This window comes from Allobosea sp. Root381 (genome assembly GCF_001429395.1).
Classification (GTDB): Bacteria; Pseudomonadota; Alphaproteobacteria; order Rhizobiales; family Beijerinckiaceae; genus Allobosea.
In genome coordinates, this window is record NZ_LMJT01000019.1 from 1 (window position 1) to 57,671 (window position 57,671).

Annotated in this window: 48 protein-coding genes and 2 pseudogenes (1 of these 50 running past the window's edge); 43 read left to right on the top strand and 7 right to left on the bottom strand. The window is 66.0% G+C overall.

Annotated elements, in window-relative coordinates:
- Positions 1 to 103 precede the first annotated feature (103 nt).
- Together ASE63_RS15950 and ASE63_RS15955 are read right to left on the bottom strand one after the other, a co-directional pair.
- Positions 104 to 1,312, bottom strand: coding sequence for an ABC transporter transmembrane domain-containing protein (locus ASE63_RS15950; RefSeq protein ID WP_056803102.1), 1,209 nt, complete (start codon positions 1,310 to 1,312; stop codon positions 104 to 106).
- Between the two features lie 58 nt (positions 1,313 to 1,370).
- Positions 1,371 to 1,730: a hypothetical protein gene (locus ASE63_RS15955; RefSeq protein WP_056803105.1), complete on the bottom strand. Its 360-nt coding sequence runs from the start codon at positions 1,728 to 1,730 to the stop codon at positions 1,371 to 1,373.
- A 1,157-nt stretch (positions 1,731 to 2,887) separates the two neighbouring features.
- Between ASE63_RS15955 and kdpA the strand changes: the two genes are divergently transcribed.
- From kdpA to ASE63_RS16065, 23 genes and pseudogenes are all read left to right on the top strand, one after another.
- Positions 2,888 to 4,591 carry a potassium-transporting ATPase subunit KdpA gene (gene kdpA / locus ASE63_RS15960; RefSeq protein ID WP_056803108.1) on the top strand — a complete coding sequence of 568 codons (1,704 nt, stop codon included), beginning with the start codon at positions 2,888 to 2,890 and terminating at the stop codon, positions 4,589 to 4,591.
- A complete protein-coding gene (locus ASE63_RS15965) occupies positions 4,591 to 4,797 on the top strand; it encodes a hypothetical protein (protein ID WP_056803111.1) in 207 nt (68 codons plus the stop codon). Before kdpA ends, ASE63_RS15965 begins: the two co-directional genes overlap by 1 nt.
- Before the next feature lie 43 nt (positions 4,798 to 4,840).
- Positions 4,841 to 6,913, top strand: coding sequence for a potassium-transporting ATPase subunit KdpB (gene kdpB / locus ASE63_RS15970; RefSeq protein ID WP_056803114.1), 2,073 nt, complete (start codon positions 4,841 to 4,843; stop codon positions 6,911 to 6,913).
- A gap of 11 nt (positions 6,914 to 6,924) precedes the next feature.
- Positions 6,925 to 7,488 carry a potassium-transporting ATPase subunit KdpC gene (gene kdpC / locus ASE63_RS15975; protein ID WP_056803118.1) on the top strand — a complete coding sequence of 188 codons (564 nt, stop codon included), beginning with the start codon at positions 6,925 to 6,927 and terminating at the stop codon, positions 7,486 to 7,488.
- Between the two features lie 76 nt (positions 7,489 to 7,564).
- Entirely contained in the window at positions 7,565 to 10,255 is a 2,691-nt protein-coding gene (locus ASE63_RS15980; protein WP_056803121.1) for a sensor histidine kinase KdpD, read from the top strand.
- A 1-nt stretch (position 10,256) separates the two neighbouring features.
- A complete protein-coding gene (locus ASE63_RS15985; protein WP_056803125.1) occupies positions 10,257 to 10,973 on the top strand; it encodes a response regulator transcription factor in 717 nt (238 codons plus the stop codon).
- A 31-nt stretch (positions 10,974 to 11,004) separates the two neighbouring features.
- Positions 11,005 to 11,457, top strand: a complete 453-nt coding sequence (locus tag ASE63_RS15990) for a PTS sugar transporter subunit IIA (RefSeq protein WP_056803128.1) — start codon at positions 11,005 to 11,007, stop codon at positions 11,455 to 11,457.
- Between the two features lie 35 nt (positions 11,458 to 11,492).
- Entirely contained in the window at positions 11,493 to 12,284 is a 792-nt protein-coding gene (locus ASE63_RS15995; protein ID WP_082610003.1) for a DUF4118 domain-containing protein, read from the top strand.
- A gap of 202 nt (positions 12,285 to 12,486) precedes the next feature.
- On the top strand, positions 12,487 to 13,464 hold the full coding sequence (locus ASE63_RS16000) for a MoxR family ATPase (protein ID WP_056803242.1): 978 nt from the start codon (positions 12,487 to 12,489) through the stop codon (positions 13,462 to 13,464).
- 24 nt (positions 13,465 to 13,488) lie between these two features.
- Complete coding sequence (locus tag ASE63_RS16005) at positions 13,489 to 14,511, top strand: DUF58 domain-containing protein (RefSeq protein ID WP_244491422.1); 1,023 nt, start codon at positions 13,489 to 13,491, stop codon at positions 14,509 to 14,511.
- Positions 14,508 to 14,960: a DUF4381 domain-containing protein gene (locus tag ASE63_RS16010; RefSeq protein ID WP_082610004.1), complete on the top strand. Its 453-nt coding sequence runs from the start codon at positions 14,508 to 14,510 to the stop codon at positions 14,958 to 14,960. Before ASE63_RS16005 ends, ASE63_RS16010 begins: the two co-directional genes overlap by 4 nt.
- A gap of 3 nt (positions 14,961 to 14,963) precedes the next feature.
- Positions 14,964 to 15,983, top strand: coding sequence for a VWA domain-containing protein (locus ASE63_RS16015; RefSeq protein WP_056803137.1), 1,020 nt, complete (start codon positions 14,964 to 14,966; stop codon positions 15,981 to 15,983).
- Positions 15,980 to 16,882, top strand: a complete 903-nt coding sequence (locus ASE63_RS16020) for a VWA domain-containing protein (protein WP_244491423.1) — start codon at positions 15,980 to 15,982, stop codon at positions 16,880 to 16,882. Before ASE63_RS16015 ends, ASE63_RS16020 begins: the two co-directional genes overlap by 4 nt.
- Positions 16,879 to 17,505 carry a hypothetical protein gene (locus tag ASE63_RS16025; RefSeq protein WP_056803252.1) on the top strand — a complete coding sequence of 209 codons (627 nt, stop codon included), beginning with the start codon at positions 16,879 to 16,881 and terminating at the stop codon, positions 17,503 to 17,505. Before ASE63_RS16020 ends, ASE63_RS16025 begins: the two co-directional genes overlap by 4 nt.
- On the top strand, positions 17,502 to 18,758 hold the full coding sequence (locus tag ASE63_RS16030; protein WP_056803140.1) for a BatD family protein: 1,257 nt from the start codon (positions 17,502 to 17,504) through the stop codon (positions 18,756 to 18,758). The genes ASE63_RS16025 and ASE63_RS16030 overlap by 4 nt, the downstream gene beginning before the upstream one ends.
- Before the next feature lie 16 nt (positions 18,759 to 18,774).
- Positions 18,775 to 18,953, top strand: a pseudogene (locus tag ASE63_RS26665) (transposase); the annotation flags it as partial.
- A 270-nt stretch (positions 18,954 to 19,223) separates the two neighbouring features.
- Entirely contained in the window at positions 19,224 to 20,819 is a 1,596-nt protein-coding gene (locus ASE63_RS16035; RefSeq protein ID WP_056803142.1) for an SUMF1/EgtB/PvdO family nonheme iron enzyme, read from the top strand.
- Positions 20,820 to 20,831: 12 nt separating this feature from the next.
- On the top strand, positions 20,832 to 21,341 hold the full coding sequence (locus tag ASE63_RS26670) for a DUF4399 domain-containing protein (RefSeq protein WP_082610005.1): 510 nt from the start codon (positions 20,832 to 20,834) through the stop codon (positions 21,339 to 21,341).
- A 406-nt stretch (positions 21,342 to 21,747) separates the two neighbouring features.
- A complete protein-coding gene (locus ASE63_RS16045; protein ID WP_056803147.1) occupies positions 21,748 to 22,647 on the top strand; it encodes a LysR family transcriptional regulator in 900 nt (299 codons plus the stop codon).
- Between the two features lie 120 nt (positions 22,648 to 22,767).
- Positions 22,768 to 24,162, top strand: coding sequence for an amidohydrolase family protein (locus ASE63_RS16050; RefSeq protein ID WP_056803149.1), 1,395 nt, complete (start codon positions 22,768 to 22,770; stop codon positions 24,160 to 24,162).
- A 13-nt stretch (positions 24,163 to 24,175) separates the two neighbouring features.
- Positions 24,176 to 25,129, top strand: coding sequence for an agmatinase (locus tag ASE63_RS16055; protein WP_056803167.1), 954 nt, complete (start codon positions 24,176 to 24,178; stop codon positions 25,127 to 25,129).
- Positions 25,126 to 26,448, top strand: coding sequence for a hydantoinase/carbamoylase family amidase (locus ASE63_RS16060; protein ID WP_056803170.1), 1,323 nt, complete (start codon positions 25,126 to 25,128; stop codon positions 26,446 to 26,448). The genes ASE63_RS16055 and ASE63_RS16060 overlap by 4 nt, the downstream gene beginning before the upstream one ends.
- 9 nt (positions 26,449 to 26,457) lie before the next feature.
- Complete coding sequence (locus tag ASE63_RS16065; protein ID WP_056803173.1) at positions 26,458 to 27,822, top strand: MmgE/PrpD family protein; 1,365 nt, start codon at positions 26,458 to 26,460, stop codon at positions 27,820 to 27,822.
- A 23-nt stretch (positions 27,823 to 27,845) separates the two neighbouring features.
- Here the strand turns inward: ASE63_RS16065 and ASE63_RS16070 are convergent, their stop codons facing one another.
- Positions 27,846 to 28,505, bottom strand: a complete 660-nt coding sequence (locus ASE63_RS16070; protein ID WP_056803175.1) for an aspartate/glutamate racemase family protein — start codon at positions 28,503 to 28,505, stop codon at positions 27,846 to 27,848.
- 86 nt (positions 28,506 to 28,591) lie between these two features.
- On the opposite strand from ASE63_RS16070, the gene hydA reads away from it, so the two are divergent.
- The 13 genes from hydA to ASE63_RS16135 all read left to right on the top strand — a co-directional run bounded on the left by hydA (position 28,592) and on the right by ASE63_RS16135 (position 42,904).
- Positions 28,592 to 30,115: a dihydropyrimidinase gene (gene hydA, locus ASE63_RS16075; protein ID WP_056803180.1), complete on the top strand. Its 1,524-nt coding sequence runs from the start codon at positions 28,592 to 28,594 to the stop codon at positions 30,113 to 30,115.
- A gap of 129 nt (positions 30,116 to 30,244) precedes the next feature.
- Positions 30,245 to 31,525, top strand: coding sequence for a M20/M25/M40 family metallo-hydrolase (locus tag ASE63_RS16080; protein ID WP_056803183.1), 1,281 nt, complete (start codon positions 30,245 to 30,247; stop codon positions 31,523 to 31,525).
- A 2-nt stretch (positions 31,526 to 31,527) separates the two neighbouring features.
- Positions 31,528 to 32,766: a RidA family protein gene (locus ASE63_RS16085; protein WP_056803186.1), complete on the top strand. Its 1,239-nt coding sequence runs from the start codon at positions 31,528 to 31,530 to the stop codon at positions 32,764 to 32,766.
- On the top strand, positions 32,763 to 33,422 hold the full coding sequence (locus ASE63_RS16090; RefSeq protein WP_056803189.1) for a DUF1028 domain-containing protein: 660 nt from the start codon (positions 32,763 to 32,765) through the stop codon (positions 33,420 to 33,422). Before ASE63_RS16085 ends, ASE63_RS16090 begins: the two co-directional genes overlap by 4 nt.
- Positions 33,423 to 33,501: 79 nt before the next feature.
- Positions 33,502 to 34,959 carry an ABC transporter substrate-binding protein gene (locus ASE63_RS16095; protein ID WP_056803192.1) on the top strand — a complete coding sequence of 486 codons (1,458 nt, stop codon included), beginning with the start codon at positions 33,502 to 33,504 and terminating at the stop codon, positions 34,957 to 34,959.
- Between the two features lie 15 nt (positions 34,960 to 34,974).
- Complete coding sequence (locus ASE63_RS16100) at positions 34,975 to 35,931, top strand: ABC transporter permease (RefSeq protein WP_056803194.1); 957 nt, start codon at positions 34,975 to 34,977, stop codon at positions 35,929 to 35,931.
- Entirely contained in the window at positions 35,921 to 36,799 is an 879-nt protein-coding gene (locus ASE63_RS16105) for an ABC transporter permease (RefSeq protein WP_200962577.1), read from the top strand. The genes ASE63_RS16100 and ASE63_RS16105 overlap by 11 nt, the downstream gene beginning before the upstream one ends.
- 1 nt (position 36,800) lies before the next feature.
- Positions 36,801 to 38,642: an ABC transporter ATP-binding protein gene (locus ASE63_RS16110; RefSeq protein WP_056803197.1), complete on the top strand. Its 1,842-nt coding sequence runs from the start codon at positions 36,801 to 36,803 to the stop codon at positions 38,640 to 38,642.
- 11 nt (positions 38,643 to 38,653) lie between these two features.
- Complete coding sequence (locus ASE63_RS16115; RefSeq protein ID WP_056803199.1) at positions 38,654 to 39,178, top strand: GNAT family N-acetyltransferase; 525 nt, start codon at positions 38,654 to 38,656, stop codon at positions 39,176 to 39,178.
- A 199-nt stretch (positions 39,179 to 39,377) separates the two neighbouring features.
- Positions 39,378 to 39,653, top strand: a complete 276-nt coding sequence (locus ASE63_RS28065) for a hypothetical protein (protein ID WP_056803202.1) — start codon at positions 39,378 to 39,380, stop codon at positions 39,651 to 39,653.
- Positions 39,654 to 39,822: 169 nt separating this feature from the next.
- Entirely contained in the window at positions 39,823 to 40,680 is an 858-nt protein-coding gene (locus ASE63_RS16125; RefSeq protein ID WP_056803204.1) for a LysR substrate-binding domain-containing protein, read from the top strand.
- A 108-nt stretch (positions 40,681 to 40,788) separates the two neighbouring features.
- A complete protein-coding gene (locus ASE63_RS16130) occupies positions 40,789 to 42,186 on the top strand; it encodes an amidohydrolase family protein (RefSeq protein ID WP_056803207.1) in 1,398 nt (465 codons plus the stop codon).
- Positions 42,187 to 42,217: 31 nt separating this feature from the next.
- Positions 42,218 to 42,904 carry an ankyrin repeat domain-containing protein gene (locus tag ASE63_RS16135; protein ID WP_056803210.1) on the top strand — a complete coding sequence of 229 codons (687 nt, stop codon included), beginning with the start codon at positions 42,218 to 42,220 and terminating at the stop codon, positions 42,902 to 42,904.
- 14 nt (positions 42,905 to 42,918) lie between these two features.
- Here the strand turns inward: ASE63_RS16135 and ASE63_RS28455 are convergent.
- The 3 genes and pseudogenes from ASE63_RS28455 to ASE63_RS16150 form a co-directional block, all read right to left on the bottom strand.
- Positions 42,919 to 43,075: pseudogene (locus ASE63_RS28455) on the bottom strand (IS630 family transposase); the annotation flags it as partial.
- Between the two features lie 64 nt (positions 43,076 to 43,139).
- Positions 43,140 to 47,327 (bottom strand): autotransporter domain-containing protein, encoded by a 4,188-nt coding sequence (locus ASE63_RS16140; RefSeq protein WP_056803211.1) that lies wholly within the window; start codon positions 47,325 to 47,327, stop codon positions 43,140 to 43,142.
- A gap of 1,307 nt (positions 47,328 to 48,634) precedes the next feature.
- A complete protein-coding gene (locus ASE63_RS16150) occupies positions 48,635 to 49,522 on the bottom strand; it encodes a transporter (protein WP_056803218.1) in 888 nt (295 codons plus the stop codon).
- Between the two features lie 294 nt (positions 49,523 to 49,816).
- On the opposite strand from ASE63_RS16150, the gene ASE63_RS16155 reads away from it, so the two are divergent.
- The 6 genes from ASE63_RS16155 to ASE63_RS16180 all read left to right on the top strand — a co-directional run bounded on the left by ASE63_RS16155 (position 49,817) and on the right by ASE63_RS16180 (position 56,252).
- Positions 49,817 to 50,062: a hypothetical protein gene (locus tag ASE63_RS16155; protein WP_056803221.1), complete on the top strand. Its 246-nt coding sequence runs from the start codon at positions 49,817 to 49,819 to the stop codon at positions 50,060 to 50,062.
- Positions 50,063 to 50,175: 113 nt separating this feature from the next.
- Positions 50,176 to 50,976: a hypothetical protein gene (locus ASE63_RS16160; RefSeq protein WP_056803224.1), complete on the top strand. Its 801-nt coding sequence runs from the start codon at positions 50,176 to 50,178 to the stop codon at positions 50,974 to 50,976.
- Positions 50,977 to 51,098: 122 nt separating this feature from the next.
- On the top strand, positions 51,099 to 52,724 hold the full coding sequence (locus ASE63_RS16165; RefSeq protein WP_056803259.1) for an arylsulfatase: 1,626 nt from the start codon (positions 51,099 to 51,101) through the stop codon (positions 52,722 to 52,724).
- 82 nt (positions 52,725 to 52,806) lie between these two features.
- Positions 52,807 to 54,279, top strand: a complete 1,473-nt coding sequence (locus ASE63_RS16170; RefSeq protein WP_156410412.1) for a DUF1254 domain-containing protein — start codon at positions 52,807 to 52,809, stop codon at positions 54,277 to 54,279.
- Positions 54,280 to 54,291: 12 nt separating this feature from the next.
- Positions 54,292 to 55,293, top strand: coding sequence for an HAD family hydrolase (locus ASE63_RS16175; protein ID WP_056803228.1), 1,002 nt, complete (start codon positions 54,292 to 54,294; stop codon positions 55,291 to 55,293).
- Between the two features lie 41 nt (positions 55,294 to 55,334).
- Entirely contained in the window at positions 55,335 to 56,252 is a 918-nt protein-coding gene (locus ASE63_RS16180; protein ID WP_082610015.1) for a formylglycine-generating enzyme family protein, read from the top strand.
- Between the two features lie 109 nt (positions 56,253 to 56,361).
- Here the strand turns inward: ASE63_RS16180 and ASE63_RS16185 are convergent, their stop codons facing one another.
- A complete protein-coding gene (locus ASE63_RS16185; protein WP_156410414.1) occupies positions 56,362 to 56,778 on the bottom strand; it encodes a helix-turn-helix domain-containing protein in 417 nt (138 codons plus the stop codon).
- A gap of 130 nt (positions 56,779 to 56,908) precedes the next feature.
- On the opposite strand from ASE63_RS16185, the gene ASE63_RS16190 reads away from it, so the two are divergent.
- On the top strand, positions 56,909 to 57,671 hold the beginning of the coding sequence (locus ASE63_RS16190; protein WP_056803233.1) for a heavy metal translocating P-type ATPase. It continues 1,559 nt past the right edge of the window; only the first 763 of its 2,322 coding nucleotides appear in the window; it begins with the start codon at positions 56,909 to 56,911; the stop codon falls past the right edge of the window.

Below are 57,671 nucleotides of genomic sequence, written 5' to 3' on the forward strand. Positions count from 1 at the left end.
CCTGCCGCAGCTTCGCGACGATCTCTTCAGGCTTGTGCTTCTTCTGCGGCATCGCGGGCATCCTCCAAAGGCTCAAAAAGCCTACTTCAGGGAGGGCCACTTTTCAGGGGGCAGGCCAGTCGATACCGCCGAGCTTGATCGCACCGGCACTCGGGGCGATGGCGCCAACCAGCAGCCGCGCCAGCGTGCTTTTCCCCGAGCCGCTCGGCCCGACCACGCCGACGGCCTGTCCTGCCGGCAATTCGAAGTCGACGCCGGTGAGGATTGGCCGCTTGCGGGCGGAGAGGTCGTAGCCGAGATCGTTGACGACGATGGCGTGGTCGGCCACGGGCACGATCGTCCGGTCATTGGCCGCCGGAATTTCGGCGAGCAGCTCCCGGACACGGCGATAGCCCTCTCGGGCCTCGTTGAACTGGCGCCAGGTTCCGACTGCCTGCTCGACGGGGACGAGCGCGCGGCCCATCACGATGCTGGCGGCAAAAATCGTCGCCGGCATGATGGCATGGTCGATCGCGAGCCATGCGCCGACCCCCAGCATCAGAGATTGCAGCAGGAGCCGCGAGAAACGGATGCCCGACGAAACCACCGCGTTACGGTCGCTGGCCGAGGCCTGTTCGGCGAGCATCGTGTCGCGGCTGGCGAACCAGTTGCGTTCGATAGCGGGCTGCATGCCCATTCCCACGACGACGTCGGAATGGCGCAGGATATTCTCGGTAAAGACATAGGCGCGATTGCCCGACGCCTCCGATTGGCGCAGCGCGCTGCGTGTGATCCTCTCGTTCAGCACGGCCAGGCCGAGCAGAAACAGCGCCCCCAGCGTCGCCACTGTGCCGAGCGCGGGATGGATGACGAAGAGCAGGATCAGGTAGAGCGGGATCCAGGGCAGGTCGAAGGCGAAATAGATGCCGGGTCCCGTGATGAAGGATCGGAACTGATCGAGATCGCGCATCTGCTGCGCGCCCTTCGAATAGCCCTGCCTGGCTGAGCGCAGCACGAGCGCATCAAAGACCCGGCCGGATAGCTTCGCGTCAAGCTGGACACCGCAGCGGATCAGCAGCTGCGACCGGGCCGCGTCGATGACCCCCATTGTCGCAAGCGCGATCATCAGGATCAGCGTCAGCATCACGAGCGTCGTCACGTTCTCGCTGACGAGCACCCGGTTGTAGACCTGCATCAGATACAGCGGCGAGCTGAGGTAAAGCAGGTTGACGGCACTGCTCAGCACGCCAGCGACCGCGAATGGCCGCCACATCTCGCGCAGGGCGTCCTGCAGTTCGTCGCTTTCGGGCGCCGTTTTGGATCGAGCTGTCATGGGGGTGCGGCAAGCGCGCTCGGGCGGAGCCTTGCGGCTCCGCCCGTCGCATCAGGCCTTACAGCAGGCCGCCGAGGAGGCCACCGCCGCCGCCGTTGCTTTCAGACTGCGAGCCCGAGAAGCTGTCGTCCGAATTGCTGAGGCCGATCAGGGTCGGCGCGGAAATGCCGAGGCCAAGGTCGCCGATGCCGCTGAACGATTCCGCATTCACGTCGCCATCGCTACCATCCGAGTTGAAGCTCGAGCTCTGCAGCACGTCGGACAGACCCAGGCCCAGCGATGGAGTCGTGGCAATATCCGTGTCGGAGCTGGACGACGACGCGTCCACATTCGAGGACTCGTTGTTCGAGCCGCCCAGGACGCCGTTCAGCAAGCCACCATTCGAACCGCCGCCGAGAAGATCATCGAGAAGTGCCATCTTGGTTTCCTTTCGGAAGTTTCAGACCGTCAACGACGAACGCCGTCGACATGGATGAAACACCCCCGGGCGCCGCGGAATTGCAGCTCCAACCGGGGAGAACCTGTGGGACGCGTGTCATTCCTCGGAATGTCGTGGCGGGATTGAGGCAACGCGGTTTTGAGGTCGTGGCTATTGGCCGTAGCACTGCGCTCGAGCGAGATCGCACCCTTTGCTAGCGGCGGTACATTCATCGGGCACAGTTAGATGACGGCTGCGCCGCTTCCGAGTTCGTTGGGTGCGGTCAGCGTAATGCTGCTGGGGAGTGGCATCATGGCCGAGCGAAGATCGAACCTCTGCAACGTGTGCGGACCAAACGTGTGAAGCATCGGGATATCCGCGGCGTCGCGGATCGTGTCCCTGCTCGTGGAGTAGTTGAGGTGGTCATCGGGGATCGCTGGCTAGGTTTGGGTTGCGCACGCCAGCGATCTGGCCCGACGTCTGGCTCCCCTGAACGAATTGATGTTCGCCGAGAGCAACCCTATCCCCGTCAAGGCGGGCCTTTTTCGCTGCTGGGGTTCTGCAGTCCCGCGCTCAGCTTCCACTCGCGCCGGCAACGGACGCAATACTGCGACGCCTGGCCGCCTTGCTGCCGCATCCGGCCGCAGAAGACGAGGTCGGCGCCCTGAAGAACCTACTAGCGGTCTGACAAGCGCGCGTCGGCGCGAACTTGCCCGGACCGGGCGGCGCCGGCCGGAAATTCCTATAGCTTTCCTATTCTCCTGGTGAAGCGCCCCGCTCGAAAACCTATGCGGGGCCGGGCCATATTCCCCCTGAAGTTCAACAGCCGACACCCCGAGCCATTCCACGGCGCGGGGTGTCGGCACTGCGCCAGGTCCACACGAGCCCACCATTCGTGGTGTCGACCTGACGTATGCAGGAGGACGATCGAAGATGGAAATCCTGGTTGCCGCAATAACTGCGATCTTTTTTGCCGTTTCACTTGCCTATGCCCGGGCATGCGACAGGTTATGATCTAAGTAATGGAGCGAGATATGTTTTTCGATTACGCCCTCGGCGCTGCCGCTTCCTTTCTCATTGTTGCCTATCTCACCTATGCGCTCGTCCGCCCCGAGCGGTTTTGACCATGTCGGCCGGGTGCCTGGAAGGTTCCTCCCATGACGCTTAACGGATGGCTACAGATCCTTCTCTTCTGCGGAATCGTCATTGCGCTGGTGAAGCCGCTCGGCGGCTACATGACGCGCGTCTTCAACGGTGAGCGGACGCTGCTCGCGCCGCTTTTCAGGCCGATCGAACGCGGACTCTACCGCATCGCCGGCACCAGTGAGAGCGAGGAGCAGCACTGGACGGCCTATACCGCCGCGCTGCTGTTCTTCAGCCTGTCGGGTGTAGCCCTGCTCTATGCGATACAGCGCCTGCAGGGCGTGTTGCCGCTGAACCCGGCCGAGCTAGGCAACATCCCGGCCGATCTCGCCTTCAACACGGCGGCGAGCTTCGTCGGCAACACCAACTGGCAGTCCTATGGCGGCGAGAGCACCATGTCCTACTTCACCCAGATGGTGGGGCTGGCGGTGCAGAACTTCGTCTCCGCCGCCAGCGGCATGGCGATAGCGGTCGCGCTGATCCGCGCCTTTGCACGCAAATCGGCGCATACGCTCGGCAATTTCTGGGTCGATCTGACGCGCTCGGTCCTTTATATCCTGCTGCCGATCTGCGTGGTCGGCACGCTGTTTCTGGTCTGGCAGGGCGTACCCCAGAATCTCAGCACCTACACCGTCGCGACGACGCTCGAAGGGGCGCAGCAGACCATCGCGCAGGGCCCCGTCGCCTCGCAGATGATGATCAAGCATCTCGGCACCAATGGCGGCGGCTTCTTCAATGCCAACGCGGCGCATCCCTTCGAGAATCCGACGGCGCTGACCAACCTGATCCACATGGTCGCGATCTTCGCGATCGGAGCTGCGCTCACCAATGTCTTCGGTCGCATGGTCGGTAATGAGCGCCAGGGCTGGGCGATCTTCACCGCGATGGGTGTGCTGTTCGTCGCCGGCGTCGCGGTCTGCTACTGGGCCGAGGCCGCCGGCAACCCGCTGGTCCATGCGCTGGGCCTGCAAGGCGGCAACATGGAGGGCAAGGAGGCGCGCTTCGGCGTCACCCTGTCGGCACTGTTCGCGGTGATCACCACCGCGGCCTCCTGCGGCGCGGTCAACGCCATGCATGGCAGCTTCATGGCGCTGGGCGGCATGATCCCGCTGATCAACATGATGCTCGGCGAGGTCGTGATCGGCGGCGTCGGCGCCGGCCTCTACGGCATGCTGCTCTTCGTCGTGATCTCGATCTTCGTGGCCGGCCTGATGGTCGGCCGCACGCCGGAATATCTCGGCAAGAAGATCGAGGCGAAGGAGGTCAAGATGGCGATGCTCGCCCTCCTGATCCTGCCGCTGGCCATGCTCGGCTTCACCGCCGCCGCGGTGGTGCTCGAGACCGGCACCGCATCGATGGGCAATGCCGGACCGCATGGCTTCTCGGAAGCGCTCTACGCCTATGTCTCGGCTACGGCCAACAATGGCTCGGCCTTCGGCGGCCTTTCGGCGAACACGCCCTGGTACAACGTCACGCTGGGTCTCGCGATCCTGATCGGCCGCTTCTTCATGATCATCCCGGTCATGGCGATGGCCGGCTCGCTCGTTGCGAAGAAGGCCACGCCCACCTCGTCCGGCACCTTCCCGACCACGGGGCCGCTCTTCATCGGCCTGCTGATCGGCGTCGTCCTGATCATGGGCGGCCTGGAGTTCTTCCCGGCGCTGGCGCTCGGACCGATCGTCGAGCATCTGGCGACGATCGCCGGCCAGACCTTCTGATGCCGGCCGCCGCCATCAACGGCCGGCCCCGGCAGATGCGCCGGATCCAGCTTTCGCGGCCGCTAGGCGGGCGCGGGGGGAAGGGGCCGCCGCGCGCCTCGAGCATCATCCTGGGCATGGTTTTGACCATGCTCGGGCTGCTGCTCGGCGCCAAGGCCGTCCAATTCCTGATCGAAACCCTGTTTTCGTTGCTTGCGGCGTCCTGAACCCAGACCCGCCGGCGAACGACCCTGAAGGTGGACCCTCACCATGAGCCCCTCGAACAAGGCGAGCATCCTCGATGCCCGCATCCTCGTTCCCGCGATCGGCGGCGCGTTCCGCAAGCTCGATCCGCGCAGCCTCGCCAGGAACCCGGTCATGTTCGTTGTCGCGGTCGTCGCGGCGCTGACCACCGTCCTGCTGGTCCGCGATGCCGTCACGGGCAGCGCGGAACTCGGCTTCTCGTTCCAGATCGTGCTCTGGCTCTGGTTCACGCTGCTCTTCGCCAATTTCGCGGAAGCCGTCGCGGAGGGGCGCGGCAAGGCGCAGGCCGGGTCCCTGCGCCGGGCACGCACCGAGACCCAGGCCAAGCTTCTCGCGACGCGTGAGGGCACCGGATACAGGTCGGTGCCCGGCACCAGCCTCAAGGTCGGCGATTTCGTGCTTGTCGAGCCCGGCGACATCATCCCCTCGGACGGCGAGGTGATCGAGGGCGTGGCTTCGGTGAACGAAGCCGCCATCACCGGCGAGTCCGCGCCCGTGATCCGCGAGTCGGGCGGCGACCGCTCTGCCGTCACCGGCGGCACGCAGGTACTCTCCGACTGGATCAAGGTCCGCATCACGGCCGCAGCCGGCTCGACCTTCATCGACCGCATGATTTCGCTGGTCGAGGGCGCCGAGCGCCAGAAGACCCCCAACGAGATCGCGCTCAACATCCTGCTCGCCGGGATGACCCTGATCTTCACCTTCGCGGTGGTGACGATCCCGAGCTTCGCGGCCTATGCCGGCGGAAACATCTCCGTGATCGTGCTGGTCGCGCTCTTCGTGACGCTGATCCCGACCACGATCGGCGCCCTGCTCTCGGCCATCGGTATCGCCGGCATGGATCGGCTGGTGCGCTTCAACGTGCTCGCCATGTCGGGCCGCGCGGTCGAGGCTGCCGGCGATGTCGACACGCTTCTGCTCGACAAGACCGGCACGATCACGCTCGGCAACCGCCAGGCAGCGGAGTTCCGCCCAGTCAAGGGCGTGACCGAGAACGAGCTGGCCGACGCCGCCCAGCTTGCCTCGCTCGCCGACGAGACGCCGGAAGGCCGCTCGATCGTCGTTCTCGCCAAGGAGAAGTACGGTATCCGCGCCCGCGAGATGGAAGGCCTGCACGCCAGCTTCGTACCCTTCACCGCGCAGAGCCGCATGTCCGGCGTCGACGTCGACGGCTCCAGCATCCGCAAAGGCGCCGTCGAGGCCGTGCTCAAATACGTCGATCTCGGCAGCGTCGCGACCGACGCCGACCGTCCCAGCGGCTCCACCATCCGCGAGACCCAGGCGATTGCCGACGAGATCGCCAAGGCCGGCGGCACGCCTCTGGCGGTGGCGAAGGACGGACGCGTGCTCGGCGTCGTCTACCTGAAGGACATCGTCAAGGGCGGCATCCGCGAGCGCTTCGCCGAATTGCGCCGCATGGGCATCCGCACGGTGATGATCACCGGGGACAACCCGATGACGGCTGCGGCCATCGCGGCCGAGGCCGGCGTCGACGATTTCCTCGCCCAGGCGACGCCGGAAAACAAGCTCGCCCTGATCCGCGAGGAGCAGGTCAAGGGCAAGCTGGTCGCCATGTGCGGCGACGGCACCAACGACGCCCCTGCCCTTGCCCAGGCCGATGTCGGCGTTGCCATGAACACCGGCACTGTGGCAGCACGAGAGGCCGGCAACATGGTCGACCTGGACAGCGACCCGACCAAGCTCATCGAGATCGTGGAGATCGGCAAGCAGTTGCTGATGACGCGCGGCGCGCTGACAACCTTCTCCATCGCCAACGACGTCGCAAAGTATTTCGCCATCATCCCGGCGATGTTCCTCGCCTTCTACCCGCAACTCGGCGCGCTCAACGTGATGGGGCTGGCAACGCCGCAGAGCGCCATCCTCTCGGCGATCATTTTCAACGCGCTGATCATCGTCGCGCTGATCCCGTTGTCGCTGAGAGGGGTGAAATACCGCGCAGTCGGTGCCGGCGCGCTGCTCTCCCGCAACCTGCTGATCTACGGGCTCGGCGGGCTCGTCGTGCCCTTCATCGGCATCAAGGCCATCGACATGGCCGTCACCGCGCTCGGCCTCGCTTAAGGACCCTCCCCATGCTGAAGCAAATCAAACCCGCGATCATCATGCTGATCGCCCTCACCATCATCACCGGCCTCGCCTATCCGCTCGGCATGACCGGCCTCGCCCAGGCGATTTTTCCGCACCAGGCCAATGGCAGCCTGATCGAGCGCGACGGTCGGGTGGTCGGGTCCGAACTGATCGGGCAGGCGTTCACGGACGAGCGCTACTTCCACCCGCGCCCCTCGGCGGCCGGCGACGGCTACAATGCGGCGAGTTCGAGCGGCTCGAATCTGGCTCCGACCAGCGCCAGGCTGATCGAACGGATCAAGGGCGATGTCGAAAAATTCAAAGCCGAGAACCCGGGCGCGGCCATTCCGATGGATCTGGTCACGACCTCGGGCAGCGGGCTCGACCCGCATATCTCTCCGGAAGCCGCCCGCTTCCAGGTGCCGCGCATCGCCAAGGCGCGTGGCGTCGACGAGGCGACCCTGCTTTCGCTGGTGGATAGCCACGTCCAGCCTCGACAGCTCGGGATTCTGGGCGAGCCGGTCGTCAATGTCCTCGCGCTGAATCTGGCGCTGGACGCGGCGCGCTGACAAGGAGCGCCGGCCCTCACCTCCGGGAGCCGGCGTCTTGTACGACATCTGCGCAAACTCGTCTTAGGCTCTGCCGATGACCGATGTTGAGAACACGCGCGAGACCCGCCGCTCGCCGGATGCATTGCTGGAAGAGGCGCGGCGCGAAGGCAGCGGCCGCCTGAAGATCTTTCTCGGCGCCGCCCCGGGCGTCGGCAAGACCTATGAAATGCTGATGTCGGCGCGGGCCCGCAGGGCCGAGGGCATCGACGTGGTGATCGGGGTCGTTGAGACGCATGGGCGACAGGAAACGAAAGCTCTGCTGGACGGCCTCGAAATCCTCCCGCGCCTCACGGTGCCTTACAAGGGCCATGAGCTGGACGAGATGGACATCGACGCCGTCCTCGCCCGCAGGCCGGCACTCGTCCTCGTCGACGAACTGGCCCATACCAACGCTCCCGGAAGCCGCCATCCCAAGCGCTATCTCGATGTCCAGGAGATTCTCGATCGGGGGATCGACGTCTACACGACGCTCAACATCCAGCATGTCGAGAGCCTGAACGACGTCGTCGCACAGATCACCCGCATCCGTGTGCGCGAGACCGTGCCGGACTCGATCATCGACCGCGCCGACGACATCGAGATCATCGACCTCACGCCCGGCGACCTGATCAAGCGACTCGAAGAGGGCAAGGTCTATGTCCAGAAGACCGCCAAGCGGGCAGTCCAGAACTATTTTTCGCCCGGCAACCTGACCGCGCTGCGCGAACTCGCCTTGCGTCGCACCGCGCAGCGCGTCGACGATCAACTGCTCAACCATATGCAGTCGCATGCCATCCCCGGGCCCTGGGCCGCCGGGGAGCGGATTCTTGTCTGCATCGACGAGCAGTCCCGCGGGGCCTCGCTCGTACGATATGCGAGACGGCAGGCCGATCGGCTGCGTACGCCCTGGGCTGCTCTCCACATCGAGACGCCGCGTGCCACCGGTCGATCGGACGCCGACAAGGACCAGGTGGCCGCCACATTGCGCCTGACGGAACAGCTCGGTGGCGACGCCGTGATCCTGCCGGGGCAGGACGTCGCCCGCGAGATCCTGCGATACGCGACCGCCAACAACTACACCCATATCGTCGTCGGCAAGCCGGTGAAGCCGCGCTGGCGCGAGATCCTTCAAGGCTCGGTCTCGCACGACCTGATCCGGGCCGCGGGCGACATCAGCGTTCACATCATCTCCGGTCGGGAGGGTGACAAGCCGCCGCCTCGCGGTGTCGAGGCCGCCCGCGGAACGGTCTTCAGCCTGCGCCCCTATCTGTTCGCGACCGGCTATATCGGCGTTGCCGGGCTGGTGGCCACCCTGATCTCCCGTGTGCTGGACGTGCAGAACATTGCGCTCGTCTTTCTCATGGGCGTTCTGGCGGCGGCCGTCGGCGGGGGCATCTGGCCCGCCCTGTTCGCGTCGCTGCTCGGTGCCACCGCCTACAACTTCTTCTTCCTGCCGCCGCTCTACACCCTCGACATCGCAGCGTCGGAGAGCGTCGTCGCCTTCGTGTTCTTCCTCGGCGTGGCCATCATCGCCAGCAACCTCACCGCCCGCGTCCATCGCCAGGCTGCCGCTGCGCGTGAACGAGCCCGCACCACCGAGGATCTCTATCTCTTCTCGAAGAAGCTCGCCGGTACAGCAACGCTCGACGAGGTGCTGTGGGCAACCGCCTATCAGATCGCGTCGATGCTGAAGGTGCGGGTCGTCATCCTGCTGCCGGAGGGCCCGACCCTTGCCGTTCGCGCCGGCTACCCCCCTGACGACACGCTCGTCGATGCGGACATCGCGGCCGCCCGCTGGGCCTGGGAGCACGACCGGCCCGCGGGGCGCGGCGCCGATACGCTGCCGGGAGCGAAGCGGCTTTATCTGCCGTTGCGGACCAGCCGCGCCGCCGTCGGCGTGATCGGCCTCGATGACGATCGTCAGGGACCTCTGCTGTCGCCCGAGCACCAGAGGCTGCTGGACGCGCTGGCCGACCAGGCCGCGATCGCGATCGAGCGCGTCCAGCTCGTCGAGGATGTCGAGAAGGCGCGTCTCGCCGTCGAGGCGGACAAGCTGCGCTCGGCCCTGCTCCGCTCGATCTCTCACGATCTCAAGACGCCACTCGCTGCGATCCTGGGAACGGCCAGCGCCCTGCGCGACTATGACGGCAGCTTTCCGGCAAGCGACCGTGCGGAGCTGCTCGCGACGATCGTCGATGAATCTGAACGCCTCAACCGCTTCATCGCCAACCTGCTCGACATGACGAAGATCGAGTCCGGCGCGATCGAGCCCAACAGCTCGATGCATTTCCTCGGCGACGTGGTGAGCACGGCCCTGCGCCGCGCGACGAAAATCCTCGGGCGACATCGTGTTGAGGTTGCGGCCCCGGCAGATCTTCCGATGATCATGCTGGACCATGTCCTGTTTGAGCAAGTCCTCTTCAACCTGCTCGACAACGCCGCCAAATATGCCCCACCGGCGTCATTGATCCGGATCGAGGCAAGACGCGACACCGGCAGCGTGGAGCTTCGCGTTCTCGATGAGGGCCCCGGTATCCCCGAAGCTAGTCTGGAGCGCGTTTTCGACAGCTTTCACAGGGTCACCAAGACCGACATGGTGCGCGCCGGCACCGGGCTAGGCCTATCGATCTGCAGAGGCTTCATCGAGGCCATGGGCGGCACCATTGCAGCCGGCAATCGGCCTGACCGGACCGGAGCGGTTTTCACGATCAGGATGCCCGTCCCCAGGGATCAGACGGAAGGGTGAGATGACCACGACCAATGTGACGATTTTGATCGTCGACGACGAGCCCGCAATTCGCAGGCTGGTCCGCGTGAGCCTGGCATCGCAGGGCTATGAGATCATCGAAGCCGAGAACGCGAAGCAGGCGATGCAACTCGTCAAGAACGAGCGACCGGACGCCATCCTGCTGGATCTCGGGCTACCGGACATACAGGGCCACGAGCTCCTGGCGAAATGGCGAGCAGACCTGATCGAACTGCCGATCATCATCCTGTCCAGCCGAACCGACGAGGGCGGTATCGTCACGGCGCTGGAGCTGGGCGCCGACGACTACATCACCAAGCCCTTCGGCGTGAAGGAACTCGTCGCCCGCATTCGCGTGGCTCTCCGACACAAGCTGCAGCAGCAGGGCGAGCGCGCGATCTTCCAGACCGGCGAGCTCTCGGTCGATCTGGTCCGGCGGATCGTCAAGCTCGGCGGCAAGGACGTGAAGCTCTCTCCGAAGGAGTACGATATCCTCCGAATCCTGGTGCAGCACGCCGGCAAGGTGATCACCCACCAGCACCTCCTGCATCATGTCTGGGGCGAGGCGACGGACGTCCAGTACCTGCGGGTCTATGTGCGCCAGCTTCGCCAGAAGATCGAGGTCAGCCCCGACGATCCGAAATACATCACGACGGAAACCGGCGTCGGATACCGGCTGCGCGAGGCTGACATCGACCAGGTCACGGCGCCGGCATGATCCGGCGAGAATTACGCTCGAAGGTCAGGTTATGAATATCTGTGATTGCGTCGCTCCCGAACATGTGGAGCTCAATGTCGATGTTCGCTCGAAACCCCGTCTCCTGGAAACTCTGGCTCGTAAGGCAGCGACCGCAACAGGCGTCGATGAAAGGGCGGTTCTGCTCGCACTGGAGAGTCGCGAGCAGCTAGGATCGACCGGGATAGGCGCCGGCATCGCTCTCCCTCATGCCTCGCTCGTTGCGCTGCAGCGGCCTTTTGCGCTCATACTGAGGCTCAGACAGCCGATTGAGTTTGACTCCATCGACGGGGCGGCCGTCGACATTGTCTGCCTCGTATTGACGCCTGCCGATAGCGCTGCGCCGCACCTGACATTGCTGTCGCGGGTCGCCCGGCTGCTACGAGCGCCCGACGCTCTCGCGAAGATCCGCGCGGCAGCAACGGCCAAGCAGATACACGACGTTCTGCGTGGCATCAGCGACTAGCGCGAAGCACTGTCTCGACTCGAGGGAGGTGAATCATGCGGATCTTACGATCAGATCATGGCGAGGACGCTATCGATACTGCCGGTTCGCCAGCGGCGCTTGCCTATCTGGCCGCGCTGGCCATGACTGCGTTCGCGGTCGTTATCGCGTTCGCGCTGGAGAGTGCCGCGACGATGCCGAACCTCTCCCTGGTCTTTGTCATTCCGGTCCTGCTCTCGGCGATCTTCTTCGGCCTGGGGCCATCGCTCATCGCCGCCGTGACCGGAGCGCTCGCCTACAATTTTTTCTTCGTAGAGCCACGCCTCTCGTTCCGCGTCGACGATGCCGCCAATATTTGGGCGATAGGCCTTTTGCTCGTCGTGGGCGTGATCGCCAGTGGAGTCGCCTCGACGGCTGGCCGACAACGGTCAGCCCTGCGGAAGAAAGAACAACAGTTGCGGGCATTACAGCGCTTTGCCAAGGCTCTCCAATCCCCCGCCGGTGATCGGAGCCACCAGCAACTGGCGACGGACGCACTCGCGGAGATCTTTGAGGCGCCTGTTACGGTGCTGGCATTGAAAGACGGGGCGATTCAGGAAATTTGCAAGAACAGCGCTCTGGCGACGAGCGAACAAGATCTGAACTCGGCCCGGCTTTGCCTTGAGCATGGCCTTCCGACGCGCGCCGGCATCTACCCGCACCAAAGCTCCCAATTCAGTTTCTGGCCAGTCACGCCGTCGCTAGCGATCGGTCTCGCATTCGATGCGGATGACTATCCGGAGCAGCCTTCGCAATACGTGGAAATCATCGTCCGGCTGCTGTGTTTGCAGATGAGACAAGGTGTGTGAGCGTCATGATTGCGACTGCCACCTGCGCTTTCGACGTCGTCAAAGCGCGCCCAATGAGCGGCATTGAAATGGGCAGACGTCGGAAACGAGATCGAAGCTGTCTGTCCTTACGCGCACGGCGCGAGCGGCCGTAACAGTTACCGAGATGACAGCCTTTGCATCATCTGCTGAGTTCACGGATTGCAATAAGGGCGTTTGGATGATGGATGCCGGATCGACCGCGCGCGATTCCATTCGCGATCTCGAGGCCCGCATCAACCAGGACATTATCGGCCAGAAGCGGGTGGTCGAGCGGATCGTCATCGCGATGCTGGCCAATGGCAACGTCCTCCTCGAGGGGCTTCCGGGTCTGGCCAAGACACGCGCGATCAAAAGTCTCTCACAGAACCTCGAATCGGAGTTCAGCCGCATCCAGTTCACGCCGGACCTGTTGCCCTCGGACGTAACCGGCGGCGAGATCCTCCGACAGGACGGCCAGTTCGAATTCCGTAAGGGCCCGGTGTTCGGCAACCTCGTGCTCGCCGACGAAATCAACCGCGCGCCGCCCAAGGTGCAATCGGCGCTGCTCGAGGCGATGGAGGAGCGCCACGTCACCGTGGCGGGCAAGCGCTACGATCTGCCGCCGCTCTTCATGGTGCTCGCTACCCAGAATCCGATCGAACAGGAAGGCACCTATCCGCTTCCCGAAGCGCAGATGGACCGCTTCCTGATGCATGTGCGCATCGACTACCCGTCCGATGCGGATGAGGTGAAGGTCATGCGGCTTGTCCGCGCCGAGAGCGCTACCAGCGGCTCCGGTAAGGAGCCGCCTCCAAAGATCACCCAGCAAGTCATCTTCGACGCGCGCGCTGAGATCGACCGGGTCACGACGAAGGACGTCGTCGAGAACTACATGGTCGCGTTGATCGCGGCGACGCGGCGCCCGGCCGCGTTGGGCGACAAGCTGAAGAATTGGATCGCCATCGGCGCCAGTCCCCGCGGCTCGCTCGCTCTCGACAGGTGCTCGCGGACCTACGCCTGGCTGAAGGGACGCGATTACGTCACGCCCGAGGACGTCCAGGCCGTCGTCCATGACTGCCTCAGGCATCGTGTCTCGCTTGGCTACGAGGCCGGGGCCGACGGGGTCGACGCGGACGATGTGTTGGACGAGGTCGTCAAACAAGTCGCCGTTGCCGTTTAGCGCCTGCTCGACGAGTAGATCAGGATGGTTGAGCATGCATACGAACATCTCAACATGCCACTGATGCGCGACAACTTGGTAAGCGATGGTCACCATCCCATCAAAACCGCCCGGGCGTTCGTCACGCTGGAAGACCTCTTGCGCCTTGAGCACCGCGCCAGCGGTTTCAGCTTCCTGCCACGCCAGCCCGTGCACAGCCTGCTGGCGGGGCGCCATGCCTCGCGGCTGCGCGGCCGCGGCCTGAACTTCGAGGAACTCCGGCACTATTTCGAGGGCGACGACACCCGCACGATCGACTGGCTCGCCACAGCGCGGCTCGGCAGCCCGCATGTCCGCGTCTACTCCGAGGAGCGCGACCGCCCGGTCATCCTTCTGATCGACCAGCGCAGCACGATGTTCTTCGGCAGCCGCCGGGCGATGAAATCGGTCGCGGCAGCCGAGGCCGCCGCGCTCGCCGCTTGGCGCGTGTCGTCGCTGGGCGACCGCGTCGGGGCCGTCGTCTTCACCGATGATGGCATCGTCTCGATCAAAGCGCAGGCGCGCGACAAGGGCGTGGTCCGCGTCCTGAGCGAGATCGCCAAGGCGAATGCGGCGCTGGCGGCGCCTCCGACCTCTTCCGGAGACGAGCGCCTCAACGAGGCGCTGGCCGCCGCCTGCCGAATGGTCGCCCATGACGGTCTGGTCTGCCTGATTTCGGACGCCGCGGGCGAGGACGACGAGACGCAGCGGCTCATCACGAAGCTCTCGGCCCATAACGACGTCCTCGCGATCTTCATCCACGACCCACTCGAACAGGATCTTCCCGATATCGGCCGCGCCACGTTCAGCTCGGGCGTGGCCGAGATCGAGGTCGATGCTTCCGCCCCGGATTTTCGCCTGCACTTCGGCGAGGAACGGCGACAATGGCGGGAGCGACTGGCCGGGCTGTCGCGTAAGCGCGCGATCCCCGTCCTTCCGATCTCCACCGACCGTGACGTCGCCGACCAGTACCGCGAGTTGATCGGCCGGCGGCAGGCGCAGCGGCTCGCGAGCGGGAGGCGTTCATGAGTTCCGATCCCGGCGACCTCGCAAACCTGGCCGACCTCGCCTTGCCGCCTCCCGTTTCTTTCTGGCCACCGGCACCCGGCGTTTGGATCGTTGGCGGAACGCTGCTGGCGATGCTGCTCGTGGCCGCATGGCAGGCCGCCCGACGCTACCAGGCGGACGCGTATCTGCGCGAGGCGCACGCCGAACTCGATCGACTGGGGCCGGCGCCATCGATCGAGGGTGTCTCCGAGATCCTCAAGCGGGCCGCATTGGTCGCGTTCGGACGGGCGCACGTCGCATCCCTGACGGGAAAATCCTGGGGTGACTTCCTCATCGGAACCACGTCTTGCCCCGTGGACGATCTGGTGGCCCGGTTGAATGGCCCTGGTCCACACGCCAACGACAGGGCCGCAGCGCAGGCGCACGGCTGGCTCCGCGATCAACGCGGCCGCGTCTCCCGGGAGACGTAAACGATGCTGTCCTTCGCGCATCCGTGGATAGCCCTGCTCGCTCCGCTGCCGCTGCTGGTCTGGTTCGCCCTGCCTGCCCGTGCCGAGCGGCGTCCCGGGCTGCGCGTGCCGTTCTTCGACAGGCTCGCGAGAGTAAGCGGTCAGGTGCCGTATTCGGGTGGCGTGGTCGCCCGTCGTCATACGGCCCGTCTGATCGTCCTCGTGCTGGCCTGGCTGATGACGCTGGCCGCGCTTGCCCGCCCGCAGTGGATCGAGCCGGCGCTCCATCGCGACATGCCGACGCGCGACCTGCTGCTGCTCGTCGACCTGTCCGCTTCGATGGATACCACGGACTTCGTCGATGCTTCGGGGAAGCCCGTCGACCGCCTTACCGCGGTCAAGCAGGTGCTCGACGATTTCCTGTCGCGGCGGAAGGGTGACCGCGTCGGCGTCATCGTCTTCGGTGACGCGCCCTTCGCCCTCGTTCCGTTCACCACCGATCTGGAACTCAGCCGGGCCATGCTGCGCGACACCGCAGTCGGCATGGCGGGACCCCGCACAGCGTTCGGGGACGCAATCGGGCTAGGCATCGGCCGCTTCGCGAAGAGCTCGGTCAAGGCGAAGACAATGATCGCACTCACCGACGGCAATGACACGATCAGCAAGGTGCCGCCCGCCGAGGCGGCCGGGATCGCCAAGGACCAGGGCATCGTCATCCATACCGTGGCCGTCGGCGATCCCACCGCCGCCGGCGAGGACAAGCTCGACGAGGCGGCCCTGAAGGAGGTCGCCGACCGGACCGGAGGTGGCTTCTACCGCGCGCTCGATCGCGCTCAGCTCGCGGACATCTACCGCCGGCTCGACGAGATCGAGACCCGCCGGGTCGACACGGTGAGCTTCCGGCCACGACGCGACATCTTCTGGATGCCGCTGGCGGGAGTACTCGCCCTCACCTTGCTGACGCAGGGCATCGGGATTGCATTTCGGCACCGTTACTCGCGCGAAGTGAGATCCAACGCCACGCTGGAAGGGGCGGCGCCATGATTGCCGAGCTCTCAGCCTTCCATTTCGAGCGGCCGTTCTGGCTGCTCTCCCTCGCTCCAGCCATCGCCTTCTGGCTGTTCGAAAGACAGGCTTCCGACGCCTCCAGACAATGGCGGAAGGTCATCGACCCGGCCCTGCTTCCCTATCTCCTCGTCGGAGAGGAGCGTCGCTCGCGGCTTCGCCCTGTCGACTGGCTCCTGCTCGGCTGGATCGCCGCCATCATCGCCGTCTCCGGGCCTGCCTGGCAGCGCGAGCCGTCTCCTTTCGCGGATGCCAAGCCGCCCCTCGCCGTCGTGCTGAAGGTGACGCCGTCGATGATGACCGAGGACCTCGCTCCCACCCGGCTGGACCGGGCACGACAGAAGCTCGCGGACATCCTGGCCGCGCGCGAGGGAGCCTCGACGGCGCTGATCGCTTATTCCGGCTCGGCGCATATCGTCCTGCCGGCGACGACGGACGCGACCATCGTTATCGAACTCTCCAATGCTCTCTCGCCGAGTGTGATGCCGAAGGAGGGCGACGATCTGATCGGGGCGTTGGCGCTGGCAGAGCGTACGCTGGCGAACAGCATCAACGGCGGCTCGATCCTGCTGCTCGCAGACACGATCGGACCGCAGGCCGTCGACTGGCCGAAGCTGTCGCGCCCGGTCACCGTTCTCGGCCTCCTGCCGACAGGAGCGGCGCAGGATGCTCTGGGGCAGGTGCCGGGTGCCAGCATCATCGCGACGACACCGGACCAGACCGACGTCGCAGCCGTCGCTCGCCGTCTCGACGGCCGCGATGCCGCCGCAAGCGTGGCGGGTGAAGGCAGCCATTGGCGCGAGGCGGGGTACTGGCTGACGCCGCTGCTCGCCTTGCTGGTCTTGCTCTGGTTCCGGCGGGGATGGGCGCTGACATGAGGGCGCCGAGGCTCTACGGCCTGATCGGCCTCGTCGGCGCCGCAGCGCTCGTGGGAGCCGGACTGCGCACCGGTTGGAGCAACCTCTGGCTGCGGCCGGACCAACGCGGCCGCGTCCTGCTGGCGCGCAACGACCCAGCGGACGCGGCCATGGCCTTTCGCGATCCGCTCTGGCGCGGCGTCGCGTTCTATAGGTCGGGAAACTTCAAGGAGGCGTCGCAGGCGTTCTCGGCGCGCGACACAGCCGATGGCGCCTTCGATCAGGGCAATGCGCTCGTGATGCTCGGCCAGTACGAAGATGCGATGAAGCGGTACGACCGAGCGCTCGTGCTGCGCCCCGGCCGGCCGGAGGCGACCCGCAATCGCGAGATCGCCCGCATCCGCGCCGAGCGCCGGAAAACCAGGGGCGGTGAGACTGACCAAATGGACTCCAAGCCCGACGAAATCGTCTACGACAAGGATAAGAAGGGCGGCGAGGATACGACCGTCGCGCAGGCGACCCCGATGTCGGACGAGGCCGTCCGCGCCCTCTGGCTCAAGCGCGTCCAGACCCAGCCAGCCGACTTCCTGCGGGCGAAGTTTGCCTACCAGCTCAGTGCGGGCACGGCAGGGACGCCGCCATGAGAATTCTGCTCGCGCTCCTGCTGCTGCTTGTTCCGCTCCCGGCGGTCTCCCAGGCGCCCGGAGCGACGCCCCTCGTTCGAACCTCGCTGAAACCATCCGAAGGCGTCGTGATCGGCCAGCCCGTCACCGTGAGCGTCGCGGTGCTGTTCCCTGGCGAGATGCAGCACCCTCCGCTGGTCAAGATGCCGGAAGCGGCGGGCGCGCAGATCATGCGTTTCGAGAGCCAGGGCACCACGGTTCGCGATACCATCGACGGGCAGGATTACGTCGGCCAGACCTTCGAATTCGTTCTGTTCCCGCGCCGCGGCGGCACGATCGAGATCCCGCCGCCGGCGGTGATCTTGCTCGACCGCGGCGGCGATCCGGCCGGCTCCGCCAAGGGGACCGGGACGAGGCTGGACGTCACCGTCCCGAAAGGCGTCGATCCGTCAGCCCCCGTCCTCGTCGCCGATCGGGTCAACGTCGAACAGAACTGGTTGCCGGATCCAGCGACCGCGCGGTTCAAGGCCGGGGACGCGATCGTGCGGACGATCCAGCGCCGAGCCGACGGCGTTCCCGCTCTCGGAATGGCGGAGTTCCGGTTCACGGCGCCGGACGGCGTCAGGGTCTATGCCGGCCCGCCCGTCGTCGATGATCGGCCGACCCGGATGGGCATCGATGGCCACCGTACCGAAAAGGTGACCTACGTTTTCGAGAGACCCGGCAGCTACGAGCTGCCCGCCTTGACGCAGCCTTGGCTGACGTCGACCGACAAGGATGCCCATGTTGAAGCGCTTCCGGGAACGACCGTGACGGTTGAAGCCGCTCCTGAGGAGCAACGGCCGACACAAGGTTCGAAGCTTTGGGCGCTGTTCGTCGCCGTCGGGGCGGCCATCGGTGGAGGATGGTTCGGCCTGCGGCGTTGGCGTTGTTGGCAAATCCGTTGGCACGCATCGCCGGAATTCCAGCGTCGAACTCTGATCCGCGTGGCCCGTAGCGGTGACGCTCGATCCACCTATGAAGCGCTCGCGCCCTGGAGGGAATGCCTGACGTCAGCCGCCGGGCAAACCCTGGAAGGCAGTCCGGCGCTTTGGGCCGCGATCGACCGCCTGGAATGTTTCCTGTTCCGACCGGGAGGCACATGGACCAAGGATGACGGCCACGTTCTCGCTGTCGAACTCTCGAGCATGACCGCAAGAGCGCACAAGACATCCCCTGAAGGTTCCCTGCCCCGTTTGAATCCTGAGAGTGCCGGCCGCGGGCCAAACTCATGACGGCGACCTGTCGTGAAAGGCCAATCGCCGGATCCAGCGCAAAACCGACTTGGCGCTCTACCGCGAACGCAATCTCGTCGAGCGCTTCTTCAAGGCCTCAAAGGCTTCCGAGCCATCGCATCGCGCTACGACGAACTTGCAACCACCGTCGTGGCCGCCATTCAACTCGTCGCCGCACTCGCTTGGCTCAAATGACGACACGCTCCAGTTCGACTGCTGGCGATAGGCCGACTCGACGCATGCAGTTCACCGTACGGCTGTACTGGGTGGCTTCAGACGTTCGTAGGGCGTCTGTCGGTCTCTACGACCGCGCCAACAGCCGAATCTGCGCTGCCGCCTGAAAGTCGACATCCGGGGCGTGGCCGGCGGTGCCCTCCGCTCGCAGATGAGCGGAAAATTCGACGCTGGGCGCGCTACCTGATATGAACAGGCCGAGAGCTATCTGATCATCTCGTGGTGGTTGTGATGCGCGAAGAGTTTTCGACTCATCCGCACGCTCATCGTCGGCTCGCGGCTATTCTCGCGGCGGACATCGCTGGCTACAGCCAGATGATGGGCCACGACGAGGAAGGGACCGTTCGTCGGCTGAAGCATGTGCGCCGCGAGATCGTCGACCCCACGCTTGAAGAGCATTACGGCAGGCTCGTGAAGAATACCGGCGATGGTTTCATCGCCATGTTCGATAGCCCTCTCGAAGCCGTAAGATGCGCGATTGTCATTCAGCAGTCGGTAGCAGCAAGAAATACGGGCCTGCCCCGTGATTACTGGCTGCAATACCGGATGGGACTGAATCTGGGCGACGTTATCGTTGAACCGGATGATGTCTTTGGCGATGGCGTCAATATCGCCGCCCGCCTGGAAGCTCTGGCGATACCCGGCGGCGTCTATATCTCAGGCGGCATATACGAACAAATAAAGAACAAACTTGTCTGCGGATATCAATCGCTCGGCGACGAGAAGCTGAAGAACATCACCGATCCCGTTCGTATCTATCGTGTGCTTCCCGATCCGGTTTCGTTCACCGGCGCGACGAAAAAAAGACCGTCCTACCTGATCCCTGCCGGGATCGCAGCAGCTTTTGCTCTGGTTGCCGCCGGGCTCTATACCACCGGCTATTGGCCGGTCGGCGGGCAGACAAATCTGGTCTCCATCGAACGTTTCCCCCAGTGGGTGCCGGTCCCGTTGACCTCGGTGACGAACCAACCCGCACCGTCCCCGCGGGTTGAGCCAACAACTGGCAACACTGCAAATGCGGCCAAGCCTTTGGCACCATCGCCCGATCCTCCACCGGCCGCCCCGGCTTCAGATCCGCAGGTCGCGATCTTGGCCCCGAGCCTTCCTGCCGTGCGGATGATTCAAACCGCATCCGGCTTCCGCGACTGCGAAACCTGCCCCGAGATGATCCGCATACCCGGCGGATCCTTTCGGATGGGCAGCGATGAAGACCCCTCGGAACAACCGATCCGGACCGTGACCATCGCGCCATTCGCAATCGGGCTGTCTCCCATCTCCGTCGCCGAGTGGAACCGATGTGCGGCGGCAAAGGGCTGTCCCTTCGCACTCGAGGGAAGTGAAACCGCGCCCGCCCGCAATCTGAGTTGGCTCGATGCCAAGCAATATGCGGACTGGCTCGCGCAAGTGACCGGTAAACCTTACCGTCTGCCGAGCGAAGCGGAGTGGGAATACGCCGCCAGGGCGGGGACCTCGACCCGCTTCTGGTGGGGGCGCGAACTCGAACCCGGCAAGGCCAATTGCAGGGACTGCGGCGCTTCCCAGGATCCGAAGGCTCCGATGCCGGTCGGCAGTTTCGCGCGCAATGCATTCGGCGGTGCCGATTTCGGAGGCGGGGTCGCTCAGTGGGTGGCCGATTGCTGGGTGGCCAACTACCGCGATGCGCCCTCGGATGGCTTGCCTCGAACGGCTCAGAACTGCCGGGAGAACGTCTTGAGAGGCGGCTCCTGGCGAAGCAACGCGGCTTCCGTGAGGCCCGCGAGCCGAACCCATTACGACACGGGAGTCCGTTACCCGGCACACGGGTTCAGAATTGCTCGTTCGCTCTGACAGGAGGGTTCCATGGGCCGATCAGCCGGCTGCATCCTGCTTGCCTTTGCCGTCGTGAGCCTTCTGCCTGGGGGAACTCTGGCGCAGACAGCGCCAGCCCCAAAGCCCTCCACACCGCAACGCGCGCCGGCTCCCGATGCGCGCCTGTACATCATCTTTCCTTGGGACGGTGCGCAAATCCGCGGCGAATTCTGGGTGCGGTTCGGTCTCCGAAACATGGGCGTAACGCAGGCCGGCAGCTCCGCTCCGAATGCCGGACATCACCATCTCCTGGTCGATGTCACCGACGAGATCGATCCGGACGAGCCGATTCCGACGGACAACAAGCACCTTCACTTCGGTGCGGGCCAGACGGAGGCGAGGCTTGAACTGCCGCCGGGAAAACATACCCTCCAACTGGTGCTCGGCGACCCTGAGCACAGGCCGTTCAAACCGATGCTCATCTCGAAGAAGGTGACGATAACCGTGTTGCCAGTGGCACCGGCGAGAACGTCGAAGAAAGTCAGTGGAAAAGGTTCCTAGGACGAAAAAAAGCGGACCCTCCAAGGGACAGCCAGGCTCGGTCCCTGGCTTTGATCCGTCTAGCCAGGGAATGTCCGCTTCCGGGCAATAAGCTAACGTTCGCAGTTGGCGCTTCTCTCCCGGCCGGCCAAACAATCGCCCGGATCCCAGGATCAGCGCGTCCGTTTGCCAGAAGGCGAACAATGCAAATCTGAACAAAAAATAGCAACTTCTCTTGCCGCAATGGGCGAGCGCGATTGTCCATCAAATTCGTGGGTCGACTCTGAGCAGCAGAACGACGTCCGAGCGCCCTTGTTCGAAGCGTCGATCAAGTGTGCCGAACGATGTGGCTGCTGCTCGAGGCCGTGCATCGCGATTGAGCAGAGACGGCTTGAAATGCCCCTGCCCGCCGAGCCAAGCTTGCTCCATGAATTTGCGCCAGATCGAATTGCTGCGAGCGGTGGTCCGTTGCGAGACAACAGTCCGGGCAGCGCAGGAGCTCGGCCTCTCCCAGCCGGCCGTCAGCAACGGCATCAAGCATCTCGAGGCTCAACTCGGCTTTCCGCTGTTTGAGCGCGTCAACAACCGCCTCTTCGCCACCGAGGAGGCGCGAGCCCTCTACCGCGATTCCGACCCTCTGTTTGCGATGCAGGCTGCCTTCGCGACCCGCGTCACCGATCTGAAGGAAAACCGTGCCGGCCATGTCCGGCTGATCGCGACCCCGCCGCTCGGCTACAGCGTGGTTCCGGCAGCGCTGCAGCTCTTCCTGGCTAAGCGACCCAATATGAAGGTCTTCTTCGATATCCGCCGCTTCGAGAACGTCATCGATGCCGTCGACAGCGGCACCGCCGAACTCGGCTTCGTACTCGGCCTCGGCGATCATCGCGGGCTGAACTCCGAGGTGTTCTTCTCCGAGAACATGGTCTGCGCCATGCGGCCGGACCACCCGCTGGCGGAAAAGCCCGTTATCACGCCGGCCGATCTGCGCAGCGTGCCCTTCATCGCCCTCGAGCGGGGCACCAAGATGGGAACGCTCGTGCGCCAAGCCTTCGACAAGATGGCAGAGACTTACGAATTCTCCGTCGAAGTGCGTTACTGCAATACCGCCTGCATGCTGGCCGAGGCCGGCGTCGGCATCGCTGTGGTCGATCCGCTCTCGCCGCTCTTCGCCGGCCGGTTCAAGCTCGCGACCCGGCCCTTCGAGCCGGCGAGCCGGGTCGCGGCATCGGTCGTCCGCTCGGACAAGCGGCCGCTGTCGCGCGCCGCCGAGGCCTTCCTACGCGAGGTCCGGCAAGTCGCGAGCGGCCTGGCGGAGAAGCTGAGTTGAGCCACTTCGGGAGACTATTCGCGTCGGTTATCGCCCGCGGGCATAAAGCATAGCTGGCGCGATTGCCGGCCCCGCCATTCCATTTCACTGTCACTGCGAATTGGCTTTCCGGACAGCGACATGGACCTCCTGATCACCGGCACGACGCTCGTCACCTGCGATGATGAGCGCCGCATTATCGAAGACGGCGCCATCGCGATTGCTGCCGACCGCATCGTCGCAGTCGGCAAGAGCGCCGAGCTGGAGAAGGCCTATCCGGACACGGAGCGGATGTCCGGCCGCGGCCTCGCCGTCCTTCCGGGCCTGATCAACGCCCATACGCATACGATCCTGACCTCGCTGCGCGGCACGGTCGAGGACTGGAGCGGCGAGATCATCTACCGCTACATGTCGCCGATCTCCTACACGATGAGCGAGCATGAGCGCGGCGTGATGGCGGCGCTCGGCTGCCTGGAGGCGATCCGCAGCGGCACCACCACCCTGGTCGATCCTTTCCGCCATGTCGTGACCTATGCCGGCGCCATGGCCGATACCGGCATGCGCCTCTGGCTCTCGGAATCCTGCGCCGACATCGACACCCGCAAGATCCGCTTCGGCGACTACTCGGTCGACGAGGCCTTCGGCCAGGCCTTCCTCGACCGTGCCCAGGCCCTGGTCGAGGGCTGGCACGGCGCCCGCAACGGCCGCGTCAACTGCCAGATAGCGGCCCATGCCCCGGACAACTGCTCTCCGGCCATGCTCGCGAAGCTGCTCGAATTGGCGGGCAAGCACGGGCTGACCCGCACCTGCCATCTCGCCCAGAGCACAGGCGAGGTCGCCTCGATCCGCGAGCGCTATGGCCTGACCCCGGCCGCCTATCTCGACCGCGAGGGCTTTCTCAGCCCCGACCTGACCGCTGCGCACTGGACCTACTGCACGCGCGATGACGTCGCGCTCCTTGCCGAACGCGGGGTGACGCTGGCACATTGCCCGGCGAGCTCCAGCCGCCGCGGCCTCCACAAGGTGCCGATCGGCTGGATCCGCGACGCCGGAGCCCGCATCGCAATCGGCACCGACAATATGAGCGAGGACATGTTCCAGGCGATGGCGATCGGCTCGATCGTGCATCGCACGGGCCGCGGCCGCGAGGCCGAGAACGGCACGTCGCCAACGCCGCAGGAGGTGCTCGACATGGTCACCCGCGATGCGGCGGCCAGCGTCGGCGCAGGCGACAGCATTGGTGCGCTCGCCCCTGGCATGAAGGCTGATCTGACGATCCTCGACCTGCGCTCCCCGGCCATGCGGCCGATCATCCGCCTGACGTCGAACATCGTCCATTACGGCCATCCCGGCCTCGTCCGCTCCGTGATCGTCGACGGCGAGTTCGTGATGCGCGACGGCAAGGTGCTGACCGTGGACGAGGACGCCCTGCTCGAGGAGGCGGATGCCGTCACCAGGGCGGTCTGGGATCGCATGATCGCGGCGAATCCCGATATCGCTCCCCCGCCCGGCGAGCTTCGCTGGCTCAACGGCTGACCGGACCGCAACCATGACCCTGACCACCGCGCCCAAGACCGGCCATGCTACCTTCCTCTATTCCGAGCTCGCCACCGATCTCGACAATCTCGGGGCGGCCGACATCGCCTTCCTCGGCATTCCCTATGGCGACGCCTACAGCTTCGCCGAGATCGTCAACGACCAAACCAACATGCCGGCGGCGATGCGCCGTGCCACCGACCGCATCACCCGCTCGATCGAGCGCTATGATTTCGACGTCGGCGGGCCGCTTTACGACAATCGGCCGATCCGGACGGTCGATTGCGGCGACATCATCGGCGATTTCCGCGATCTCACCGCGCATTACCGCAAGGCCGAAGACGCGATCCGCAAGATCCGCGCGGCCGGCGCGATGCCGATCGTGCTCGGCGGCGACCATGGGGTGCCGATCCCGGTGCTGTGCGGCCTCGACGGCGACGGCCCGATCACGCTGGTTCAGATCGACCAGCATCTCGACTGGCGCCTGGAGGTTAACGGCGTGACGCAGGGTTATTCGAGCCCGATCCGTCGCGCCTCCGAGATGGAGCATGTCCACGACATCTTCCAGATCGGCCTGCGCGCCACGGGCAGCGCCCGGCAGGAAGAGGTCGATGCGGCGCGCGCCTATGGTGCCCATCTGGTCAGCGCCTATGAGGTCCATGACAACGGCATGGAATCGGTGCTGGCGCGCATCCCCGACGGCGGCCGCTACTACCTGACGATCGATCTCGACGGCATGGACCCGGCGATCGCGCCCGGCGTCGCCGGCCCCTGCCCCAGCGGCATCACCTTCGCCCAGGCCCGCAAGCTGATCCACGGCCTCGTCGCCAAGGGCCGCGTCGTCGGCATGGACGTGGTCGAGATCACGCCACGCAGCGACGTCAACCAGATCACCTGCATCACCGCCGGGCGCCTGGTCGTAAACATGATAGGCGCGGCGGTCCGCGCCGGCTATTTCGGCAAATGAGCGAAGCTTCCAGGGTGGACGACGGCACAGCCTTGCCGACGCCGGGCGCCGAAGCGCTGAAGCAGGCCGTACGCGCGCAACGCGATGCGGCCCTCGTCTTTTTCGCGAGACTGGCCCAAGGCAGCCAGGGTCATCCCGGCATCACCCGCGACACCTACGGCGCCGGCGAGAATTTCGGCCACGCCGTCTTCGCCGATACGGCGGCGGCCGCGGGGCTCGAGCTGCAGCGCGACGCCGCCGCCAACACTTATGCGACCTGGGCCGGCAGCGACCCGTCCCTGCCGCGCATCCTGATGGGCTCGCATCTCGACAGCGTGCCGCATGGCGGCAATTTCGACGGGGCGGCGGGTGTCCTCGCCGGGCTCGTGGTGATCGAGAGCCTGCGGCAACTCGGCCTGCGCCCGCGCCGGAATGTCACGGTGATGGGCGTGCGGGCAGAGGAAAGCGTCTGGTTCCAGGTCTCCTATATCGGCAGCCGCTCCGCGCTGGCATCCCTGCCGCCCGGCGCGCTGGACAGCCCGCGTATCGATACCGGGCGGCCGCTGGCGAGCCATATCGCCGAATGCGGCGGCGATCCCGAAGCGCTAGTCCGCGGCGAGCGCTTCCTCGATCCCGCCGCGATCCGCGCCTTCCTGGAGGTCCATATCGAGCAGGCACCGAGTCTGGTGGAAGCGGGGTATCCGCTCGCGATCTGCACCGGCATTCCGGGCAATTTCCGTTTTCCGGACGTAACCGTGACCGGCCGGCACGATCATGTCGGCACTCCCCGCCGCTTCCGACGCGATGCGGCGATGGCCGCGACCGCCTTCGCTGCCGCGCTCGACGCGATCTGGGCCGAATACGAGGAAGCCGGCACCCCGGTCGCCATGACGTTCGGCCGCTTCCACACCGACACCGCGATGCACGGCATGACCACGGTGCCCGGCGCCTTCCATTTCAGCCTGGACGTCCGCGGCTATGATGTCGGCGTGATCGCGGCGATCGAGGCGCGCATTCCGGAAATCGTCGCGCGCATCGAGGCCGAGCGCAGTGTCAGCTTTGATTTCGGGGCGCGTGCCTCGGCGGCGGTCGGTCTCGTCGACCAGGTCATATTCGGGGAGCTGACCGAGGCCGCGGCCAGGCTCGACATCCCCGCCATGCCGCTCGGCAGCCCGGCCTCGCATGATGCTGCGGCCTTTGCCGCCGCCGGCGTGCCGACCGCGATGCTGTTCGTGCGCAACGAAAACGGCAGCCACAATCCGCTCGAGCAGATGGACATCGACGACTTCCTCGACGCCTGCACCGTGCTGGCGGACTGGGTCGCCCGCAACGCAGGATAGAGAGGCGCGATGAGCGAAGGCGTGATTGCCGAGCTGGCGGGTTTCGTCGCCGAGCTCTCCTATCGCGACATTCCCGAGGCGATCGCCGTCAAGGCCAAGCACCACAGCCTCGACACGCTGGGCGCCGCGCTGGCGGGCGCCGTCTCGCAGGAGGCGATCCGAACGCGGACTATGCTCGCAGCCGCAGGGCATGCCGGGACCGCGCCGCTCTGGGGCACCGGCGAGAGCCTCGCGCCGCGCGAGGCCGCGCTCGTGAACGGCATCGCAGCCCATGCCTTCGAACTCGACGACACCGGCGGTTGCGACCATTCCGGCGCCGTCGTCCTGCCGGCGCTGCTCGCTGTGCTGCCGCTCGCCGGGCGCGCCGTCACGGGGAAGGAATTCCTGACCGCGGTCGTCGCCGGCTACGATGTCGGCCGGCGGGTGATGGAGGGCTTCGGTGGCTATGTCGCGCATAACAGCGTCGGCTGGCACTCCACCGGCACCTGCGGCGCCTTCGCGGCCGCGGCGGCCTGCGCCTCGCTGCTGCGATTGTCCCCTGCCCAGACGGCGGATTGCCTCGGCATCGCCGTCAGCCTCGCCAGCGGCACCTGGAACTTCATCCATGACGGCGCGATGACCAAGCGGCTCCATGCCGGCCGCGCCGCCGAAGGCGGGCTGACAGCGGCCTTGCTGGCACGCGAAGGCTTCAGCGGCCCGCGCCGCGGCTTCGACGATGTCTGGGGCGGCTTCTTCGCCACCTATGCCGGCGGACGCGAGACCAAGGTGGAGCGGGTGACGCAGAATCTCGGCCGCGACTGGATGCTGCGGCATGCCGCGATCAAGCCCTATGCCTCCTGCCGCGACACGCACGCCGCCGTGGATGCGATCGGCCGGCTGATCGAGCGCGAGGGCCTTGCGGCGGGGGACGTCGCGAAGGTCCGGGCCCGCCTCAATACCTTCCTCAACGGAATGGTGGGCGGCAGCGATGTTTCGACCATGCCGGCGGCGCAGATGAGCCTGCCCTATGCGGTCGCGGCCCGGATCTGCTTCGGCTCGGCCAGGCTCTCCGCCTATGGTGAAGAATGTCGCAATGCGCCGGAGCTGCAGGCGTTGCTGGGGAATGTCTCGATCCTGCGGGACGAAACCGTCACCGCGAGCTGGGCTTCGTCCCTGATCGTCGAGACGGTCGATGGGCGCCGTTTCGAGGAGCCGACATCGACGCCGCTCGGCGCGCCCGACAACCCGGTTTCGCTGGCGCAGCTTCGGGAGAAATTCGACGGGCTCGCCGCGCTCACCCTGCCGCGAGAGCAGGCCGACAGGCTGGCGGAAACGATGCTGGGTCTGGAGCGTCTCGACGACGTCGCGGCGCTGCCGAAACTCCTGGCGGCTTGAAACGCGCCGCCTCAACCCGGGTGCTACTGCACCATCACCGTACCGATCGCCATCGCGACGGCGGCCTGGGTCGGGTCGATCACCGGAATGCCGAGCGCCTCCTCGAGCGGCTTGCGGTGGCGCGCCATGCCGGCGCAGCCCATCACGATGGCGCCGGCGCCATCGAGTTCCTTCAGCTCGGTGCCGATGGCGATCATGCGCTCCAGCGTCTTCTCGCCGGTCGCGCTCTCGGCCACCGACATCTCGAGCGCCCGCTCGCCGGCCAAGCGGTCCATCAGCGCCATCTGCCTGAGATAACGGATATGCCGCGGGATCGAACGCGTGCGGATCGCGATCACGCCGAAGCGCTCGGCGCGGGTCAGCGCGGTCAGGACGCCGCATTCGGCGATGCCGAAGACCGGGCGATTCGTGCCTTCGCGGGCGATATGGATGCCCGGGTCGGAATAGCAGGCGATGATGAAGGCGTCGGCGTCGTTGATCGCCTCGATGCGGCGGCGCAGCGGGATCGTCACGCTTTCGGCATGCTCCTGCGTCTCGATGCCGATCGGCCCTTCGCGCAGCGTCTCGCAGATGATTTCAGGGCCGTCGGCGGTCGAAAGCGGCAGCACGGCCTGCCGAAGCCCTTCCGTCACCGTCTCGTTCGAATTCGGATTGATGACGAGAATACGCCGTCTGCGCGACATGCCCTGATTTCCCTGCCTCGATGCAATGCATCATTGTCCGAATCCATCATCGTCGCTCGCCCGCGCCGCGTCCAGCAGGAGACCCCATGACCACCCCCACTTATGATCTCGTCATCCGCGGCGGCACGGTCGGCACCGCGACCGGGCGATTCGCCGCCGATATCGGCGTCACGGCCGAGCGCATCGTCGCCATCGGCGAGAAGCTGGCCGCCGGCGCCCGCGAGATCGACGCGACCGGCAAGCTCGTCCTGCCCGGCGGCGTCGACACCCATGCCCATATCGAGCAGGTCTCGGCCGGCGGCCTGCTCAACGCCGACAGCTTCGAGAGCGCGACCGCCTCGGCCGCTTTCGGCGGGACTACGACGGTGATGTGCTTCGCCGCCCAGCATCGCGGGCTCGACCTGCGCCAGGTCGTCACCGACTACGAGGCGCGGGCGCGCCGCGGCGCAATGATCGACTACGCCTTCCACCTGATCATAGCCAACCCGGATGCCAAGACGCTGGAGCAGGACCTGCCGGCGCTGATCGGCGAAGGCCACTCCTCGATCAAGGTCTTCATGACCTACGACCTGATCAAGGTCGACGACGAGCCGCTGCTCGATCTGTTGCTGACAGCCCGGCAGAACCGGGCGCTGGTCTGCGTCCATGCCGAAAATCACGGCATGATTTCCTGGATGGGCAAGAAGCTGCTCGCGAAAGGGTATTCGGCGCCCAAATATCATGCACCGAGCCATCCGCGCGGATCCGAGGCCGAGGCGTTCACCCGGCTGATCGCGGCGGCCGAACTGCTCGACCAGCCGATCATGATCTTCCACGTCTCGACGCGGGAAGGCGCCGAGGTGATCCGCAAGGCGCGCGGGCGCGGCCTCAAGGTCTTCGCCGAGACCTGCCCGCAATATCTCTTCCTGACCCGGCACGACATCGACAAGCCGGGGCTCGAGGGGGCGAAGTGGATGTGTTCGCCGCCGCCGCGCGAACACGACGACCAGGAGGCGCTCTGGCAGGCGCTCGCGCTCGGCGACATCCAGACGATCTCATCCGACCATGCGCCCTATGCCTTCGACGAGACGGGCAAGCTCTCGGCCGGGCCGGATTCGACCTTCAAGCAGATCGCAAACGGGCTTCCCGGCCTGGAAACGCGCCTGCCGCTGCTGTTCGACGCGATGGTCAGCAAGGGCCGAGGGGAGTTCGCCGGCCGCGGTCTCGAGGCCTTCGTCGACCTGACGGCGACGACCCCGGCCGCGATCTACAACCTGAAGGGCAAGGGCGCGATCCAGATCGGCAACGATGCCGATATCGCGATCTGGGACCCGGCTAAGACGGTCGCGATCACCGACGCCGCGATGCATGACCGGACCGGCTTCACGCCGTTCGCCGGGCGCAGCGTCCAGGGCTGGCCGGTCCATGTGCTGGTGCGAGGCCGGGACGTCGTCGCCGGCGGCGAGGTCGCGGGCGTGGCCGGCAGCGGGCGCTGGATCGGCCGCGATGGCGGCTGGGCGGCCGAGCCGACCGGGCGCCTCTGCGCCGACATGGATCCGGAGCGCAACTTCGGCGCCGCCCTGCTTTCAGAGCAGGTCCCGGCCGCGCCTATAATCCCGGCGAATAGGTGAGGCGCCATTTTAATTCGGTCACTTTGCCGGCGATGACTTAGCTTCTCTCGCGAAGCCGCAAGAACCAGAAAACGGGGGGCTTCGGGACTGATCGCCGGCCTCGCTGGGCGGCTGCGAGAGGAGAAGGCCATGGCCACCGCTTCGGTGAAGCAACGAATCTTGTCCTGGATCGAGGAGGATCGTGACGAGCTCCTGGCCTTCCTGTCCAAGTTCGTCTCGATCCCGACGCCCAACCCGCCCGGCGATACCCGCGAATGCGCCGACTGGCTGGTCGCGCGGCTGAAGCAGAAGGGCGTTCCGGTCGAGGTGCGCTCGGCCAAGGAACACCTGCCGAACGTCGTCGGCTCCTTCGAGGGCGGCAAGGCCGGGCGCCATCTCGTCCTCAACGGCCATATCGACGTGTTTCCGGAAGGCGCTCGCGAAAGCTGGTCGCGCGCCCCGTGGAGCGGCGCGATTGAGGACGGCAGGGTCCATGGCCGCGGCGTGGCTGACATGAAGTGCGGCACCGCCGCCTCGATCTGGACCTATATCTACCTGCACCGCCTGCGCGAGGAGCTCGGCGGGCGCCTCACCCTGACCTGCGTCTCCGACGAGGAGACCGGTGGGACCTGGGGCGCGAAGTGGCTCATCGAGGAATTCGGCGAGGAATTCCGCGGCGACTGCATGCTGAACGGCGAGCCGAGCGTGCCGAGCATGGTGCGCTTCGGCGAGAAGGGCACGCTGCGCATCGTCGTCGAGGTCGACACGCCCGGCGCCCATGCGGCCTACACCCACGCCAGCCCGAACGCGATCAAGATCGCCTCCGACCTGATCCAAGACATCTATACGCTGGAGCAACTGCCGGTGGAGCAGGAGCAGTCGGTGCGCGCCGCCATCGAGGCCGGCTTCGCCGCGATCGACAACGGCGTCGGCAAGGGCGCGTCGGGCATCCTCAACAAGGTCACGGTCTCGGTCGGCGTCGTTCAGGGCGGCGTCAAGATCAACATGCTGCCGGGACATTGCCGGCTCGAATGCGACATCCGCCTGCCGATCGGCATGACGCATGCGTTCATGCTGGCTGAGGTCGAGAAGCGCATCGCGCGCCACCCGCCGGCACGGCTCACCCCGGTCTGGACCCATTCCTGCGAGCCGACGGTCAGCCCGCCGGAGCATGAGATGCTCGCGATCCTCAAGGGCACGGTGAGCGAACTCGGCTGGCCCGAGCCTGTATCGGCCGTCAGCCTTGGCGCGACCGACTGCAAGCATTGGCGGCAGAACGGCGTGCCTTCCTATGTCTATGGCTGCAGCCCCACCGGCATGGCGAAGCCGAACGAGTACGTGGAGATCGAGGAATTCCTTCACGTCGTCCGCACGCATGCGCTCGCCGCCGCAGCCTATCTCTCCGCTGACCACGCCCGCGATTGGACATGACCATGGATCGCCTCGTTCCGCTTACCCTCTCCCTGCCCGGCTGCGGCGCCGCCCCGGTTCCGACCGCGGTCAAGCATGGAGAGCGCCTTTATCTCAGCGGCGCCAACGCCGCGCAGCCCGACGGGTCGGTCAAGGGCCTCGGCGACGCCGCCGCCCAGACCCATGCGGCCCTGGACTATCTCGAGGCCGCGTTGAAGGCAGCCGGCGGTTCGCTCGACAACCTCACCAAGCTGACCACCTGCATCGTCGACCGCGGCTACCGCACGGAGGTCTACCGCATCATCACCAAGCGCGTGCCGAATGCCCGCCCGGTCTCGACCGGGCTGGTCGTCGCCGGCCTCGGCCGGCCCGAGCTGATCGTGCAGATCGATGCAGAGGCGGCAATCCCGCAGGTTCCGGCCGTCTACACCCGGGCCTATACCTTCGATAACTGGCACGGGCAGGGCTTCCCCTGGACCGGCTCGATGGTGGTGAAGACCGACAACGAGTTCTTCGTGCGCGGGCAGACCGGCTCCGGGCTCGATCACAGCCAGTCGCCTGATACCGGCCGCAGCGTCGCCGATTCCGCGGCCCAGGCGGACATCGCGATGAAGAACCTCGCCACGCTCCTCGCCGAGGCCGGCGCCGCGATGGACGACGTCTGCAAGATGACCGTCTACATCAGCGACCGCGCCTATCGAGCCGGCGTCTATCCGATGATCGGCAAGCATTTCGGCGAGGTCCGCCCGGTCTCGACCGGCATCGTCACCACCGCCTTCGCCCGGCCGGAAATCCTGTTCGAGATCGACGTGGTGGTGATCCCGAAGCAGGGCGGCAAGCCGCATGAGCGCCTGCGGCCCTACCACTCCAGCAATGCGCGCTACGGCACCCAGGCACAGGGCCTCGACAGCAAGCTCTGCATGGCCGTGGTCGCGGGCGACCGCGTCATCCTGCGCGGCCAGACCGGCATGGGGCTCGACCATGTGCTGCACGGTGCAGGCGACGCCACGGCCCAGGCCGAGAAGGCGATGGACAATGTCGAGCTCCTGCTCGCCGATGCCGGGGCGACCCTGGCCGATGTCGCCAAGGCGACCGTCTACGTCACCGAGAGCGACTTCCTGCCGGCCGTCAACGCGGCCGTCCTCAAGCGCTTCGGCGCCAATCCGCCGGCTTTCGCGACCGTCGTGGTGAAGGGGCTGGCCAGCCCCGAGTTGCTGATGGAAGTCGATATCGTCGCCATCAAGGGGCAGAGCGGACGATGACCTTCTCGCTGGCGGGACGCTGCGCCCGCACCGGCATGTTGGGTGCCGTCGTCACCACCTCCTCGATCGCGGTCGGCTCGCGCTGCCAGCATGCCGCCGCCGGCATCGGCGCCGCCCTGACGCAGCACATGACCGATCCGCGGCTCGGCCCGCTGGCGCTCGATCTGCTGCGCCGCGGCTACTCCGCCGAAAACGTCATCAAGGCGCTGGTCGGCGCGACGCCGCGCAGCGACTGGCGCCAGCTCGCGGTCATCGACGCGTATGGTCGCACCGCCGCCTTCAGCGGTGCCAGCAACAAGCCGGAAGTCGCCGAGGCGCATGGCAAGGACTGTGTCGCGCTCGGGAACATCGTGCGCAGCAAGGACGTGCCCTTCGCCATGGTGAGGGCCTTCGAGGCCGAGCCCGGGCAGCCGCTCGCGGCGCGCCTGATCGCTGCGCTCAAGGCCGGCGACGACGCCGGCGGCGAGTTCAAGCCGCTGGTGTCGACCGCGCTGGTCGTCGCCGACAAGCAGGCCTTTCCCTATGTCGACCTGCGCGTCGACAGCGCCGCCGATCCGATCGCGACCTTGGCACGGCTCTGGCAAGAGTACGAGCCGGTGGCGGATCTCTACGTCACGCGGGCGATCGATCCGGATTCCGCGATCTCGCCACCCTGAGGCACCGCCTGAGACCAACGAAAAAATGGGGATTACAATGCGACGAATTCTACTGGGGCTTTCCGTAGCAACGAGCGTCATGGCCGCAGCCATGGCTCCCGCCCTCGCCCAGGGCACTGTGCGGGTCGCCGTCGGCACCACGCTCAACAATCTCGACCCGGCCAAGACGACGATCGGTGACGAATACATCTACGTCCATCTCGTCTTCAACGGCCTGTCGCGGATCGACCCCGACCTGACCGTGAAGCCCGACCTCGCGGAGAGCTGGACGACCTCGGAGGACCTCAAGACCTGGACCTTCAAGCTCCGCGACGGCGTCAAGTTCCACCACGGCCGCACTCTCGATTCCGAGGACGTCGTGGCGACGGTGAAGCGCATCCTCGATCCCGCCACCGGCTCGCGCGCCCGCACCAGCCTGGAGATGGTCGAGAGCGTCGATGCGAGCGGCCCGCTCGAGGTTACCTTCAAGCTGAAGTTCCCCTATGCCGGCTTCGCCGACATCTTCGCCGACCGCCAGCTGCGCATCGTCGCCAAGGACAAGCTCGGTGAGCTCTCGACGCAGCCGATCGGCACCGGCCCCTTCATGTTCAAGTCCTGGTCGCCCGGCGACCGCATGGAGTTGGTCAAGAACCCGGACTATTTCGAGAAGGGCCTGCCGAAGCTCGACGGCGCCACCATCCGCATCGTGCCGGAGGCGGCCGCCCGCATCGCCGCGCTCGAATCGGGCGCGATCGACATCCTCTGGAACCTCCCCTACGAGTCCGTGGAGAAGTTCGAGAAGCACGCCTCGATCCGCGTCGACAGCGTCCCGACGCCGACCTGGGACGGCGTGATTCTCAACAACGATCGGCCGCCCTTCAACGATCCGCGAGTCCGTAAGGCGCTTGCGCTAACGATCGACAAGGAGGCACTCGTCGAGCTCGCCCTGTTCGGCCAGGGCGCGCCGACCTTCAGCCCGCTGCCGCCGAGCCATCCCTATTTCAACACCGAGCTGAAGTTCAGCCCGCCGGACGTCGCCCAGGCCAAGAAGCTGATGGCCGAGGCCGGCTTCCCGAACGGCGTCGACGTGCCGATGCAGGTTCCTCAGGAGCGCGAGCAGCGCGTGCGCCTCGGCGTCGCGGTACGCGACATGGCGCGCGCCGCCGGCATCCGCATCAATGTCGAGCGCGTCCCCTTCGCCTCCTACGCGGCAAATGTTGCGGGCAAGGCGCAGATGTATGTGGACGGCTATTTCGCCCGGCCGACGGTCGATACCGCGCTCTACCCCTTCTACCACTCGACCGGATCGTGGAACCGCCAACTCTGGCGCTACAGCGAGCCGCGCGTCGACAAGATCCTCGACCAGGCCCGCCAGACCAATGACGAGGAAGCGCGCAAGAAGCTGTTCAAGGAGTTCCAGGCGGTGGTCGAGGAGACCCAGCCGAGCATCATCGCGTACGCGATGGCGCATGTGAACGGGGTCAGCAAGAAGGTCGACGGCTTCAAATCGACCCCGATGCTCTGGCTCGAGCTCAAGAACGTCACCCTTAAGCCGTAAACCGGGCAAGCATCGATGACCGCCTACGTCGTACGCCGACTTCTCTTCGTCGTCCTCGTCCTCGTGGCGGTTTCGATGCTCGTCTTCGGCATCACCGCGCTGCTGCCGGCGAACGTCGCCTATCTGATCCTGGGACCCTTCGCGCCCCCGGAGCAGGTGCGCGCGCTGGAGCTTAAGCTGGGTCTCACCGACCCGATCTGGCAGCAGTATCTTCGCTGGGCGAGCGGTTTCCTGACCGGCGACCTCGGCGAATCCACCCTGATGAACCGCCCGATCGGCCCGCTACTCGCGGAAGCGATCGGGCGCTCCCTCATGTTGACCGGCGCCTCCTTCGTGCTGATCGCGGTGATCGGCGTCGGGCTCGGCATCGTCGCGGCGCTCCGCCATGGCCGTCCGCTCGACCATGGCGTCTCGGTCGGCACCTATCTCGGCATCGCCGTTCCGGAATTCTTCTGGGCGATCGTCGTGATCATGGTTTTCGCCGCCTGGCTCGGCTGGCTGCCGGCCTCCGGCTACGAGTCTCCGTCGGCAGGCCTTTGGATCTGGGCGCAGCACCTGATCGCGCCAACCATCACCCTGGTCTTCGGCCATCTCGCCCATGTCTCGCGGCTGACGCGCTCGAGCATGATCGAGGTGCTGCAGAGCCCCTACGTCACCGCGGCGCGCGCCAAGGGCCTGCCGGAGCGCGTGATCGTGCTGCATCACGCCCTGCGCAACGCCCTGCTGCCGACGATCACCGTGCTGGCGCTCGATTTCGGCCGGCTCATGGGCGGCATCGTCGTGGTCGAGACCATCTTTGCCTATCCGGGCCTCGGCCGGTTGATCGTCTTCTCCATCCAGAACCGCGACCTGCCGACGCTGCAGGCGTCGATCCTCGTGGTGGCCGCGATCTACGCGCTCGCCAACCTCATGGCGGACCTCCTCTATGCTCGCTTCAATCCCAAGATCAGGTTCGGCCGCAATGTCGGGTGACGCGACCACGGCCTCCGCGGCCGCACCGGAGAAGCCGCCGCGCCGGCCGATGTCGCTGCAGCTCAAGGTCGGCCTCGCGATCACGGGGACGATGGTGCTGCTCGGGCTGCTGGCGCCCTGGATCGCGCCGCATCCCTGGGACACCATCTCGATGCGCACGCGTTTCCTGGCACCGAACGCGACCTACTGGCTCGGCACCGACGAGTACGGCCGCGACGTGCTCAGCCGCCTGCTGATGGGCGCACGCCTGTCGATCGCGATGGGCGTCGCCGCCACCGTCGTCAGCCTCGCGATCGGTGTCCCGATGGGCCTTGCGGCCGGTTATTTCCGCGGCTGGACCGACGAAGTCCTGATGCGGCTCGCCGACATCCTGATGGCAGTCCCGCCGATCATGCTCGGCCTCCTTGTCCTCGCGGTGACGCCGCCGGCGCTGTGGAAGACCGCGCTCGCCGTCGGCTTCGTCTATATCCCGCTGATCGCGCGCATAGCACGCAGCGTCACCCTCACCCTCGCCAACGAGGAGTTCATCCAGGCCGCCAAGGCTCGCGCCGAGAGCAACTGGTACATCCTCTTCCGCGAGATCCTGCCCAATGCCTGGCCGCCGCTGCTGGTCGAGGCCAGCCTGCGAGTGACCTATGCGATCCTGCTCGGCTCGGCGCTGAGCTTTCTGGGGCTGGGCGCTCAGCCGCCGAGTTCGGACTGGGGCCTGATGATCTCGGAAGCACGCTCCTTCATTGACCGCGCGCCCTGGATCGCGCTGGCGCCGGGCATCGCCATGTGCGTGCTCGTCATCGGCATCAACCTGCTCGGCGACGGCGCCCGCGAGCGGCTCGACCCGCGGCTCAAGGCCCGCATCGGAAAGCGCTGACATGCTGCAGATCGACGACCTCACTGTCCGATACCGCACGCCGGGCGGCGTGCTCGAGGCGCTTTCCTCGATTTCGATCTCAGCCGAGAAGGGCCGCACGCTGGCGCTGGTCGGCGAGTCCGGATCGGGCAAGAGCACGGTGGCGCTGGCCGCGATGGGCCTGCTGCCGCAGGAGGCCGAGATCGCCTCCGGCAAGATCGTCTTCGACGGCCGGGACATCGGCGCGATGTCCTTCGAGGAGCGCCGTCAGTTGCGCGGCTCGCGGCTCGGCCTGGTCTTCCAGGATCCGTTCTCCGTCCTCAACCCGTCGCTGCCGATCGGCGAGCAGGTTGGCGAGGGGCTGGTCCATCATCGCGGCTTCAGCAAGGCCCAGGCCTTCGAGCGTGCGGTGGAACTGCTCAACGAGGTTGGCATCGTCAATCCGCAGGCTGTCGCCAAGGCCTATCCGCACGAGCTCTCCGGCGGCATGCGCCAGCGCGCGCTGATCGCCGGCGCACTGGCGCCGGAGCCGGACCTGCTGATCCTCGACGAGCCGACGACGGCTCTCGACGTGACGATCGAGGCGCAGATCCTCGATCTGCTCGAACAGCTGCGGACGAGCCGCGGGCTCACCATGCTCTTCATCAGTCACAATCTCGGCGTGGTCCGGCGCATCGCCGACGAGGTCGCGGTGCTCTATGCCGGGCAGATCGTCGAGCACGGCAGCACCACCGAGGTGCTGCACCACCCGGTGCATCCCTATTCCAAGGGGCTGCTCGCGGCGATCCCGCGCATCGGCCTGAAGCAGCATCGCCTCGCCGCCATCCCGGGCCGCCTGCCCGACCTGCGCAAGCCGCCCTCCGGCTGCCGCTTCATCACGCGCTGCCCCTTCGCGACGCCGTCCAGCGATGCGCCGCAGACGCTTCGCCAGGTCGGTGAGCGCAAGGTCCGCTGCGCCAATGCCGAGCCCCTGCGCGACACGCCCTGGCCCCGACCAGAGCAGGTTGCCGAGCCGATCGACCTCTCCGCCCGCAACCAGAAGCCGATCGTCTCGGTCACCGATCTCACCAAGACCTTCCGGCTCGGTGGTGGCTGGCGCTTCGACGGCTGGCGTCCGCGCAAGGTCGAGACGCTGCTGACGCCGGTCAACGCCATCAGCCTCGACATCCGCCAGGGCGAAGTGCTCGGCCTCGTCGGCGAATCCGGCTCGGGCAAGACGACGCTCGGCCGCACCATCCTGCGCCTGATCGACCCCGACGCCGGGACGATCCGGATCGGATCGGAAACGATATCGGACAAGCCGCAGCGCGAGTTGGAGGCCATGCGTCGCACGGCACAGATCGTCTTCCAGAACCCGGATTCCTCGCTCAACCCGCGCAAGACCATCGGTGAACTGCTGGCTCGCCCGATCGAGCGCTTCGGCCTGGTGCCGAAGGCCGAGATCCCGGCGCGTGTCCGGGCCCTGCTCGATCTCGTGCGCCTGCCCGCCCATTACGCGGATCGCTACGCCCACCAGATGAGCGGCGGCGAGAAGCAGCGCGTCGGCATAGCCCGCGCGCTGGCGACAGAGCCGAAATTCATCGTCTGCGACGAACCGGTCTCGGCGTTGGACGTCTCGGTCCAGGCGGCAATCGTCAACCTGCTCGCCGACCTGCGCGACCGCCTTGGCGTCGCCTATCTGTTCATTTCCCACGACATCTCGGTGGTCGCCCATCTCGCCGACAGGATCGCAGTGATGAACCGCGGCGAGCTGGTCGAGATCGGGGATGCCGACACAGTGATGAACAATCCGCAGCACCCCTATACGATCAAGCTGCTTTCGGCAGTGCCGAGAGTCGATGCTGCGATGCAAGCGAGAACCTGAGCGGAAAACCGATGGAAGTCGAGATTCGCCCCGCGACGATTGCAGACGCCGGCGCGATTGCCGCGCTTCACGTCAAGGTGTGGCGCGAAACTTATCGCCAAATCGCGCCCGCCGATGTGCAGCTCGCTCTCGACGAGAAGCACCGTATGACGGGCTGGCGTGCCCGACTGTCGGCTCCCTCGCCTGGAGAGGCCGTGTTCGTCGCCGAGTTCGATCGGCGCGTGGTCGGTATTGTAGCAGCAGGCAAGCCGTCCAATGCCATTTTCGGCGATCGTGGTGAGATCGGGGCCCTCTACGTCGACAGCGCCCTGCAACGGCATGGCATCGGCCGCAGATTGCTGGCAACCGCGATGCGGCACCTGCAGTCACAGGGGTTTGGCGGCGTCGGACTTGGTGTCGTCGCCGGTAACGACCCAGCCATCGCGTTTTACACTGCGCTCGGCGGGCAACTTGCGGGCCAGTACCGCGACGCAGGTCCGCTCTGGCGCTCGTCCAATATCGCGATCGTTTGGGACGGCACCGAACCGGGCACGTGACCAAGTGAGGAGGGCCGGCTTGACTGGGCGGTCTGCAAAGGCCTCGTCAAGTCGGCAGCACCGCTGCTCGTGCCGCGGAACTGGTTCCCGAAGCCCTCGGGCTTGCCGATGGGAGATTTGGCTGCGTCACCAAGCAGACGATCATAGGCGACGCGGCCATGTGCGCCCGAGTTCTTTGCGGGCATCTACACGGCGATCCATGGGCTGGCCCTGCCGGGGGCCAAGGCGGTTCGAGGAGGCGCTTCCCCCTCTCCAGCGAGAGGTCGCGGCCTTTGCCGAATATTCAGTCCACTACAACACGCTGATCAGCTGCTGCGGTCATCTCGGTCTCATCGAGGAGGCGCAGGAATTCATCGCCGCTCGGGCTCGCGTCGGCCCGCCGCCCCGCCTCTCGGTCCTTCGTCAAAACCTCGGAAAATTCGCTCATTGCGAAGTGTTCGTCGAGGGACTGAAAAAAGCCGGCGTGCCGGAGTGAAGGACGGCGAGTGCGAGCGAGCTTGCCCGAAGGATCCGCATCAACATGCCCGCGTTGCGGCACATCATCGGCTACGCGCGAAGAGCGCCATGAGGACTCGTTGCTGCGGAACTGAGTGTCGGGGTAACAACTCTGGTCGCGGCGCGACGCATCCAGGAGCGACGGATCCGTGAACCGATATCCGATGTTCAATCCGCAGCTGCTGATCAGCTTCGTCGCCGTTTGCGAGGCGCTGAGTTTCACGCGCGCGGCCGACCGGGTATCGCTGTCGCAGTCCACTGTCAGCCTGCAGGTCAAACGGCTCGAGGATTTGCTGGGCCAGGCGCTGCTGGAGCGCTCCTCGCATCAGGTCGAACTCACGGAAGAGGGGGAGCGGCTGCTGAGCTATGCGCGGCGGATCATCGCGCTCAACGAGGAGGCGCATGATGCGCTAACCGGCGCCTGGCGGGACGGCGTGCTGCGTCTCGGAATGCCGGAGGACTTCGCAGTGCCGACCGTCGAGTTGCTGGCGGCCTTCAGCCGGGAGCAACCGCATCTGAGACTCGACGTGACCAGCGGGCTGAGCGCCGATCTACGCACTGCCTATGAGCGCGAGGAACTCGACTTGATCCTGGTGAAGCAGCGGCGCGGGCAGCCGCCACGCGCAGCCCGGCGCGAGCCGCTGCTCTGGCTCGACAGTCGGGCGCATCCGGCCATCGAGCGCGCTCCCGTTTCCCTGGCGATGTTCCCGCTCGGCGGGCTCTATCGCGACGAGTTATGCGGAGCGCTCGACGCGCTCGGCATCCGCTGGCGCGTCGGATATTGCAGCGGCAGCCTGGCAGCGCTCGCCGCCGCGTCCGCCGCGGGGCTCGGCGTGACCCTGCTGCCCGCCGGCTGCAGGTTGCCCGGGCACAGGCCCCTTGGCGCAGCCGAGGGGCTGGCCGAGATCACCGATTTCGAGCTGGCGCTCTACTATCGGGACGATGCGCCGGCCGCGACCACCGCGTTGGCCGAACGGCTGGCAACCTTCTGCCGGCTGGAGGCGTGACTGACGACGGCATTGACCTTCTCAATCGCCAGCATTGCCAATTATCGCTGCCAAAGCGCTGCCTTGCCCCGTATTTCAGGGGCAACAACCATAGGGAGGTGGCGAAGCATGGAAACGGGACACCATCAGAACAGGCGTGCGTTTCTCGGCCGGACGGGTGGCATCGTCACCGCCTGCGCCGTGGCAGGTCTGACAGGCAGTGGCGGAACCAAGGCCTCGCCCGCCCCCGGCAAGCCTGCCGCGGCCGAAGCGGAGACGCGCAGCCTGACGGACCAGCACTATCTGCTGACGAATGTCCGGCTCGAGGAAGGCTTCGCCTATGACGGCGACGTCGTGACGGCCACCCGCACGGCCCTGCATTCGCTGGAGATCAAGGCTGGCAAATTCGTCGCGCTTCATGCCGCAGACGCCGTCTTGCCAGCCGGAGTGCCCACCTACCGGGCCAATGGCCAGCTCGCCCTGCCGGCGATGCGCGACATGCACATTCACCTCGACAAGACCTTCTACGGCGGCCCGTGGCAGGCGCCGCTCCCGCGGCAGGGCAAGACGATCCTCGACATGATCGCGCGCGAAGAGAGGCTGCTGCCGCAATTGCTGCCGACCTCGCAGCAGCGCGCCGAGGCACTGATCGCCCTGCTGCACTCCAAGGGTACCACGGTCGCCCGCAGTCACTGCAACATCGATCCGGTCAGCGGGCTTAAGAGCCTTGAACATCTGCAGCGCGCGCTGGAGAATCATCGCGACGACTTCAGCTGCGAGATCGTTGCCTTCCCACAACATGGTCTCCTGCACTCGAAGGTCGATGGGCTGATGCGGGAGGCTATGAGCATGGGCGTTGCCTATGTCGGCGGGCTCGATCCAACCAATGTCGACGGTGCTATGGAGAAGTCGCTCGACGCGATGTTCCAGATCGCGCTCGACACCGGCAAAGGCGTCGATATTCACCTTCACGAGGCGAGCCCGGCCGGCGTCGCAGCGATCGGCCGCATGATCGAAACGGTCGAGAAGAACCCGGCCCTGCGTGGCAAGGTGACGATCAGCCACGCCTTCGCTCTCGCGACGCTGGCACCCGGCGCTCTGGCCGAGACGGCTTCGCGCATGGCGGCACAGGGCATGACGATCGCCTCGTCGGTGCCGCTCGGCGCGATGACGATGCCGCTGCCGCAGCTGAGCGAGAAGGGCGTGTTCGTGATGACGGGCACCGACAGCGTCTACGATCACTGGTCGCCCTTCGGCCGTGCCGACATGCTCGAAAAAGCCAATCTCTACGCTCAACTCTACCGCGGCAGCGACGAGTTCCGCCTGTCCCGTGCCCTGGCGATCGCGACCGGCGGCGTTCTCCCGCTCGACGACGGCGGCAAACGCGCATGGCCCAAGGCCGGGGACGGCGCCGACTTCACGCTGGTTCCGGCCAGCTGCTCCGCCGAGGCCGTGGCAAGGCTGCCGGAGCGCAGCGCAACCTTCCATCGCGGCCGCATGGTGTTCGGCAGCGTCGGGACCGCCTGACGCAGTCACGCGAGCTGCAGGAGAGTATCCGATGAAACGCGCATTCGCCCGCATCATCGCTCTGGCTCTGGTCGCGGCCTTTGCATCACTACCGGCCTCGGCGCAGACACCGCCATCGGCCGACGAGATCGCGGGCTATCGCGGCCTGCAGGCGGCCGCCTGGACCGGTGACGTCGCTGCGATCGAGAGACTGGCGGCGGCAGGTGCCGGGATCGATGCGCGCGATGGCCACGACCGAACTGCGCTTCACATCGCGGCCCATGCCCGGCAGCCCGAGGCCATGCGGACGCTGGTCAGGCTGGGGGCCGATCCACGTGCTCTCGACGCTCAGCGCTACGACACGGTTACGATCGCGGCGGTCGCCGACGACGTCGGGACGATGCGTGTGGCGCTGGCGATCGGCGGGGATCCGAAGGCGATCACCAGTCCCTATGACGGCACTGCCCTGATCGCTGCCGCCCATCTCGGCCATGACGAGATCGTCAAGGTCCTGATCGACGCCGGAGCCCCGCTCGATCACGTCAACAACCTCGCCTGGACCGCGCTCATCGAGGCCGTCGTCCTCGGCGACGGTGGAGCGCGGCATCAGCGCACCGTGAGCCATCTCGTCGCTGCCGGCGCCCGGCGCGACCTCGGAGACCGCAGTGGCGTGATACCGATCGAGATGGCACGCCAGCGAGGCTACGACGCCATGGTTCGCATCCTGGACAAGAAATGAAAGTCGTCCGAGGTGAGGCGGAAGAGCTCTCCGATCGGTCCGCCGAGCACCCAGGGTGCGGTGATGCGGTCGTGGCAGAGGGCGGCGAGGAAGGTCATCGTCTTCGAATGGCCGTGGGGGAGCCTTGGCGTTGAGCCTTTCGCTGCGCCTTCACCAGCCTCGCAGCGATGCGGGACAGGGGATGCCGTGCCCTCCTCTGCATGATCCGAGGTACGGCGGCTGCAGCGCCGGATGATCAGAACATGATATCGATCCGCCCCTTCAAGGCATGATCCCGCGCGTTGTCGCTCAGCGCCGCGCCATAGCTCAAGCCGAGCGTGGTCGAGCGGGACGCCTTCCAGGCCAGCCCCGCCTCGGCAAGCAGAGTGTCGCGCGCAAGCGGCGCGGCATAGCTGCGGAACGGCGTCACGCCCGTGACGAAGGTGAGATCGGCCGCCGGTGTGGTGTCGCCGAAGGCATGGCGCCAGCCGAGCATGCCGCGCGCGATCAGCGGCAGGGCGCCGAGCTGCGCCTCGGCGCGCAGGCCGAGCGTGGTGAAGCCGAGGCGCTGGTCGCGCCCGAGCACAACCAGCGCGGCAGCGCCGCCCTGCTCTGCCGCCCGGTCGGTGCGGATGCTGACCGCCGCGATCTGCGCGAAGGGTTCGAACGCGACCGGGCCGAGCGTCAGCCCGTAGCCGATCTCGGCGAAGGCCTGGGCGGTGGCGCTGCGGCCGTCGAGCCGCAGATTGTCGGTGAAACCGGGCAGCGAGACCTGTCGCCGCATGTCGGTCTCGCTCCAGGCATAGGCCGCGCCGGCCCGGAACGAGACGGCACCGAAGCGGGTGCCGCCATAGATCGCGCCATGGACGCTCGAGAGCTCGCCCCTGGCGGCGCGTGCGTCGATGTCGAAATCCCTCTGCGTGTAGCCGCCCGCAACGCCGAGGCGCCATTGCGCGGCACTGAGCGTATCCGACTTCATCTCCATACCGAGCAGCATGCCGCCGCCGCTGCGATGCAGCGAGCCCGCGTTGCCGTCGCGGTCGGTCGAGCCCTTCGCGCCGATCGCCTCGCCCCAGATCGCGAAGCGGCTCGGGTCGAAGACCGGCGCCGGCATGGCGGTGGACGACTTGCGCCCCGGAAGGTCGGCCGTGAACGAGCCCTCGACGCTGCCGCCTGCCGCTGCCGGACCGAATGGCGCGCGCAGCCGGTTCAGGATCGATTCGCGAATGAGATGGCTGTCCTCGACCGCAATCGAGACGGCCTGCGCATGCGCCTCGCCGGAGAGCGCGTCGAAGCCGGCGCGCGCCTGTTCGGCCGTGGTGCCGAGCAGGCGGTCATAGATGGCATTGCCGGTTCCCAGCGCCTCGGCCGCATGTGAGGCGCCGGCCTGGTTGCGCGTGATCGCGACGGCCGGGAACGCCACCTGGTTGCGCGCCATCGTCAGCACGACCTCGTTGCCGCCATAGCTCAACGACGGCGTCAGGAAGGCGAGGTCGGAGGTTGCGCCGGCGAACTGACCGCTGACGCCGCCCTGCGCGGTCAGGATGCTGTAGCGGGTCGACTGCGCATAGGCTCCGTTGGCCGCCAGGACCTGAACCTGGCCGCCATTCAGCGTTGCCGTGCCGGTCGCCACGATGCTGTCGCTGGCGCCGGTCGCATCGAGCTCAACCTGATAGGTGGCGCCGGCACCGAACCCGACATTGCCGGCGATGTTCAGCGTGCCGATCGAATTGCCCGGCGCGACCGTGCCGCCATTCACGACGATGCCGCCGAGCGTGCCGCTGCCACCGAGCGTGCCGCCGTTCAACGTCACCACGGAACCGGCGAGCGAGCCGTTCACCGTGAGCTGCCCGGCCGTGACCGTGGTCGGCCCGCTCAGCGTGCTGGTGCCGGTCAGGATCAGGGTGCCCGCGCCCTGCTTGGCGAGCGTACCGGTACCGGAGATGGCGCCCGCAAACGAACCGCCTGCGGCCTGGTCAAAGACCAGCGCGGCGTTGTTTAAGATCGGGCCCTGGAGGCTGGTGCTGTCGCCGACCAGCGTACCACCGGAAATGGTGGTGCCGCCTGAGTAGGTGTTCGCGCCGGTGAGCGTGAGCATGCCCGTGCCGAGCTTGGCGAACGAGCCGGTGCCCGAGATGGTGCCAGCGAAGGTCCCTGCCACGCTCTGCTTGAACACCAGCGCGGCATTGTTGAGGATCTGGCCCTGGAGACTCGCGCTGTTGCCGACCAGCGTGCCGCCATTGATCGTCGTGCCGCCGGAATAGCTGTTCGCCCCGGTCAGGACGAGCGTGCCGGCGCCGGCCTTCGAAAGTCCTCCCGTCCCGGACAGTGACTGGCCGAGCGTGAAGGTGTTGGCGGCATCCGCGATGTCGAAGCCGCCGCCGCCAGCGCCGAGCGTGATCACCCGGCTCGTCTGGCTGAACCCCGTCCCCGTGATCCGCAGCACGCCGCCGTCGAGCGCGAGCGTACCGGCTGGGTCGCCGAGATTGCCGTCGCGGGCGACGCTGAGAGCGCCACCCTTCACGACGGTTCCCCCGCCATAGGTGTTGCTGGCCGTCAGCACGAGCGCACCGGCGCCGGACTTGGTCAGGCTGCCCGGGCCACCGAGCGACTGCGCGATGGTGAAGATGTTGGCCGCATCCGCGATGTCGAAGCCGCCGCCGGCCGTGTCGAAGACGATGGGGCGGGCGAGCGCGGTCAGGCCGGTACCAGTGACCTGCAGTGTGCCGCCATTGAACACGAGCGTGCTGCCGGGATCGCCGAGATTGGCATCCGAAGCGATGCTGAGCGCGCCGCCATTCAGGAAGGTGGTGCCGGTATAGCTGTTGGCGCCGCTCAGCACGAGCGTGCCGGAGCCTTGCTTGGTCAGCGTACCGCTGCCGTCGATGGCAGCGTCGAGCGTCGCCTCGCCCACGAAATCGGCGACGATGCGGCCTTCATTGGTGATGAAGGGAGCAGCGATAGTGCCCGGCAGCCCGCCGAGGCCGAGCTTCAGGGTGCCGTTGCCGGCGATCGCGATCTGGTCCGCGACGAGCTTGCCGCCATCGGCGACGCTTACCGTCACGGGCTGAGGCGCGCTGAAGGGGCCGCCGAAGGCGCCGTCAAGGCCGACCGAAACCCCGCCGCCGCTGTTGATCGTCCAGCTCGAACTTGCGCCGGTGATGGTAACGTCGAGGCTCGCAGGGCCAAAGATATCGGTTGCGTCCAGACTGGCGCCGCCGCTGACCAGCGTCCCGCCGCCGGAAACGGTCAGCGTCGTGGTTGCGGAGGAGAAGACCAGCATATTGCCGACCTCCACCCGCGAAGCGGATCCATCGACGCTGAATTCGGCATCGACCATGATGAACGGGCTCGTCGGCAGCGCCGTCAGCTTCGCGCCCTGCTCGACCCGGAATACGCCGCCGCTGACCTGGATGACGTCGGCGACGCTGAGGTCCCCGCCGCGCAAGATGAGGCTGGTGTTGCTGCAGCCGCAAATCTCGAGCATGCCGATGGCGCTGCCGCTGCCGGTAAGGATCTGCGTGCCGCCCTCGATCGAGAGCGAACCACCTCCGCTGAACGTGCCGGAGAAGGTCGCCGAGACGCCGTTGAAGCCGGTATAGAGGCCCTCATCCACCGCGATGTCGACGATGCCGGCCCCCGACAGCGAGCCGATCGCGTTGGTGCCAGCGACGGTCAGCCTGGCGCCAGACGCGACCGTGACATCGCTGTCGATGCTCAACGCCCCGTCGTCGGCCGAAAGCTCTCCGGCGAGGATGTTGGTCGGGCCGGTATAGTCATTGAAGACGCCGCTCAGCCTCAGCGTGCCCAGGCCGATCTTGGTCAGGCCGCCCGCGCCGGTGATGTCGCCGCTCAGCTCGAGCGTGTTGGCGCCGGTATCGATGGTGCCGCCGCCAGCGTTCAGCGTGACGCCGTGGCTCGAGGTGAAGGAGGCCGTCGTGATCAGCGTGCCGCCGTCGAAGGTGAGCCCGGCCGCGGGATTGCCGAGATTGTTGTCGGCGCCGATCGAGATCGCGCCGCCGGCGATTGTCGTGCCGCCCGTATAGGTGTTGGCACCCGACAGCGTCAGTGTACCTGTCCCGATCTTGACCAGCGAGCCGCCCGGAATGAGATGATCCTCGATGATCCCGCTGAAGGTCGTCGAGATGTTGTTGCCGCCGACGGTGAACTCGTTGGCCCCGAGCCACAGCCTGCCCCCGCCCGCGATCGAGCCGGCGCTGATGTGATTAAGTCCGCCGGGACCGGTGGAACCTTCGAGGCTGATGATTCCCGAGCCTATGTTATTGAGAGCCGCGTTGCCTGCGGTGGAATTTGCGGAGAATCTCACGAGCCCGGAATTCTCGATCGTCGCGTCGCCCGCAGTGGCGTTGCCGGAAAAGGCAACTTCCCAGTTGCTGATGACCCTCGCACCGCCCGCCGTGGCATTGTCGTAGAACAGCAACATTGCTTGATTGCTGATCGTCGCCTGCCCTGCCGACGATGAGCCCCTGAACCTCATCTCGTCATATTGATCAAAATAGACATTACTCGAAACAGTTCCGGATAGCATCTCCATTACGCCATTTCCGGCAATAACCTGAATAGATGGCGAATTATTGACGATGCCTACACCATCGATCGTGAGCATACCGTTGACGAAAATAGTGTAAGCAGACGCGGAAGTATTGAACGCAATCCCGCTCAGCGACAGATTGCCGGAATTCGACACTGTCGTGATTGAGCTGGAGCCGAAAGTGGCCAGACCGGTCGGAACCGAGTCCGAGCTCCAGTTGGTGCCGAGCGAGAGGTCGCCGGAACCCGGGCTCGCGCGCCAGGCCGCGTCCTGCGACAGGGCCGGAGCCGACAGCAGCAGGCCGAGCGCAGTACCAGCCAGCAGGAGAGAGCGGCAGCCGGACAGCCGGATCGGGCGCGGTCGCATGGCCACAGACTGCCGCTCAGATCCACCGCCCGGCGAGACGCGAGCCGGCGTGCATAAGATCTGCGCTTGCGAAGTCATTGCGCCGCCCCTCCCCGGCCCGTCGTCTCACCCACACAGCGCAGATGGATTTTGGACGCGGCCTTCCGCTATCGCCGGACGACCATAAGGGAATCGGCCTCGCAGATATCGATTTACCAATGGTAATGTTGGTCCAACCCCTAGTCCTGGGCAATGAACATGCGTTCGCTACCCTTAAGTTTGGAAACGGAAGTGGCTTCGGCGTAACACCTGCATGCCGGCAGGCAGCGCCCAGAAGGGCGGTTCAGGCGGAAGCGGCTCGTCCTGTAAGGCAGTCGAGACCGGCTCCGGCGCGATGCCCCGACGCGAGAGACGCCCGCAGCGCCGGCTCATCGAAGCCGCCGCGTGCGACGTTTGATCGGCAGCACCTGGAATCCGGCAGCCGCAACGCTCTTCGCTCCGAGCGGCAACATCGAATTCATCATTCTCAACGCGACCGATCCCTGGACGGAGGTGGATGCCGAACTCCAGCAGGAGACGGAGTATCCCACCCTCTCTGAGCCGAAGTTGCGGGAAGCGATCAACCTGCTGGTCCGCCGCGACTCGATCCAGCGCGACATCCACGGCCGCGCCGGCACCGCAACCGCCAGCTTCATCACCGAGCCCAAGCACTTCGAGCTCGCCGACGGCATCCGCGAGAAGGACGGAAAGAAGTTCTCCTACGTCGTCCAGACCTCGATCAGTGCGCCGCGGCAGAACGTAACGCGCGACAGGCCCGCTCCCCTGCCGCGGTTGCCATTCACGGCTCTACGGGATCAGTGCTTGACGATCCGGGCCTCCGGCGACGGCGTCGGGCTAGGCTTCCCCCCAATCGGAAAAGCGATCGAAAACAAGCCGATCGTTCCCTCCGGGCGGTTCTTGACGTCGACCTCCCGCAGCACCTTCAGCCGCGCCGTGATGGGAGTTCCCGCCAGCTCGAACGAGTAGCTGATATGGCCTCCCAGCGCCGTGGTGCGACCCTTGTAGGGTCCGAGCGATGCTCCCGCTCCGCCGTCGCCGCTGACCTGTTGGTAGTGCGAGGCCAGGAAACCGATCGACCACTCCTTCGAGAGTGTCTTGGTGATGGCCAGATCGCCATGGATCGCATTGCCGCTCTTGTAGTCCGTGTCGTCGTTTGTGCCGTTGATCTCCAGGCCAACAGCGCCGGATATGTCGAGACCGAGATTGGGATCGAACCAGGTTGCCGCGATCGAGAAGTCGCCGATCCAGCGATTGAACGACAGGTTCGACAGCTCGCCGACTTGATAAGTCCCCGAGGGAATGTTGACGGAGGCAGCAACCTGCCAGTGGAAGTTGCCGTGATGCCAGCCGACGAAGCTCGACACGATGGGATCGCCGAACAGAAAATCGGCATCGCGCAGGCCGATGCCGAAGCTTCGCCCGAACCGAGGAGCTGAGATCAGCGCACCAGCGCTGACGCGCGGAATGCCGAAAGGCAGCGAGATGGCGAAGCCGAGATTGCCGCCGAAGATCTGCAGCGGCGTTACCCAGGTCGGGGTCAGGAAAGCGGCCCTGGCTTCCACCTTCACATTCGCGACGACGGCGCCGCCGAACTGGGTTTGCTTACCGGCGGACTGCCGCCCGGAATAGGCGTAGAGATCGGTCTCGAAATAGAAGCCGGGCGGCGGGACGACGCCTGCCATTGGGCCGTGAAACCCCGGAAGGAACAGGCTGGCGCCGCCTTCCGTGGCTTGCGCCGGAGACAGTGCGAGGATCGCAACCGTCGCAGCCCCAGCGAGTAGGCCAGTCCGAAATAGCCGCATCGAGTCGCCCCGCATTTCAGGGAGCGAGGCTCACGTGTCCGTCGACCATCGTCAAGCTTGTTTGTTCCCCATTCTTTGGTCCGCGCGGTAACGGTTACCGGCTGTGAAAGGGGCCGCCGCGGCCGCAAAATGCCCGCTTGCGGCAATAATCCATGTTGCGCAGGCGAGGAGCCAATGGACGCAACCAGAAAGCGCGGGCTGGCACGCCTGATGCTCCGATGGCCCGACCGTCGCGCGGCTCTCAAGGAGCGCTTCCTCTGTGATCCGTCGGTATCGGAACTCTGCGAAGCTTACGAAACCGCCTGCGAGGCTGTCGCCTACTGGGCCAAATCGCACGATGCCGTCGCAAACGAGCGAAGCGATGAGTATCGCTCTCTGGCAGCCGAGACCGAAAAGGACATTCTCAGGCTGATTTCCTAAAATCCGAACAATTCGACAGCCATCTCGCATCTATTGCCTCCCCATCCGGGTTGCGCCATGATCGCGCCTCTTGTTCTCCACCGTCTGCATTTTGTCCGGCTCAGGAGCGAGGCATGGGCGGCAATGTATCGACGCATGAACCAGGACCGTCCTCTGTCGCGGTACTGAGCGCGCTCAAGGACCTCGTAGGAAATCCGGCCCTGCGCCTCTCCGAGCGGAACAGGCGTTTCCTCGAATTCGTGGTTCGCGAGACGGTCGATGGCCACGCCGACCGGATCAAGGCCTACACGATCGGAGTCGACGTCTTCGGACGTGACCAGAGCTTCGACCCGGCCGTGGATCCCATCGTCAGGATCGAGGCCAACAGGCTCCGGTCGGCATTGGCCAACTATTACGACTCCGGCGGACGAAACGATGCGATCCGGATTTCGATGTCCCCTGGAACCTATGTCCCGGCCTTCATCGTTCCCGGAACGGTGGCAAGGGAGGAACAACCCGTCAAGCCGCGCACGCCGGTTCCAGTGCCAACGCCACAGGAAAGCATCGTGGTGCGCGAGCGGTCGGGTCCGGTCGACCCGGAGACGGCAATGCGCCGGGACCTGTTCACCAATGCGGTCATGAAATGCCTCGGCAAGGCCGCCTTCAAGGTATTCTGGTCGCCACCCGATACTGACGCGGCCGCCGCGCGCATGCTGGGGGATCGCATCAGCGCCACGCTGTGCCTCGATATCGCTGTCCATTCCTTCGGTCCGAAGCGCCGATACTCGTGGAGGCTCTGGAATGCCGAAAGTGGGGCTGTCCTCCTCTGCGATTACCGCGATCTCGAAGCGCGATCCGAACCCTGCATCCGTCTGATCGACGAGACAGCGGGAATTGCCGCATGCGACGTGGCTCGTCAGCGGTCGAGCTCCTGATCGATACCGGATCGGCGGTAACAGTTACGGCCTTAATCACCGGCGACCCCCATGCAAGCCTGCGCGAGCGCGCTCGGGTGAATGTCTCGCCGGAAGCGGCGCTCCACGCGAAGGAGTGCTCGATGCCACGACAGCGATTGCTAGCGGCGGCGGCCTTGACCGCCCTGATGAGTTGGGCGGCGCCGGCCGTCTCCCAAGCTCCGCCCCCCGCGCCAACGGCAGCGCCGCCCTCCCAGGCGCAGGGACAAAATCAGCAGCGCCCGAACATCCTGGTGATCTTCGGCGACGATGTCGGTCAATCCAACATCAGCGCTTACTCCCACGGCCTCGTCGGCTACCGGACGCCGAACATCGATCGGATCGCCAAGGAAGGCATGATGTTCACCGACTATTACGCGGAGAATTCATGCACGGCCGGGCGATCGACCTTCATCACGGGACAGGTCTGCCTGCGGACAGGCCTCTGCAAGGTTGGCATCCCCGGTGCCACGGTCGGGTTGCAGGATCGCGACGTCACCATCGCAGCCGCACTGAAGCCGCTCGGCTACGCGACGGGCCAGTTCGGCAAGAACCATCTCGGCGATCGCGACGAGTTCCTGCCGACACGCCACGGCTTCGACGAGTTCTTCGGCAATCTCTACCATCTGAACGCCGAGGAGGAGCCTGAGCGCCCCTACTATCCGAAGAACGACACCGCCTTCGTGAAGGCCAATTCGCCGCGTGGCGTCCTCAAATCCTCGGCCGACGGCAAGATCGAGGACACGGGACCGCTGACCCGCAAGCGGATGGAGACGATCGACGACGAGACCACCGCCGCGGCGGTCGACTTCATCCAGCGGCAGGTCAAGGCGCAGAAGCCGTTCTTCACCTGGATGAACACGACGCGCATGCACGCCTTCACCCATGTACGGGAGTCGATGAAGGGCGCCAGCGGCATGCCGGGCAACGACTATGCCGATGGCATGCTCGAGCATGACGGCGACGTCGGCAAGCTGCTCAAGGCGATCGATGATCTCGGCATCGCGAACAACACCATCGTCATCTACACCACCGATAACGGCCCCAACCAATGGTCCTGGCCCGATGCCGCGACCACGCAGTTCCGGTCCGAGAAGGACACGAACTGGGAGGGTGCCTTCCGTGTACCGGCAATGATCCGCTGGCCCGGCCGGGTGAAGGCCGGCGAGGTCTCCAACGAGATGATCTCCGGACTCGACTGGTTCCCGACGCTGGTCGCCGCCGCCGGCGATGGCGAGATCAAAGAGAAGCTCGCCAAGGGTACGTCGCTGGGCAACACCCAGGCCAAGGTCCATCTCGACGGCTACAACCAGCTCCCCTACCTCACCGGCCAGCAGCCCAAGTCGGCGCGCAACGAGTTCTATTACTTCAACGATGACGGCGAGTTGGTCTCCTATCGCTACAACGACTGGAAGATCGTCTTCTGCGAGCAGCGGGCTCCCGGCGGCTTCACCGTCTGGTCCAACCCCTTCACCTGCCTGCGCGCGCCGAAGGTCTTCAACCTGCGCATGGACCCGATGGAGCGCGCCGACGTCGTTTCCGACCAGTATTACGACTGGCTCGCCAAGAACGCCTACCTGATCCAGTACGGCGTCTATCGCGTGGCGCCCTTCCTCCAGACCTTCAAGGACTTCCCGCCGAGCCAGCGGCCGGCGAGCTTCAGCGTCGACCAGATGGTCGATGCTCTGATGAAGAACCTCGAGAACACCGCCTCCAAGGCCTCGAAATGACCATTCCGCCCTGCGGACCGCCGGCTAAGGCGCCCGCAGGGCCTCGTTCGAACTGAGCGACACGCTGACGGGGAGGAATGCGATGAAGCCTGATCGCGCGGGCATGTTGGCAGGCATCGTGGCGGGCTGCCTCCTCGGCATCCCCGCATTCGCGCAAGGGCCGGCCGTGCAGGCCTCGCCTGGCTGGAACCGGGCCATGCCGCCCGGACCAGATGCGCGCGTGAAGATCACCGAGGAGTATGCGCGCCTCGTCGGCCGGGACGCGTATTTCTGGTCCTGGCCGATGGTCAACATCTACAACCGCCGCCTGCATTTCGCACAGGTGAAGGAAACGGCGCGGACAGGGCCGCTGATGCAGGCTCCGCTGAACCGGCTCGCCATGCTGACCGACTATGTCGAGCCGGAGGAGCGCTCCGTCGCCTGTCCGAACCAGGATGTCGTCTACGGCATCGGCTCGCTCGCGCTCGACATCTCCCCGGTCGTAATCCAGGTGCCGGATTTCGGCGACCGCTTCTGGGTCTACCAAGCCGTCGATCTCCGCACCGACAGCTTCGTCCAGCTCGGGAAGATGTACGGCACGACGCCGGGCTTCTATCTGCTGGTGGGCCCGAACTGGACCGGCGAGGTACCGCGCGGCATCACCAGGGTCTTCCGGTCGCCGACGAGCACCGGCATGATCGCGCCGCGCGTCTTCCAGGACGACACAGCCGAAGACAAGCGAGCGATCCAGCCGGCCCTTCGCGGCATCGTCATGTATCCGCTCGCCGATTTCGACGGCACGACCAAGACGATGGACTGGGCGAACCTGCCCAAGGCGCCGCCCCCGCCGCCGAGCGAGGCGGAGACGCGCTGGGTTTTCCCGGAAAAGTTCGTCGACGAACTGCCCGCGGTCCTCGCCGACGCGCCGCCGCTTCCGGGAGAGGAGGCGCGCTATGCGCAGGTGCTGGCCGTGCTCGCCGCGGCGAAGGCCGATCCCAAGCTGAAGCAGGCGATGACCGAGGGCGCCATCGAGTCGGACGAGAAGCTGGTGACGCCGCTCTTCCAGTTCCGCAACTACGGCCAGCAGCTCCCGCACAACTGGTCGACGATCTCGAACGAATCCGCCTTCGGCACCGACTATTTCACTCGGACGGCGGTGGCGAAGTCGAACATCCTCGTCAACTCGCCCAACGAGACCAAGTACTTCTACCAGGATCTCGACAGCGCAGGCGGGCGACTCAACGCCGCTAACCGCTACACCGTGACGTTTCCGAAGGGCGGCACCCCGCCGGTCAACGGCTTCTGGTCGCTGTCGATCTACAACGAACACCACTTCTTCGTGGCGAACCCGATCAACCGCTTTTCGGTTGGGACAAAGAACAAGGACCTGAAGCTCAATGCCGACGGGTCCGTGACATTCTACGTTCAGGCGGAGGCGCCGAACGATGCCAACCAGCGCGCAAACTGGCTCCCAGCCCCAAAGGGCGACTTCTCCCTTTACGTCCGCGCCTACTGGCCGAAAGCCGAGGTCACGCAGGGAGGCTGGACCCCGCCGGCAGTGCTGAAGTCGAACTGATGGAGACGACCGATGCCTCTGCATCGCCGCACCGTCCTCTACCTTGCCGTCGGCCTTTGCGGATGGAGCGCTTTGGCTTTCGCCCAGCAGGTCGACCCGCTTCCGTCCTGGAACGAGGGAAAGGCCAAGCAGACGATTCTCGACTTCGTTTCCAGGGTGACGCGCGAGCGCGGCCAGGACTTCGTGCCCCCGGAAAGGCGGATCGCCACCTTCGACAATGACGGGACGTTGTGGGCCGAGCAGCCGATCTATTTCCAGTTCCAGTTCGCCATCGACGAGATCAAGCGGCTCGCCGGACAAAACCCTGCCCTGAAAGGCAAGGAGCCGTTTCGCTCCGTGCTGGCCGGAGACATCAAGGCGCTGACGGCGGATAATCACAAGGGTCTCGGCCAGGTGCTGGCGCGGACCCATTCCGGCACGACCACCGATGCCTTCGCGCTCTCGGTTGCCAACTGGCTGTCCTCGGCCCGGCACCCGACGAAGCAGCGCCGCTATGACGAGTTGATCTACCAGCCCCAGATCGAGCTGCTCCAGCACCTTCGGGCAAACGGTTTCAAGACCTTCATCGTCTCCGGCGGTGGTGTCGAGTTCATGCGGGTCTTCGCCGAGAAGGCCTACGGCATCCCACCCGAGCAGATCGTCGGCTCCTCCGGCGTGGTGACGTTTCGCCTCGACGGCAGCGGCAAGCCAGAACTCTTCAAGGAGGCCAAGGTAGAGTTCGTCGATGACGGGCCGGGCAAGCCCGTCGGCATCAACCGCTTCATCGGCCGTCGTCCGATCCTCGCGTTCGGCAACTCCGACGGCGACCTCCAGATGCTGCAGTACACCGCCGGGGGAGATGGGCCGAGGCTTGCGCTGATCATCCACCACACCGATGCCGAACGGGAATGGGCCTACGACCGGACCTCGCGGATCGGCAAGCTCGACAAGGCTCTGGACGAGGCCAATGCGAAAGGCTGGACCGTGGTTGACATGAAGGACGACTGGAAGACCGTCTTCCCGGAGGCGAAGTGAACATCGCCGTCGCGCAGGCGAGGCCCGCCTTCACGGACGACATGATATCGATCCCGGGCGGGACCTTCATGATGGGGTCCGATCGGCATTACGCCGAGGAGGCGCCTTGCCATCGCGTCACGGTCGACGCTATCCGGATCGACGCGACGCCCGTCACCAACCGTCAATTCCGGGCTTTCGTCGAGGCGACCGGCCACGTCACGCTGGCCGAGATCGCACCCGATCCGAAGGACTATCCCGGCGCCCTGCCCCACATGCTTCGGGCGGGCTCGCTGATGTTCGACCCGCCAACGCATCCGGTCGACATCCGCGACTGGTCGCAATGGTGGACCTTCAAGTTCGGGGCGACCAGGCGCAAGCCCTACGGCTCGGGCTCGACGATCAAGGCGCTCGACGATCATCCCGTGGTCCATGTCGCCTACCGCGACGCCGAGGCCTATGCCGCCTGGGCCGGCAAGGAACTGCCGACCGAAGCCGAATGGGAGTTCGCCGCCTGGGGCGGTCGCGACGGATGCGAATTCGCCTGGGGCGATGAGCTGACGCCAGGGGGGCGGCACATGGCCAACACCTGGCAGGGCAACTTCCCCAACGAGAACAGCAAGGAGGACGGGTGGGCGCGGACCTCCCCAGTCGGCAGCTACCCAGCCAATGGCTACGGCCTCTACGACATGATCGGAAACGTCTGGGAATGGACCGCGGACTTCTGGTCGACGCGACATCAGGCGGACGCGCCGAAGGCCTGCTGCGTGCCGCAGAACCCGCGTGGAGGGCCGGAGGCCGACAGCTACGATCCGCGTCAGCCGGCGATCCGCATTCCCCGGAAGGTTCTGAAGGGGGGATCGCATCTCTGCGCGCCGAGCTATTGCCGCCGGTATCGCCCGGCCGCTCGCCATGCCGAGCCGATCGACACCTCGGCCAGCCATGTCGGGTTTCGCTGCGTGGTGAGAAACGCGCCATGACGGACGCCGGAAATGATCAGTCCGGCTCGACAGCGCTCGTCGCGGTCAAAGACCTCGAGGCCCACATCAACCAGGACATCATCGGCCAGGAGCGCGTCGGTCCGATGTTCTAATGATCCGAACTGCAGCAGCTGTGATCGGCCAGCGCTTCGATGATGGCGCAGTCGCAGGCCTGCACTCCGCCCGAGCATGTCGCCGCGATACGCTGCAGCTCGCTCTCCAGGGACCGCAGCCGGGCGATCTTGTGGCGGACATCGGCGAGATGGGCGACGGCGATCGCATGCGCCTTGTCGCAGGCCATGCCGGGCGTGTCGGAGAGGTGCAGCAGCGTGCGGATCCCATCCACCGGGAAGCCGAGGTCGCGCGCATGCTTGATGAAGGCAAGGCGCTCCAGATGCGCACGGCCGTAGCGCCGCTGATTGCCATCCGAGCGCTCGGGGAGCGGCAGCAGGTCGACCTGCTCGTAATAGCGAATGGTCACGACTTTCACCCCCGTCCGCTCGGCGAGGGCGCCGATCGGCATCACGACATCCGGTTTCATCGCATCCGGTTTCATCGCATCCGGTTTCATGGCGGCCTTCATTTTTCGCTTGAACCTGAAGTGGCTAGAGGTCGTACATGGGTTGTCTCGATGTGTCGTCAAGCAGGAGACAACGATGGCAGCAACGACCGACCGCAAGGAATCCGCGCTCAGCTGGACCATCGGCGGCATGGATTGCGCGAGTTGCGCGGCCAAGGTCCGCGGGGCTGTCGAGAAGCTGCCCGGCGTCTCCGATGTCAGCGTGGCGCTGATGTCCGAAACGCTGAAGCTGCGGCTAGACGAGGCGCAGACAAAGCCTGATGCGATCGAAAGGCGCGTCGCGAGCCTCGGCTACACGTTATCGCAGGTCGCCAGGCCTGGTGAGGCTGCGGCCGTGCGGGACAGCGAAGCTACCCGCTGCGGCCACGAGCATGACCATGATCATGCGCACAAGCACAACCATGAGCATGCGAAGCAGCATGTTCATAGCCCCGGCTGCTCCGGTCACGACCATCATCACGATCACGGCCACGAAAATGCTGTCGGCCACGGCATGCCCGGCCATGTCCACGAGATCACGCCGGCCGGCGTCTCCTGGTATCAAACGAACAAGGGGCGTCTCGTCCTGCTAACCGGCGCTTTGCTGGCCGGGGCGTGGACGGCGAGCCTGGTCTGGCACGGCGGGTCCTACTGGCTGTTCTTCGCCGCCTGCATGATCGGCCTGGTGCCGGTGGCGCGCCGGGCCTTCGCGGCCGCAGCAGCCGGGATGCCCTTCACCATCGAAATGCTGATGACGATCGCGGCGACCGGGGCCCTGCTGATCGGTGCGGCCGAGGAGGCGGCCCTGGTCGTCTTCCTCTTCGCCGTCGGCGAGGTGCTGGAGGGCGTCGCTGCGGACC

Coding starts and splice junctions, on each gene's coding strand:
- ASE63_RS16020 (WP_244491423.1), top strand. CDS start 15,980: ATGATTGCCGAGCTCTCAGCCTTCCATTTCGAGCGGCCGTTCTGGCTG.
- ASE63_RS16035 (WP_056803142.1), top strand. CDS start 19,224: ATGCGCGAAGAGTTTTCGACTCATCCGCACGCTCATCGTCGGCTCGCG.
- ASE63_RS16100 (WP_056803194.1), top strand. CDS start 34,975: ATGACCGCCTACGTCGTACGCCGACTTCTCTTCGTCGTCCTCGTCCTC.
- ASE63_RS16130 (WP_056803207.1), top strand. CDS start 40,789: ATGGAAACGGGACACCATCAGAACAGGCGTGCGTTTCTCGGCCGGACG.
- ASE63_RS15985 (WP_056803125.1), top strand. CDS start 10,257: ATGACCACGACCAATGTGACGATTTTGATCGTCGACGACGAGCCCGCA.
- ASE63_RS16095 (WP_056803192.1), top strand. CDS start 33,502: ATGGCCGCAGCCATGGCTCCCGCCCTCGCCCAGGGCACTGTGCGGGTC.
- ASE63_RS16085 (WP_056803186.1), top strand. CDS start 31,528: ATGGATCGCCTCGTTCCGCTTACCCTCTCCCTGCCCGGCTGCGGCGCC.
- ASE63_RS16000 (WP_056803242.1), top strand. CDS start 12,487: ATGGATGCCGGATCGACCGCGCGCGATTCCATTCGCGATCTCGAGGCC.
- ASE63_RS15995 (WP_082610003.1), top strand. CDS start 11,493: ATGCGGATCTTACGATCAGATCATGGCGAGGACGCTATCGATACTGCC.
- kdpA (WP_056803108.1), top strand. CDS start 2,888: ATGACGCTTAACGGATGGCTACAGATCCTTCTCTTCTGCGGAATCGTC.
- ASE63_RS26670 (WP_082610005.1), top strand. CDS start 20,832: ATGGGCCGATCAGCCGGCTGCATCCTGCTTGCCTTTGCCGTCGTGAGC.
- ASE63_RS16025 (WP_056803252.1), top strand. CDS start 16,879: ATGAGGGCGCCGAGGCTCTACGGCCTGATCGGCCTCGTCGGCGCCGCA.
- kdpB (WP_056803114.1), top strand. CDS start 4,841: ATGAGCCCCTCGAACAAGGCGAGCATCCTCGATGCCCGCATCCTCGTT.
- ASE63_RS16090 (WP_056803189.1), top strand. CDS start 32,763: ATGACCTTCTCGCTGGCGGGACGCTGCGCCCGCACCGGCATGTTGGGT.
- ASE63_RS28065 (WP_056803202.1), top strand. CDS start 39,378: ATGGGCTGGCCCTGCCGGGGGCCAAGGCGGTTCGAGGAGGCGCTTCCC.
- ASE63_RS16070 (WP_056803175.1), bottom strand. CDS start 28,505: ATGTCGCGCAGACGGCGTATTCTCGTCATCAATCCGAATTCGAACGAG.
- ASE63_RS15950 (WP_056803102.1), bottom strand. CDS start 1,312: ATGACAGCTCGATCCAAAACGGCGCCCGAAAGCGACGAACTGCAGGAC.
- ASE63_RS16055 (WP_056803167.1), top strand. CDS start 24,176: ATGACCCTGACCACCGCGCCCAAGACCGGCCATGCTACCTTCCTCTAT.
- ASE63_RS16110 (WP_056803197.1), top strand. CDS start 36,801: ATGCTGCAGATCGACGACCTCACTGTCCGATACCGCACGCCGGGCGGC.
- ASE63_RS16150 (WP_056803218.1), bottom strand. CDS start 49,522: ATGGCAGGCGTCGTCCCGCCGCCCGGCTTCTATTTCGAGACCGATCTC.
- ASE63_RS15980 (WP_056803121.1), top strand. CDS start 7,565: ATGACCGATGTTGAGAACACGCGCGAGACCCGCCGCTCGCCGGATGCA.
- ASE63_RS16080 (WP_056803183.1), top strand. CDS start 30,245: ATGGCCACCGCTTCGGTGAAGCAACGAATCTTGTCCTGGATCGAGGAG.
- ASE63_RS16045 (WP_056803147.1), top strand. CDS start 21,748: ATGAATTTGCGCCAGATCGAATTGCTGCGAGCGGTGGTCCGTTGCGAG.
- ASE63_RS16160 (WP_056803224.1), top strand. CDS start 50,176: ATGGGCGGCAATGTATCGACGCATGAACCAGGACCGTCCTCTGTCGCG.
- ASE63_RS16175 (WP_056803228.1), top strand. CDS start 54,292: ATGCCTCTGCATCGCCGCACCGTCCTCTACCTTGCCGTCGGCCTTTGC.
- ASE63_RS16065 (WP_056803173.1), top strand. CDS start 26,458: ATGAGCGAAGGCGTGATTGCCGAGCTGGCGGGTTTCGTCGCCGAGCTC.
- ASE63_RS16140 (WP_056803211.1), bottom strand. CDS start 47,327: ATGTTGCTGTTCTACGACAATGCCACGGCGGGCGGTGCGAGGGTCATC.
- ASE63_RS16165 (WP_056803259.1), top strand. CDS start 51,099: ATGCCACGACAGCGATTGCTAGCGGCGGCGGCCTTGACCGCCCTGATG.
- ASE63_RS16060 (WP_056803170.1), top strand. CDS start 25,126: ATGAGCGAAGCTTCCAGGGTGGACGACGGCACAGCCTTGCCGACGCCG.
- ASE63_RS16135 (WP_056803210.1), top strand. CDS start 42,218: ATGAAACGCGCATTCGCCCGCATCATCGCTCTGGCTCTGGTCGCGGCC.
- ASE63_RS16115 (WP_056803199.1), top strand. CDS start 38,654: ATGGAAGTCGAGATTCGCCCCGCGACGATTGCAGACGCCGGCGCGATT.
- ASE63_RS16105 (WP_200962577.1), top strand. CDS start 35,921: ATGTCGGGTGACGCGACCACGGCCTCCGCGGCCGCACCGGAGAAGCCG.
- ASE63_RS16030 (WP_056803140.1), top strand. CDS start 17,502: ATGAGAATTCTGCTCGCGCTCCTGCTGCTGCTTGTTCCGCTCCCGGCG.
- ASE63_RS16180 (WP_082610015.1), top strand. CDS start 55,335: ATGATATCGATCCCGGGCGGGACCTTCATGATGGGGTCCGATCGGCAT.
- ASE63_RS16170 (WP_156410412.1), top strand. CDS start 52,807: ATGAAGCCTGATCGCGCGGGCATGTTGGCAGGCATCGTGGCGGGCTGC.
- ASE63_RS15955 (WP_056803105.1), bottom strand. CDS start 1,730: ATGGCACTTCTCGATGATCTTCTCGGCGGCGGTTCGAATGGTGGCTTG.
- kdpC (WP_056803118.1), top strand. CDS start 6,925: ATGCTGAAGCAAATCAAACCCGCGATCATCATGCTGATCGCCCTCACC.
- hydA (WP_056803180.1), top strand. CDS start 28,592: ATGACCACCCCCACTTATGATCTCGTCATCCGCGGCGGCACGGTCGGC.
- ASE63_RS15990 (WP_056803128.1), top strand. CDS start 11,005: ATGAATATCTGTGATTGCGTCGCTCCCGAACATGTGGAGCTCAATGTC.
- ASE63_RS15965 (WP_056803111.1), top strand. CDS start 4,591: ATGCCGGCCGCCGCCATCAACGGCCGGCCCCGGCAGATGCGCCGGATC.
- ASE63_RS16050 (WP_056803149.1), top strand. CDS start 22,768: ATGGACCTCCTGATCACCGGCACGACGCTCGTCACCTGCGATGATGAG.
- ASE63_RS16155 (WP_056803221.1), top strand. CDS start 49,817: ATGGACGCAACCAGAAAGCGCGGGCTGGCACGCCTGATGCTCCGATGG.
- ASE63_RS16005 (WP_244491422.1), top strand. CDS start 13,489: ATGGTTGAGCATGCATACGAACATCTCAACATGCCACTGATGCGCGAC.
- ASE63_RS16015 (WP_056803137.1), top strand. CDS start 14,964: ATGCTGTCCTTCGCGCATCCGTGGATAGCCCTGCTCGCTCCGCTGCCG.
- ASE63_RS16010 (WP_082610004.1), top strand. CDS start 14,508: ATGAGTTCCGATCCCGGCGACCTCGCAAACCTGGCCGACCTCGCCTTG.